The following is a 49,989-nucleotide window of genomic DNA, read 5'->3' on the forward strand; positions in this document are numbered from 1 at the left end:
GTGCCCCGGCCGGTCTCATGCGTCGCTGTGCCGCGGTCGCCGTCGACCTTCCCATCGCCGTGGTCGCCGTTCTCGGCCCACTTATCGCGCTGGACCGGATACTCGAGGCCCTCGCCGTCGCGGACGACCCGGCGGGGACCATCTGGCGTGCCGCGGCCGCCGTGTGGCTCCTCGCCTTCGTGCTGGGCTATTCACCGGTGTGCGTCTCGCGCTGGGGCGGCACTCCGGGCAAGCGCGTGATGGGGATGGAAGTGGTCCGCGCGAGTGACGGCGCACGGCTCGGCTACGGCGCCGCGGTGCTGAGGCATGTCACGAACCTGGTGGCCAACACCGTGCCCGTGTTCCTCGTCGCCCACCTGTCCTCGATCACCCTCAGCCCGGATGGTCAGGGCCTCCACGACAAGACAGTCGGCAGCAAGGTGATCCACCGCAGGTGAGGGTTCGCCCCACCCGAGCTCTTCTACTTCTGTCGGCGCACCATCTCGGTGATCCAGATCGGCGCGAACGGCGACGTGCAGCCCGGGGACGTCGGGTAGTCCTTGAGCACCTCTAGGCGCTCGCCGATGTCGATCGCGCGCGTGCGGTGTTCGGCGTGGTCGATCCCGATCTGGGCCAGGCAGTGGTTCATCGCCCACTGCAGGCGGTCTGGGGCGTCCGCCATCTCCGCCTCGATGACGTCCAGCAGTCCCGCGAGGTCGAGGCCCTCGGGCTTCTTCGTCACGCGTTCGGTGGTGAGCGCCCAGCCGGCACTCGCGACCACGGGATCCGGATCGGCGGACCAGGCGAGGCGTAGCTCTTCGGAGTGCGGGTTCTTCTTCACCACGTAGTTCACGAGCCAGTCGTGCACCTTGGGGGCGCGCGTCTCGCGCACCATGGCGTCCAACTCGTCGCGCTCGAAGGCCTTCGGGCGGCAGATCAGGATCGCCAGCAGTCTCGCCGCCGTGTCATCCGTCTCCCAGAGCCGGTACGCGAGGTCCTGCTGTGTCTTCAGCCGCTTCGCGAGCGCGCGCAGCTTGCCGAGGTTCACACCGTGATCGTCGCCGTGCTTCTCGTTCACCGCGCGTGCCTTCGGGTCCTCGAGCTCGGCCAGCTCGGCCATCACCTCGGCCACCGTCGTCCCGGTCGGCGTCGTCTCGGCCACCGCAGTCTCCTGTCCCTCACGTGCGGGATTCAGCTTAGGACGGCGGTCGGCCTCCTGTCGTAGTCACCGGTCCGGCGCCGCGTCTTCACCTCGGCTCGTGGACGACGATGCCGCCGCTCAGCTTCTCGGCCGCTGTGCGCGCGGTCTCGGCGTCGCAGAACTGGATCGACCAGTTGCCGGCGGTGACGATGTTTCTCGGCACCCTCTCCTCGCTGAGAAGCAGCCGCAGGTAGTCGTCACGTGCCGCCGTTGTGGCATGGAGCCTGAGGCCGGCGTCACGACCTTCCGCAGAGCCGCTGCACAGCTCGTCGCTCCGTGCCTTCGTCGCGCACAGCAGCCCCTCCGCGGTCTCCTTCCGCCGCGTGCAGGTGACCGACTCGTCCAGTGCGTCGGCGAGCGCACCGACCCGCTCGTAGCGCGGCGTGTCCGGGATGTCGGGCAGGGGGTACAGCGGCGGCAGCACGACGGCGTCCAGGGCACGGGCGACCTTCAGTGCGTGGGAGGGGGTGTCGTCCGGCAGAACGCGGATGTACCAGTTGCCCGCTGCCACGAGGACCTGGCCGTTCGGCGGCGTTCTGCGGCTGTCGACCGCTCTGCCGATCTCGCCCTCTTCCACGACATCCGTGTCGAACACCGAGATCTCGGTCTCCACCGTCGCGCCCTGGTCCTCGAAGACGCAGTCGAGACTGCTGCCGGAGCCGGCCTGGCCCTGCCTCCGTCGCAGCACCTCGCAGTCCACACCGGCCCGCTCGAGCGCGGTCACGACGTCGTCGGCGGTGCCGAAGCGAGGCTCCGACGGCACGCTGCGGGGCAGGGGCACCAGGGGCGATGCACTGCTGCGCGTGAACGCGTCACACGCGGTCAGTACAAGGATCATCAGGCAGGCGGCGCCGGTGACTGCGGCCTTCCTCATCGCGTCAGTCTCCAGGGGGTGTGGGAGGCGGGCCAGGGCTCGGCGACGGCGTACCTGGCTCCGGTTTGCCCGTACCGGTTCCGGTGGTCTGGCTGCCGGCACGGTAGATCGGCTCAATGGACACGTGATGGCCGGCCGGTGTCTGCGACTCCAGCTGTCCGATGGCCTGGGCGCGCTCCTCGTCGGTCAGGTCCTCCCACGCCATCGCGTCGTCCACATGCGACTCGATCTCGTCCCAGTTCCTGCCCCGGGCCTTGATGTCGCCTCCACGCGGGTCCGAATCGTCGCCGTACTGCTCGTTCTTCTCCCGCACATCCGGCGTGTCGGCCGCATACAACGTGAAGAGCTGCTTGTCGGTGTCCGCTCCGTACGGATTCTCCCGGAGCTGGGCCAGGTAGTGAGCGGACAGCCGCACGTCGAGTTCAGGGTCGGCCTCTATCTCGGCGGCGAGTTCAGCGTCGCTCAGGTCGCCCAGGGACCTGCCGTCCGTCAGCCGGAACCGGTCCGGGAATTCCTCGATGACCGACCGGGCTGTGGGCAGCTTCATGTGCGTGATACCCAGCGATTTATCCGGCTTGGGATAGAGGGTGAGTCCCCAGTTGAAGAAGCGGCCGAACTCGGTGAGCGGCCCGCGCAATCCAGGGTTGTGGTTCTGGTACCACTGCTGCTCCTGCCACAGAATGGCCAGCAGCAGTTTGCGGCTGATTCCGGTCTCCGCGGAGGCGAGTTTCACGGCGTTGAGCACGTTCGGCGGGACGTTGATGGGGTGGACACCGTCCAGGCCGCCGTCCAGGCGCAGCGCAATGCTCAGCGGGCTGTTGCCGTCGAGTGCTTCCTTGACCAGCTTCGGGTCGGTGATGTTCGTCAGGCCCTCGACGGTTCGCAGTGCTCGAGCTGCCTCCCTGTCGGCCTGGTCCGCCTTGACCAAGGCGCCCGATATGACGGTCTGCGCATGCTGTAACTGCTCGCGTTCCGGACTGTTCGGGCCGAGCACGGTGGCGTGGGCGAAGTCGACGCGCCCGCTCTCGTCGACCTTGAGCCCGTGCCGGCGGGCATAGTCGAGGCCGCTCTGCAGGTCACGCTGCGCGGCTTCGATGCCGGCTGCGAGGTCGTCGTAGGCCCGCGTCATGCCGCGCAGCGCGAGTGCCGCGGCTTCGTAGTCGTCCGCGTGCTGGACGAACTTGTCCCGGGCAGCTCGGCCGGCATCACCCACCCAGCACTGCCGCAGGGTGGCAGCGATCTCGTCGCGCGCGTAGGAGGCGAGAGCGTCGCACTGCTTGGCTGCTCGCAGTACGTCGTCGGCCGCGTCCCGCCACTGCTGGGGCTTCGCCGTGTCCAGGTCGTTCACGGACACCATCAGGCGTCCTCCAGCCAGTCGGCGGACTTCCTCAACTCCGCTGCGATGGACACGTCCTGGCTGATCTGCGTGTCCATCCCCTTCGTCAGCGCCTTGGCGGCGTCCTCGACGAGATCGCCGAGCGTGTGGAGACGTTTCTGCCAGGCGGCCACGCAGTCATTGCTCGCGGTGCCGGCATCCCAGCCGGAGTGGCTCTTGCCCACTGCCTCCGCGTCATCCAGCTTCGACTTGTCGCGCGCCTCACCCCGCACGGTGTACAGAGTGGATGCCTTGGAACGCAACGGCGCGTCGGTCAGGCCGAGATCCGCGCCCTGAAGAGACCCGGGAGCCACGGAACCGCCGCTGTTCGCCGATGCGAGGCTCAGTTTCGCTTCGCGTGTGTGGAGGGCGTCAGCCTTGAGCCGACCCCATTCCTCCTCGAACGACATGCATCCCCCTGTGTTTGCACGTGCACTTCGATCAAGTGTGCTCATTCACGGTACATCTGGCGGTGCGTCATTTCATCGGCTGTTTTGGACTGCATCGATCCTTCATCAGCAGGTAGCTTCTGATCATGGTCGACGACTGGCGGACGGACCGAATCGGCAGCGCTCTGCGGGGTGAGAACCCGACCGTGCTGAGGCGCTTGGACGCGGGGTTCGCCGTGATCGGCGATGTGCAGTTTCTTCCCGGGTACTCGGTGCTGTTGGTGGACGATCCCGCGGCCGAGCGGCTGTCCGACCTTCCCCGGGCCAAGCGGCTGGCGTTTCTTTCCGATATGGACCGGCTCGGGGAGGCCGTCGAGCGGGTGTGTCGGGGGATCGATGCCGCGTTCCGGCGGGTCAATCTGGAGATCCTGGGGAACACCGACGGCTTCCTGCACGCGCACGTCTGGCCTCGGTACGAGTGGGAGCCGAGGGAGGTGGTGGGCATGCCGGTGTGGCTGCATCCCCGGGACAGGTGGAGCGACGAGCGGTTCGCGCTCGGGCCGCGGCACGACCCGTTGCGGGCAGCGATCGGAGACGAGCTGGACCGGCTCCGTTCGGCGAGCTGACGCGGGCCCCTACGCCTGCCGGCACGTCAGGCGCATCTGGCCCGCCGCGTGGTGGGCGCCCTCCAGGGTCGGGGTGCCCCAGTCCTGGCCTCGGTCGAGGAGGCGGACCGTGAAGGTGGGGGTGTGGAGGGGGTAGGTGCCGGCGGGGAGCAGGGTGCCGGGGTGGGCGCGCTGGTGCAGGGTGAAGGTCGCATACGGAGTGCCGTTCGCCAGGAGTTGGTAGACCGAGGGGTCGCCGGCCGCGTCCTGGGGGCGGGGTGGGTGGGGGATGTGGACCGCGAGGTCGCAGGTGCGGTAGGTGGGGCCGACCCGCCAGGTCCAGGTGGCCGAGTTGTCGTGGTCCTTCGTCGGGCTGCCCGACATCGGGAGCGCCGAGAAGCTGCCGTCGCAGCCCCCGCCCCGGTAGCCGCCCGTGCGGACCGTGTACCAGCCCTCGTCGCCGTCCTCGTACCGGCCCGACTCCGTGTATCCGCCGCCCTCGCACCCCGGGCCCGCCCACACCTCGTAGTAGGGGGGCGCGGAGCTCTCGTGGACGGGAGGAGTGGAGGGCGAGGGGGGAGCGCTCGGGGGTGTGGGCTCGCCCGGGAACGCCGTCGGGCCGTTCCTCGTCGGCACCGTCCGTATCGGCGGATCGTTCTCCGCCACCGGAGGCGGCTCCTCCGCCCCGGCCAGTGACACCACCACAGCCACCGCCACGCAGGCCACGGCCACCACGGCCACGAGGGCCCCGATGCCGCCACGCCCGGGCCGGGCAAAGCCTGCGCAGTGCCGGCAGGACATCCCCGGCAGCGGGCCCCGGCCCACTCCGTCGCACTCTTCGCATGCCATAGCGGCACACCCTAAGGCCGACTCAGCGGAGTTCCTCCGGGCATGCGGTACCCCGCGGGAAGAACTTGTACGGCGCGGACAGCCGGTACACGCCCGCCTTCGGCGCCACCAGCTCCGTCCACTCGTCGCCCTCGGCGTCCGCCTCCGTCTTCAGCAGACAGCCGTACGCGTTCAGGAAGACCTTCGGCAGCTCCGTCGGCGACGCCTCGCGCGCCGCCTTCGACGCCTCCGTCTCCTCCGGCGGCTCGACCTTGCCGCCGTTCTCGTCGAGGAGGGCCAGCCAGGGCGAGTACGGGACACGGATCAGGACCCGGCCCGGGGCGTCGACCTCGATCACGACCTCGTTCGCGCCCGCCCGCCGCACCTTGGCCGGCGGGTCGGCCAGCGGGGTCGGGTCGTCGACCTCGTACAGCCGCCAGTTCGCGTCGGACCAGACCTGCTTCAGATACGGCAGCCCGTCCCCGACCAGCTCCGCCTCCCGCTCGGCACCCGAGTCCGGCGCCCCGGTCGGCAGGACGACGTAGTGCACCGCCCAGCGGTCCAGCCAGTCCTGGTAGTTCGTGGCGTTGAGGGTGTCGTCGTAGAAGAGCGGGTTGCGCTCCATGTCCGCCTGACGGTTCCAGCCCCGCGCGAGGTTGATGTACGGGGTGAGGGCGGAGGACTCGCGGTGGCTGGAGGCCGGCACGACCTCCACCCGCGCCTTCTCCGCGCCGCGCTCCTGCAGCTGGTTGATCAGCGGTGCGACCTCGCGCGCCCAGGACGCGTCCGGGGCCGTACGGATGACGTCGTCGACGCTCTTGAATCCGATCCAGATGTTCAGCCCCACGAAGGCCAGCACGATCGCGTACCAGCGACGCGAGCGCGGTGCCGCGTAGGGCAGGGCCGCCAGCAGGACGACGCCCGCGAAGAGCATCACGAGCCGCGAGACGTTCGACCCGATCTGAGAGTCGATCAGCCAGGTCAGCAGCGTGCCGGCGGAGTACACGGCCGCGCCGGTGCGAACGGTGCGCCACTCACGCGGTACGAGCAGGAAGCACAGGACTCCGAAGAGGAACGGCAGCGCCGTCGACGCCAGCGACATCGGCTGCGTACCGGAGAAGGGGAACAGCCAGGAGGACAGCGCGACGACCAGCGTCGGCGCGAGACCGAGGGCGTACGCGCCCGGCCGCCGCTTGTTCAGGAAGAGCGCCGCCGCCGCGACCCCGAGGAAGAGCCCGGCGACCGGGCTGCACGCGGTCGCAAGACCGGCGAGCGGGGCGGCGACCGCCGCCTTCGCCCAGCGTCTGTGGCGCCAGCGGTACGGCCAGCAGAACACGGCGGCGACCGCGCCGAGCGCGAACATCATGCCGAGCCCGAACGTCACCCGCCCCGACAGGGCGTTGCACAGGAACGCGAAGACCCCGGCCAGCGAGCACGCCAGCGGATTGCGGACCGCCCGCACCCGCACCAGGATCAGCGCCGTCAGCCCGGCCGAGACCGTGCCGGCGATCATCATCGTCGTACGGACACCGAGCACCGACATCACGTACGGCGAGACCACGCTGTACGAGACCGGGTGCATCCCGCCGTACCAGGCGAGGTTGTACGCGGAGTCCGGATGGCGACCGACGAACTCGGCCCACGCGTCCTGCGCGGCCAGGTCGCCGCCGCTGTTCGCGAACAGGAAGAACCACAGCACGTGGGTGAGTGCGGCCAGTCCCGTCGCGATCATGACGGGGTAGCGACGCCTGCGTCGCCGGGGCCGCGGACGCGGTGTCGTCTCCGTGGGCGGGCGCGGAGCCGGGAGGTTTATTCGCGAGGGCACGGGGCGTCGCGACTGCGCACCCTCGTCGGCGCGTGTCGGCTCGGCGGTGGTCACTCGCGGCCCTCTCCCGTGCTGCCTTCGCGCATCGTCTCGGTCTCCGGAACGCTAACAGCTGGGCGCCCCGGAGAGCCGGGGCGCCCGCTCGCGTCAGCCCAGTCGGGTCAGCTTCTTGTCGAAGCCGGGCTCCACCAGGTCCGTCTTGAGGGAGACGGGCGCGCTGACCTTGCCGGTGCCGGTGCCGATGGAGACCTGTCCGACGACGTCGCCCGCCTTGCCTGCGTGCGGAAGGGCCTTGCCGCCGGCGGTCAGCTCCAGGTCGACCTTCAGACCCGGCCAGCCGACGGCCTTGAGCTCCTTGTCCGCGACGACCGGGGTGCGGCCGCCGAGACCGTCGTCGATGTAGCCGACGACCTGCCCCTTCTTGACGACGGCGGCGGAGGTGACGTCCTTCTGCGCGGCCTGGATCAGCTTGAGGCTGTAGTCGATCGCCAGCAGGAGCTTGTCGTGCAGCAGGCGGGCGTCCTTGGCGCCCATGACGATGCCGAGGATCCGGCGCTCCTTGCCGTCGATGATGGTGTTCGCGGACCAGAGCAGGTTGCCGCCGGCGGGCGTGGAGGAGCCCGTCTTGATCCCGCTGACACCGGGCTCCAGCACGATCGCGTTGTTGTTCTCGATCTGGCCGGGGATGCCGTCGACGGTGAGGTTCGGCATGTTCACGATCTCCCGGAACACGTCGTACTGCATGACCGCCTTCGCCAGCTTCAGCTGGTCCTGCGGGGTGGAGACGGTGCTCGACTCCAGGCCCGACGGGTCGGTGTACGTCGAGTCCGTCATGCCGAGGTCCTTGGCGGCGGCGTTCATCTTCTCGACGAACGCGGCCTCCGAACCGGCGTCCCAGCGGGCGAGCCGCCGGGCCACGTTGTTCGCGGACGGAATCATGAGGAGCTGGAGCAGCTCCTTCTCCGTGTACGTCTGCCCTTCCTTGACCGCCGCCGTCGACTCGAACTCCGCCCCGGCCTCGTCCGCGGCCTTCTTGTCGATCTCGATCTCGGGGCCGGTCTCCTTCCCCTTGATGGGGTGGTCACGGAGGATCACGTACGCCGTCATCGTCTTCGCCACGCTCGCGAGCGGGGCCGGCTTCTGCGCCCCGTACGTCCCGAGCGAGCCGACGCCCTCGACCTCGGCGGCGCCCTGGCCCTCGGTGGGCCACGGCATGTTCAACTCGCCGCCCTCGAAGGTGAAGGTGGGGGCGGCGGAGAGATTCAGGGTGGGGGGCGGGAGCGGTCGAACGAACTGCACGACTGCAAAGATGATCAGGAGCAGGACGACCAGCGGGGTCCAGATCCGGACCCGCCGCATGGTGGTGCGCAGCGGGGTCGGGGGCGGAGGCGGCGTGTTCGTCAGCTCGGCGAGCAGGTCGAGCGGGGGCAGCGGCGGCATGGGCTGCTGCCTGGTCCGCTCGGCCTCGGTGAGCGACGGCGGAGGTACGGGGGCGGCGGGGGCCTTCGCCTCCGGGGCCTGTGCCGCCGGGGCCTTTGCCGCCGGGGTGTTCGCCTCCGGGGCCTTGGCCGCGGGAGCGTCGGCGCGGAGCGGCACGAACGTGCTCGGGCGCTCGGCGGCGGGCTTCGGGGCCGCGGGCTTCGGGGCCGACGGAGGCGTCGGGATCTTCAGCGCGGTGGTCGGCTGGTCCACGACGGGCGGCCGTACGGCCTTGAACACGGTGGTGGGCTGATCGACGGCAGGCTCGGCGGCGGCCTTGGGCTCGTCGGCCCGGGGCTCCTCCGCCTGGGGCTCGTCGTCCGCCTCCGCCTCGGGTTCGGGCTCGTTGTCTGCCTCGGCCGGCTTGCGCGCGGCGAACCAGGAGTCCCCGGCCTTCTCGGCCTCACGGCCGGCATCCGCGTCGGCATCTGCGGCAGCGTCAGGGGCCTCCGCGGCCGGCTCGGCACCGTCGGCGGCGACGTCCTCGTCCGCACCATCGCCGTCCGCATCCGCATCCACGGCTGCTTCGGCCTCGGCCTCGACCTCGGCCTCGGCGGTGTCGTCGCCCGCCTCGTCCGTGACGCCCGCCTCGTCGGCCGCGTCCGCCGTCGCCGGCTCCTCGTCACCGGAGGCGACCCACGCGGCCACAGCGGCCCGCAGACGGTCGCCCTCGCCATTGCCCTCGGCCCCGTCGCCCTCGGCCCGGTCGTCCTCGGACCCGGCCTCCTCAGGCGCGACATCCTCGGCCGGCGCGTCCTCGGCCGGCGCGTCCTCGGACACGACGCCCTCGGCCACAGCCTCCTCGGACACGGCCTCGTCGGACGGTGCGTCGTCCTCGGAGGTCCGTGGGGCCAGGGTCTTGAAGACGGCCGTCGGCTGGTCCACCTGGACCGGCGACGCCGTCGTGGCTCCCGTCGTCGACGAGGACGCGGACTCACGGAGCACGGAAAGCCGCGGATCCCGGCCGCCGCCACCCCCAGGCGCCTCCTGCGAAGACTCCTGCTGCTCCGCCTTGTCGGGGGACTCGCCCGCCACCGTGCCTCCTCCATGCGTCATGCGTACGTCCGAACCGTGTACCAGTGTCCTGTGTGAACCCCTTGGCCCCCGTGCTAGACGAGAACGACATACCTACTGGTTCCCGTACGAAGCACCCAGGCGCTCTCGACAGATGAATGTGAGAGGGGTCACCCTGTGACTCATCCACGCGGGGAGGCATGGATGGGCAGGAGCCGCAGAACAATTCCGGAGGAGCTTCTGCTGCTCGCTCTGGACCCGGCCACGGGTACCACAGCGCAGCCGCAGTCGCTCGACCTCGGCCTGGCCGGAGCACAGCTAGTGGAGCTGGCTCTGGCAGGACGGATAGCCCCTGACGGGGATCGTATCGCCGTGGTGATGCCACGGCCGACCGGAGATCCGACTCTGGACTCCGCACTGGAGCTGCTGCGCAGGCGTGGCAGCCCGGTACGGGCGGTCCACTGGATCGGCGGGCCCCGACTGGGGCTGCGCCAGATCTACCTCGCTCATCTGGAGCGCTGCGGCATGGTCCATGCCGTGGAGGGCCAGATGTGCGGGGTGCTGCCGACGACTCGCTACCAAGCGACGGACACGGCGATCAGCCGGGACATCAGGACCCGGCTGGACAGTGCGATCCGCACCGGCGTACCGCCGGACCCGCGGACCGCGGCGCTCGCCGCGCTGGCCCACGCGGTCGGTCTCGGCAAGCACCTGTACCCGGGGAACGAAGGACGGTCGTCGCGGTCCCGGCTGCGCGACCTGATCCGGCACGACCCCATGGGCGGACTCGTGGCGCACGCCGTGATGGACGTCCAGAACGGTGTGGCCGCCCAGCCGCGCCGCAGTGCCGCGGGCGGCGTCCCGCAGCAGCCGCGCCGCGGCAGCATGGCGCGTGCCGCCGTGCACTGAGCACCACAGAACCCGATCCGGGAGCCGCACGGACGACGTGTGCGGGGTGGCCATGACGGCCGCCCCGCACACGTTGTCGTCATTTCCCAGCGCACACGACACCTTTGGTGGCAGTCTGCCAAGCAGTAGATACTCACAGCTACGCAGCCGACAGCCGGAGGTGCAGTGTCCGTGGCGTCCAACGTCAACCCCACCGTCAGGCGACGCCGATTGGGCCAGGAGTTGCGCCGGCTCCGGGAGCAGAAGAACATGACGGCCGAGCAGGTCGCCGAGCGTCTTCTGGTGTCGCAGTCCAAGATCAGCCGTCTCGAGAACGGCCGTCGCTCCATCAGTCAGCGCGATGTCCGCGACCTCTGCGGGGTGTACGAGGTCGAGGACGAGCGGGTCGTCGAGTCGCTGATGCAGATGGCCAAGGACTCGCGCCAGCAGGGCTGGTGGCACGCCTTCGGCGACATCCCGTACAGCGTCTACATCGGCCTGGAGACGGACGCGGAGAGCCTGCGGGTGTACGAGCCGCAGATCATCCCCGGCCTGCTGCAGACCCACGTCTACGCGGAGGCCGTGATCAGCGGCGCGCTACCGGAGTCGACACCGACCGACATCGACAAACGGGTGACCGTCCGGACCCGGCGCCAGGACCGGATCAAGGACGAGGAACGTCCGCTGCGGCTGTGGGCGGTCATCGACGAGGGCGCCCTGCGCCGGGTGGTCGGCAACAAGCAGCTGATGATCCAGCAGCTGGAGCATCTCGTCGAGCAGTCGCATCTGCCGCATGTCACCGTGCAGGTGCTGCCGTTCGAGATGGGTGCGCATCCGGGCATCAGCGGGCATTACGCGATCCTGGAATTCCCGGACACATCCGACTCCAGTGTCGTCTACATCGAGGGCGTGACGAGCGACCTCTATCTGGAGAAGGCCCAGGATGTCGCCAAGTACAGCGTGATGTACGAGCACCTGCGGGCGCAGGCCCTGAATGTGGAGCAGACCCGGGAGTTCATCTCGGACATTGCGAAGTCCTACGCCGCCGGGTGAGAGCGGAAAAGCGGCGGCCCTTCCGAATTCTCCGATTCGGGTGCGAAAGCAGCCATTCGGCCGGGCCGCCGAGGAAGAGGCCGGTACGGTACACCCCGGACTCGCCCCAGCGGAAGCTCACTTGGAATATGCCATCCGGTCGGGTGAACGCCGCCCCCACGCGGCGGACCCGGCGAGTAGCGTCGATCACGCCAGCATGAAGGTTGGCGCGACACACTACTGGCAGAACCGGAGTGAAGAACATGGCGATTATTCAGGGCGCTACGGACAACTGGACGAAGTCCTCGTATTCCGGCGGGAACGGGGCCTGCGTCGAAGTCAAGTCCCCCGTCATGGCCGCGATTGCGGTCCGGGACTCCAAGGCTCCCGAGGGTCCGTCCATCGCTTTCGGCTCGGCGTCGTGGAACGCCTTCGTCGGCGAAGTGAGCAACGGGGCGCTCTGAGCCCCCGTGTACAGAGCACCACGGAACGTACGGAAAGAGCCCTCTCGACCGGTCCGCCGTCCTGGCCGAGGGGGCTCGGCTTTTTCCCTCGTATGCGTTTTCAGCGCAGTTCGTCCACGTACCGGTCCGTGCCCGGCACCGTGGGAATGAACGGTGCGACCAGTTCGACCCGCCCCCACTCGCCGCCGACCGCGTCCAGGTCCGCGAAGTGCTCCGCCCAGCAGGCGCGCGGGTCGCGCTCCAGGAACCACAGCAGGGTCAGCCGGGTGTCGACCCCCTCGACCTGCTTCACGTACGTCATCCGGTCCCCGGGCAGCGGCGTCGGCCGGAAGACGGTGACCATCGCGGCCGGTGAGCCGGCCAGACGCCGGGGCAGCTCGCTCGACCGCAGCCGTTCGAGCAACTCCACCCGCTGCTGCGGCCCCTCCGCGTCGATCACCTGGAGGACCAGCCCCTGGTAGGGGTGGTCGAGGGCGTGGAAGTCGCGCGGGCCGGCCGCCCCGTCGCGGTACACGGTCGCCTCGTGGTCCTGGAAGGACGTGAAGACATGCGTACGGTCGCGGTAGACGCGGCCGTCGCGATTGAGCCGCTTGTTGATGGCGACGGTCCACTTCATGTGCTCGTCGTAGCGGCCGTCGGTGACCCAGTAGGTGGAGAGGTAGCAGCCCGCCGCCACGGGCTGGGCGACGGCGGACTTCTCCGGGGTGCGCAGTTCCTGGAGTTCGCGGGTGGCGACCCAGCGGCGGCCCGCGTACATCCAGGGCATCGCCATGGCGCCCGCGTAGTAGTGGTCGTCCTCGTACCAGCGGTTGTAGGCGTACTCGTGGCCCGGGTGCGGTTCGACCATCGTGATCAGCGCGTGGCCGGGATGCACCCCGTACGGCCCGACCGATGCCAGCTCCGCGTACGTCTCGTCATTCATGCCCGTACCCCTTCCCTTGTCCTCCGGAGGCTCCTACTCTGACGGGTCGTCAGATCGATCGCCAGAGTCGGGAGGCACCCGGATGCTGCTCCAGGGAAAGACCGTGGTCGTGTCGGGCGTGGGCGCCGGCCTCGGCCATCGGATCGCCGAGACGGTGGTACGGGACGGGGGCAACGCGGTCCTCGGCGCGCGCACGGAGGCCAACCTCGCCAAGTCGGCGGCCGAGATCGACCCCGACGGGCGGCACACCGCCCACCGGGCCACCGACATCACCGACGAGACACAGTGTGAGGCGCTCGCCGCACTCGCGCTCGAGCGGTTCGGCGGGATCGACGGGGTGGTCCATGTCGCCGCCTGGGACAGCTACTTCGGCGGGATCGAGGACGCGGACTTCGCCACCTGGCAGGGGGTTATGGACGTCAACCTGCTCGGCACGCTGCGGATGACCCGGGCCTGCCTGCCGGCGCTCAAGGAGCGGGGAGGCTCGGTGGTCCTGATCGGTACGCAGTCGGCCGTGGCGGCGCCCTCGCAGGTGCGGCAGGCGGCGTACGCGGCGTCGAAGGGGGCGCTGACCTCGGCGATGTACTCGATGGCGCGGGAGCTGGGGCCGCACCGGATCCGGGTCAACACCGTGCTGCCGGGCTGGATGTGGGGCCCGCCGGTCCAGGCGTACGTGCAGTTCACGGCGCACACCGAAGGGGTGGCGGAGGACGAGGTGCTCGCGCGGCTCACGGAGCGGATGGCGCTGCCCGAACTGGCGACGGACGGGGACGTGGCGGAGGCGGCGGCCTTCCTCGTCTCGGACCGGGCGCGGGCGATCACCGGGCAGTCGCTGCTCGTCAACGCGGGAGAACTGATGCGGTAGCGCCAGGGTTCCCGGTTCGGATCACGGGCCGTACGGTGCGCGCGGGCGCGTCGTACGGCCCTTTTTCATCCCATTCGGATTCAGAGATGTGAATGCAGGTCAACAAGAAGAACGATTTTACGTGCTCTTGACCCTCCTCCGCGTTGTCGTGGCCCTGCAACTCACCACACCATGAACGGCGTTCACAAGGCGGACCGGACCCCTGGAGGGGGCTCAATGAACAGTCTCGACTGGGCCGTGCTCATCGGCTATTTCGGCGTGATGGTCGCGATCGGCGTCTGGTCCCACAAGCGCGTGGACAACGTCTCCGACTTCTTCACCGCAGGCGGCAAGATGCCCTGGTGGCTCTCCGGCATCTCGCACCACATGTCGGGCTACAGCGCGGTGATGTTCACCGGGTACGCCGGCATCGCGTACACCTACGGCGTCACGTCCTACGTCACCTGGTCCTTCCCCATCGCGATCGGCATCGCCATCGGAGCCCATCTCTTCGCTCCACGCCTCAACCGGATGCGCTCGCGGCTCCATGTGGCATCCCCGCTCGAGTACCTGAAGAACCGGTACAACCTCCCCACCCAGCAGGCCCTCGCCTGGTCCGGCGTCCTGCTGAAGATCGTCGACGTGGGTGCCAAGTGGGCCGCGATCGCCACCCTGCTCTCCGTCTTCACCGGGATCTCCCTCAACCAGGGCATCCTCATCACCGGTGTGATCACCGGCATCTACTGCACGGTCGGCGGCCTGTGGGCCGACGCGCTCACCGAACTCGGGCAGTTCGTCATCCAGTTCTTCGCCGGCATCGCGATGCTCGTCGCCGTCATGGCGAAGCTCGGCGGCTTCAGCGCCCTGTGGACCGTCTGGGACCGGCCCGAGCTCCAGGGCCACACCGCGCCGACCGCCGGCCCGTACACGATGACGTTCCTGCTCGCGTATCTCTTCATCAAGACCTTCGAGTACAGCGGCGGCATGTGGAACCAGGCCCAGCGCTACATGGCCACCCCCAGCGCCCACGAGGCCACCCGCTCCGGCCGGCTCTCCGCCGTGCTGTGGTTCGTCTGGCCGCTGGTCCTCTTCTTCCCCATGTGGGTCGCGCCGCTGCTCGTCGACCCCAAGAAGCCCGACGCCTCCGACGCGTACGCCCTGATGACCGAGCAGCTGCTGCCGCACGGACTGCTCGGCCTGGTCATCGTCGGCTTCTTCTCCCACACGATGGCCATGTGCTCCTCCGACGCCAACGCCATCGCGGCCGTCTTCACCCGCGACATCGCGCCCGTCATGAGCAAGGCGGCGCGCAGCTGGACGCAGCAGGCCGGACTGATCGCGGCACGCTGGTCGACGATCGCCTTCCTCGGCCTGTCGATGGCGGTCGCCACCCAGGTCAACTCGCCCGCCTTCAAGGACATCATCACGGTCGTCATCAAGTGGGTGGCCGGTCTGATGGGGCCGATCGCGATCCCGTTCATGCTGGGTCTGCTGCGCAGCTTCCGGAAGTCCGGCCCGACGGCGGCCCTCGTCTCCTGGGCGGCCGGCCTGTTCGCCTTCTGGCTGACCAACTACGGCCTGGACGGCATCGAGCTGCAGATCCAGATCGTCTCGCCGCTCGCCACCTCCCTGGTCCTGTACGTCCTCATCGGCTTCATCAGGCCGGAGGACACCCCGGAGCGCGACGCGGTGCTCGACAAACTCCACTCGGACGGCGGAGCCGCGGCCGTACCCCCGCAGGCCACCGGCGACCGTGCCGGTCAGCCCCTGGGGTAGCGGGCGAGCCAGCCGGGGTGGGACTCCGAGGGGCTGTGCAGGGCGGCGCCCTGCGTCATCTCCATCGCGAAGTCGTCCGCCAGCTCCAGGACCGTGGAACGGCCCTCCAGTTCGGCCAGCCAGGCCGGCGGGAGGGCCGTCTCGCCGTGCAGGGCGCCGAGCAGCGCGCCGGTGATCGCTCCCGTCACGGCGGACGGGCCGTCGTGGTTGACCGCGAGACGCAGCCCGTGCCGGATGTCCTCGCCGACGAGGGCGCAGTAGACGGCGGCGGCGAGCTGGCACTCCGCCCGGTCCTCGTCCGCACCCAGCGCGCCGAGCCGTGCGGCGTTCGGCATCCCCTGGCGTACGGCTCCCAGTGCCTGCTGAAGCGCGGCCGTGACGGGCTCGTGGCCGGGGCGCGGGGCGAGCTGGCCCAGCGCCCGCTGCACCGAGCCGTCCACGCTCTCGCCGCGCGCGAGCCCGTGCACGACGACGGCGAGCGCCCCGGCCGCGAGATACGCGGCGGGGTCGCCGTGCGTCTGCGCCGCGCACTCCACGGCGAGCTGGCACACCAGCTGCGGCTCCCAGCCGACGAGCAGCCCGAAGGGCGCCGAGCGGACCAGCGCGCCGGAGTCGGTCGCGTGCGGGTTCTTGGGCTTGTCGAGGGTGCCGAGGGTCGCGTCGCCGAACCCGGTCAGACAGGCGCGCGCCGGGTCGCGGCGGGCGTAGAGCCACTCCTCACGGCCCAGCCAGCCGAGGTCCGTACGCCGCTCGTCGGGGCCCCACTCGCGCTGGGTGGCCGCCCAGCGCAGATGGGCGCGGTGGACGTCGGTGGGCGGATGCCAGGCACCGGTGTCGCGGCGGACCTGGGCGCGTATGAGCCCGTCGACGGTGAACAGGGTCATCTGGGTGGCGGCGGTGACCGCGCCGCGCCTGCCGTGGGCGGGGACCGGCTCGGTGAGCCCGTCGGGGCCGTGGGCGGCTCTGATCCCCTCCAGGGAGAGCGCGGCGACGCCGGCGCCGAAGGCGTCGCCGACGGCCCCGCCGAGGAGGCAGCCCCGGACACGGGCCCGGAAGTCCTGCTGTTCGGCGCGGCCCCACACGGCCGCGGCGGTCGTGGTCACAACGTGCCCTCCCCCGGTGACGCAGGTCTGACGCAGGTCTGCCGCAGCACTGTAATCGACCGGGTACGCGCGTTCGGAGGCCGGAACGTTATGTGATCCGACTCCCTTCGGGCCGGTTTTGACCGCACTTCACCCGAGGTTTCATGGCGCGCTCAGAGCGGGTTCACGGAGCGGACGAGGGACCCGTCGGCCGGCCGGCACCGTCCTCGGCCGGAGTCAGGGCGGCAGTCCTCTCCCTCACGGGACCGAGCAGGTCGTCGAGCCGGGGCGTGTCGGCGCCGGGGCAGTCCGCGAGCTCCACGAGGAGGTTCCGGAGGTCGACGACGTCCGCCCAGAAGTGCGGCAGCCCGAGCATCCGCTCCCACGCGCGCATTGCCTGATCCCACCGGCCCAGGGCGGCCTGCGTGATCACCAGGAGGCGGAGTTCCTCGACCGTCGGCTCGTCCGGGACGGTGAAGGCGAGCTGCCGTTCGTACGCCCACCACAGCTCCCCCGCGGCCTCGATCCCCCGCATACGGCTCTCCGCCATGGCGACCAGCAACAGACCTTCCTTGTGCCCCGACTCCCGCACCTGCTCCGCGGCCTCCCGCGCCTCCCGGAGCCGCCCGAGCCGCAGCAGCGCCCATGTGCCCGCCCCCAGCCGTTCCCGGCGGTCGCCAGGCGGCAGGGCCAGCAGGAGGTCAAGTGCCTCCTGGTGGCGCCCCAGATGGAACAGGGCCACGGCCCGGCGACCGGTCAGCCACCCGGAGCCGGCGTCCGCGCACCGCTCCAGATCGGCGAGTGCCTCGCGCGATCTGCCGAGGACCTGGAGCAGATAGCCACGCGCCCACAGGGCCGCGTCGCCGGACCCACCCGCCGCGACCAGCCGGTCCATGTCCTCCAGACCGCCGCGACCGTCACCGAGAAGGCACCGGACGCGAGCCCTGCGTTCGCGCGCCCAGGCGTGTTCCGGTGCGAGCCGCAGGGCCATGTCGTAGTCGGCGAGCGCCTCCTCCAGGCGTCCGGATGCCACCCGCGCGGAGGCACGCCGGATCCAGGCGTCCACGGAGGACGCGGAGTCGGCGGAGGACGGGGAGTCCACAGGATCGGCGGAGTCCGCGGAGTCGAGTGATTCCGCGGCCAACGCGTCGCACCGGGCGCGCCCCTCCTCGCCGGCTCGCATCTCCCGCAGGACGAACTCCCGGACAGCGAGCACCCCCGGGCTGCGCGGTGTCTGCTCCAGCGCCCGTTCGACGTCGGCCAGCGCCCGCTCGGGCCGCTTCAGCGCCCGGTGGGCCTGGGCGCGCGTGGTGAGGGCATGCCAGTCGTCCGGCCTCAGCTCCAGCGCCCTGTCCGCGTCCGCACGTGCCTGCTCGTGCCTGCGCGCCCGCCCGTGCAGCTCGGCGCGCTCGGTGAGCGCCCTGGCCACGAAATAGACGTCGCTCGTCTCCACCGCGCGGTCCAGAGCGGCGGACTGCGCGTCGAGGTCCCCGAGCCGCGCGTGCAGCATCGCTTTCTGCAGCAGCGCCCAGCCGTAGTCCGGCCGTGCCGCGAGCGCCCGCTCCAGGGACTCGAGCGCGTCGTCGAGGCGCCCCAGGTCGGTCAGGACGAGGGCCCGGCTTCCCAGCGCCCAGGCGTACCCGGGTTCGAGGCGCAGCGCACGGTCGAACTCGGCGAGCGCCTCCTCATGACGTCCGCGCTTCCAGTGCAGGTAGCCGCGGTTGGCCGGCAGCCACGCCAGCTGGGGCGCGACCTCCTCGGCCGTGTCCAGGTCGGCCAGCGCCCCCGCCTCGTCGCCCAGGGCGAGGCGCACGTCGGAGCGGCGCAGCAGCGCCCACCAGTAGTCCGGGGTGATCTCGACGGCCCGGTCCAGATCGGCGAGGGCGCCCCGTGCGTCGCCCAGCAGGAACGTGGCGTGCCCGCGGGTGGCCAGCACGTCGGCCGCCTCGGGTCCGAGCTCCAGCGCCCGGTCGCAGTCCCCGACGGCCTCCGCGTAACGGTCGAGCCGCCGGTACAGATCGCCCCGGGTGACGAGGATCCTCCTGCCGTCGGGGGCCAGCCGGTGGGCCCGGTTCAGGCCCTCCAGCGCCTCGTTCAGATCGCCCTGCTCCGCGCGCACCAACGCCAGGCCGTAGTGCGCGCGGGCGCGGTCCGGATCGAGGCCCAGGGCCCTCTCGTAGTCGGCGGTCGCGGCCGCGTACTCCTCGGCCACCCGTCGGCACTTCCCCCGCACCACGAGCGCCGTCACCTGTCCCTCGACGCCGAACCCCGCCCGGGACAGCAGCAGTCCGAGGAGCGTCACCAACGGTTCCCGCTCGTGCTCCAGGGCCGCGACGGCGTCCTGCCCCCACCGGCGCAGCACCTCCGCGTCCGCGTCCTCGCCCGCGTCGGCCAACACCCGCGCCCAGCGGCGGGCCGTCGCCGCACCCTGGTCGCAGGCGTCCACGCCGTCACGGAGCATCGCGGGCAGCGCGGTCTGCGGGGCAGCGCACAGCCGGTGGTACGACTCCTCCAGACGCGCGGCCCGCCAGTTCTCGTGCTCCCAGCGCTCGTCCTCCGGCAGGCCCTCGCCGGCGGCCTCCGCCCGGGTCGCGAAGGCGGCTGCCAGCCGTTCGTGGTCCTCGGTCCAGCGGCGGGGCGAGCGGGTGCGCCGCAGGTGCAGCATCGGGCCGCGGACCACGTCGTGGTACTGGACGTGCCCGTCCCGGTCGGCGACGAACGGCAGGGTCCGCAGCCAGTCGAGGAGCGCCGGGTCCTCCTGGGAGGCGGCGGTGAAGACGTCCTCGTTCAGGCGCCGGGGCAGCGCGCAGGCCAGGGCGGTGGCACGGCGGGCGGCGTCGGGCTCCCAGCGCAGGAAGCGGTCGACCGCGGTGGCGCTGGGGGTGCCGACCTCGCCGGGGTGTTCGGCGAGGGTGGAGACCAGGACCGGGAGCCCGCCGGAGAGCCGCAGCACGTCCTGGACGACGCCCTCGTCCACGACCCCCTTCGCCGTGAGGAGTTGCCGGGCCTCCGCCTCGGTGAACGGGTCCAGCGGCATGTCCTGGACGAAGTCGGCGTAGTCCGCCCAGTAGGCCGGTTCGAGCCGGTCGCGGCCTGCGACGACGAAGACGGTGGTCGCCGGCAGCGCTCCGTACCGCTCGGTGGTGATCAGATCGCGCAGCCAGGCGTCGAGGTAGGGCGCGGTGCGCTCGTACGTGTCGAAGAACAGGGCGAGCCAGGGGGCCTCGGCCGCCACCCGTTCCAGGTCGGCCACCATCACCGGGGTGAGGGCGCGCACCGGGTCGAGGACGAGCTGGACGTCGTCCTGGTTGCGGAACCGGGCGCTGAGGACCGCCCGCAGCCGGTCGGTGCCGTGGGCGAGCCGGGACGGATCGACGGCTCCGGCGAAGGCCCCCACAACGGGGATCATCCCAGCGCCGATCAGGCCCGCCTGGGCGAGGGCCGTGCTGCTCGCCGAAGGGGCCGCCGCCCCGAGGGCCTCCTCACCCTCCGCCGAGGCGGTCGAGGCGACTTCGGCCTCGTGGCGGCGCTGCCGGTAGGCGGCGAGCTGACGGTCCAGCGTCTTCAGCGGGTGACCCTGCCGGGCGAAGCAGGCGGCGATCTCGGCCATCACCTCGGGGACGCTGTTCAACCCCTCGTCGACGTACGCGGTCACGGCACCGCGCCCCGCCGCGACGTCCTTCAACTCGCCGACGAGCGTGGTCTTGCCGACGCCCGCGTTGCCCCGCACATGGAAGACGAAGCGATGCCGGTCGTCCTCCACGGGAAGGTCGAAGTTCTCCCGGAACAGGGCGAGTTCACTGCGCCGTCCGACGAACCCGGCTCTCTTGCGCCGCTGGAGCAGCGCCTGCATCGAGGGTCGCGCGCCGTTGGTCATGTGCCGAGTGTTCCAGCACGGATCGCGCCGCGCGAGCCGTTCCCGCACGCCCCTCTCCCCCGCGCGGCGGAGGTGGACCCTCCCCTCGGCGGACGCCCGGGAGCACGGGAGTTGGCGACGCTCAAGGGGACCTGCCGCCCTCCTCGATCGGAGCCTCACCGTGCTGAAGAACTCCCTGCGGGCCGCCGCCGTGCTCGCGCTGGTCGCCGCCGTCGCCGCCCCCGTCGCCGTCGCGGCGCCCGTGCCTGCCGAACCGTCCCCGGCATCGGCATCGGCATCGGCATCGGCATCGACATCGGCATCGGCCAGCGCACCCCTCCACTCGTCTCTCAAGGGCGACGCGCGGATGGCCTATGCCGAAGCCGACGAGGAGGTCCGGGTCAGTGTGAACGCCCATGCCGCCTTCGGCCCCGCCGGCCTCCCGACCCGCTCCTGGGGCACCTTCCGTATCTCTCATGAAATCGACGGGACCGTCCACTGGGGCGAGTTCACGGTCGACTGCCTCAGCACCGGCGGCCCCACCGCCACGGTGACCGGCCGCCTGGTCCGCACCAGCCCCGGCCACATCTGGCGGACGGCGCTGGAGCCGAACACCCGCATGGGCGTGAGCTTCTACGTCCCGGAGAAGAGCGGCGAGGCGCGCATCGGGCTCTCCGGGGCCACGCCGAAGGGCGAGCCGCTGCTCACGAAGTGCATGGCCCCCGCCGCCGACGCGCCCGTCGTCGACGGCGGCTTCACCCTCCGCGACCGGCGCTAAGGGGTGTCCAGCACCGGAAGCAGCTCCGGCAGGTGGCCGTCCGAGGCCGTCGCGGCCCGGACACGCTCCTCCGGGACCTCGCCGTACAGCGTCGTACGGGGGCGGGACGGCCTCCCCGCCGCCTCCGCGATCGCGACGAGGTCACGGATCGAGCGGTACGAGCCGTAACTGGAGCCGGCCATCCGGGAGATGGTCTCCTCCATCAGCGTGCCGCCCAGGTCGTTGGCGCCCGAGCGGAGCATCTCGGCGGCGCCGTCCGCGCCCAGCTTCACCCAGCTGGTCTGGATGTTGGGGATGTACGGGTGGAGGAGGAGCCGGGCCATGGCGGTGACCGCGCGGTTGTCGCGGACGGTCGGGCCCGGCCGCGCGATGCCCGCGAGGTAGACCGGGGCGTTGGTGTGGATGAAGGGCAGCGTCACGAACTCGGTGAAGCCACCGGTCTCCTGCTGGATCCGGGAGAGCGTGCGGAAGTGGCCGAGCCAGTGCCGGGGCTGGTCCACGTGGCCGTACATCATCGTGGAAGAGGAGCGGATGCCCAGCTCGTGGGCCGTGGTGATCACCTCGATCCACGTCGCCGTCGGCAGCTTGCCCTTGGTGAGGACCCAGCGGACCTCGTCGTCGAGGATCTCGGCGGCCGTGCCGGGGATCGAGTCGAGCCCGGCCTCCTTCGCCGCCGTCAGCCACTCGCGGATCGAGAGCCCGGTCCGGGTCGCCCCGTTGACGACCTCCATCGGGGAGAAGGCGTGCACATGCATGCCCGGGACGCGCTCCTTCACGGCCCGCGCGATGTCGAAGTAGGCCGTGCCGGGCAGGTCCGGGTGGATGCCGCCCTGCATGCACACCTCGACCGCGCCGACGTCCCACGCCTGCTGGGCGCGGTCGGCGACCTGGTCGAGCGACAGGGTGTACGCGTCGGCGTCGGTGCGGCGCTGGGCGAAGGCGCAGAAGCGGCAGCCGGTGTAGCAGACGTTGGTGAAGTTGATGTTCCGCGTGACGATGTACGTGACGTCGTCGCCGGACACCGCCCGGCGGACGTCGTCCGCGATACGGGTGAGCGCGTCGAGCGCCGGGCCGTCCGCGTGCAGCAGCGCGAGGGCCTGGTCGTCGCTGAGCCGGGTGGGGTCGTCGGCGGCGACCGCGAGGGCTTCGCGCACATCCGTGTCGATGCGCTGCGGGACCATTCCGGGCGCCGCGGCCTCGCGCAGGGCACCCCAGTCGCCGTACACCTCGTCGAAGTCGTCGCGGCGGTCGTGCGTGCGGCCGGTGGTGTCGATGGTGCGGTGCAGGTCGGTGCGGCCCGTCGCGGTGAACGCCTCGTCCGGCTCCTGCCACGGCAGTCCGCGCACGGGGGCGTCCGGGTTCGCGAGCCCCGTGTCGGGATCGGCGAGCGCGCGGACGTGCGGAAGGAGCCGCGGGTCGAGCCAGGGCTCGCCCCGGCCCACGAACTCCGGGTAGACGCAGAGGCGTTCGCGCAGTTCGAAGCCGGCGGCGCGGGACTTCTCGGCGAGCGCGTCGATCTGCGGCCAGGGGCGTTCGGGGTTCACATGGTCGATGGTGAGCGGGGAGACCCCGCCCCAGTCGTCGATGCCGGCGCCGATGAGCCGTCCGTACTCCTCGTCGACGAGGTTCGGCGGTGCCTGGAGGCAGGCGGAAGGGCCCATGATGTGCCGGGCGACGGCGATCGTGGCGACCAGGTCGTCGAGCTCGGCGTCCGGCATCCCGCGCATCGCCGTGTCCGGCTTGGCGCGGAAGTTCTGGATGATCAGCTCCTGGATGGAGTGGTAGGCGCGGGAGACGCGGCGGAGCGCGAAGAGGGACTCGGCCCGCTCCTCGTACGTCTCGCCGATGCCGATGAGCAGCCCGCTGGTGAACGGCACCGAGGAGCGGCCGGCGTCCTCCAGGACCCGCAGCCGCACGGCCGGTTCCTTGTCGGGCGAGCCGTGGTGCGGCCCGCCCGGCTCGCTCCACAGCCGGGTCGCCGTCGTCTCCAGCATCATGCCCATGGACGGGGCGACGGGCTTGAGCCGCTGGAAGTCGGTCCAGGAGAGCACGCCCGGGTTGAGGTGCGGGAGCAGTCCCGTCTCCTCCAGGATGCGGATCGCCATGGCCCGTACGTACGCGAGGGTGTCGTCGTACCCGTGCGCGTCGAGCCACTCGCGCGCCTCGGGCCAGCGGTCCTCGGGCTTGTCGCCGAGCGTGATCAGCGCTTCCTTGCAGCCCAGTTCGGCGCCGCGGCGGGCGATGTCGAGGACCTCGTCGGGGGACATGAACATCCCGTGCCCGGCCCGGCGCAGCTTGCCCGGAACGGTGACGAACGTGCAGTAGTGGCACTTGTCCCGGCACAGTCGGGTGAGCGGTATGAACACGCTCTTCGAGTACGTGATGACACCGGGCCGCCCGGCGCTCTCGAGACCCGCGTCCCTCACACGCGCGGCGGACGCGGCCAGATCCTCCAGATCGGCTCCCCGCGCCTGGAGCAGCACAGCGGCCTCGCCGACGTCGAGCGCCACTCCGTCCCTGGCCCGCTTGAGAGCACGGCGCATGGCGTTCTCGGTGGGCCGTTCCGTGTGGCCGGGCTGCTGATCCGTCATGAACCGAGCATACGAGCGGCCCGCAGGAATGAGTACGCGTGCTCATCCCCGCCCACCTGCGGCTCCCTACAATGACGTCTCGCAATGTGAACACATCTTCGGGGGAACACCGGTGGCGCTCAACGCCAAATGGGACGAACTGTTCGGAATCGGCGATTCCGACGCCCGCATGTCACTGGCGTCCACCGCGCCCGACGGAGGCGGCGGTGGCGGCAAGACGGACCTGAAGGCCGACGAGGGTCCCTGGACCAAGTCCGGCAACGTCGCGGGCGAGCTGCGCACCTCGACATCGTCCTCGCTGACCGATCTGACGACGGCCAACGAGGGAGTGGCGGGCGCCACCACCGGATTCGCCTCCGGCACCACGCTCACCACCATCCTGGAGACGTGGAAGACCCGGGTCACCGCCGTACGTGACGAGTGCGGCCGGCTCGAACCGGCCCTCAAGAGCGCGGGACGCGACTTCGGCGAACGTGAGGCCGACACCCAGCGGAAGATCGCCGCCGAGTCCCCCGTCCCCGCCCAGAAGAAGGAGGGCTGATCCGCCATGCCCACCTGGCAGCAACTGCGTGACATCAAGCTCTCCGAGTTCACGGACGCGGCCGACGGCTGGGGCAAGGTCAGCTCCCGCTCCAACGTCGACAAGGACCGCGTCGACAACGAGATGCTCGGCAGGATCAGGGGCACCCAGGAGGGCGACACGGCCAAGGCCGCCGTCGCCGACCTCGACCAGCTGTCCCGTAACTACCAGTACCTGCACACCGAGTGCGGACTGATCCGCACCGCGCTCAACGGTCTCGCCTCGGAACTCGCCGCCCCGCAGAGGAAGCTGAAGCAGGCCCTGGAGGACGCCGAGAACCTCAAGTTCACCGTCCACCCCGACGGCTCGGTGGAGTACCCGGCCGGCGGCGAGAACCTCATCGACAAGAAGCCCGTCCCGGGCGGCACGGCCCAGGGCTCGCAGTTCGGTTTCCTCTCCCCCACGGGTCCGCCGCTCCAGCGGTATCCGAACTCGCCGCTGCTCAATCCCCCCGGCCAGTTCCCTGCCCTCGGCGGCGGCAACCCGAACCAGGCCAAGGCGCAGGCCGTCGCCAACTCGATCGCCGCCGCCGTCCGGGAGGCCGCCGAGATCGACGGCCGCTACAACGACGCCCTGGCCCAGCTCAAGGCCGAACCCGGCCTCAAGGTCGACAACAAGACCCTCGCCGACGCCGCCTCCGACACCAAGGCGATGCAGAACGCGGCGGGCAAGTACCTGGACGACGACAAGATCCCGCACGGCAAGTCTCCGAAGGAGAACGTCGAGTGGTGGAACGGCCTCACGCAGGAGCAGCGCGACGAGTACGCCACCCTCTACCCCGCCTCCGTCGGCGCCCTCGACGGCCTCCCCTCCGCCTTCCGCGACGACCTGAACCGCGTGGTCTTCGCGGAGACCAAGGCGAGGTACGAGGTCGAACTGGCCGGCATGCCGCCGGAGCCGAAGCCCAAGCTGGTCTCCCACGGGGCGCGCGGCGGCATGGTCTACAGCCAGGAGTGGCTGGACTGGCACAACAAGTACGAGGGCCGCCGGGACGATCTCAAGGACAAGCTGGCCGGCATGAACGCGATCGAGACCCGTCTGGAGCAGCGTCCCGGCATGCCGGAGGGGTACCTGCTGAAGTTCGACGGCGAGAAGGACGACGGGCGGGTGATCCTTGCGGTCGGCAACCCCGACACGGCGGACCACACGTCGGTGTACGTGCCGGGAACGACGACGAAGCTCGAGGAGATCGAGGACAACCTCAAGCGCACCGACGCCCTGTACGGCAACGCCAAGAGACTGGACCCGAACGCCTCGTTCTCGACCATCACGTGGTTCGACTACAACGCGCCGAACCACCTCGGGGAGGCCATGCTCAACAAGTACGGCGACAGCGGCGCTCCGACCCTGCGTCACTTCATGGGCGGTCTCGAGACCGCCCAGGGCGGCCCGGAGAAGTCCCACACCACGCTCATGGGCCACAGCTACGGCTCCACCGTGGCGGGCATGGCCACCAAGCTGGAAAGCGGCCCGATCGCGGACGACATCATCGCGGTGGGCAGCCCCGGCATGCAGGTGGAGCACGCGAGCGACCTGAAGGTGGGCAAGGAGCACGTCTGGGCGATGGGTGGCGGCTTCGACGACATCCTCGTGCGTCAGGGCGGCCGGCTCGTCGGGCACGGTGAGGGTGGCAACATCCCCACGGACGAGGACTTCGGCGGCAACATCATGAAGAGCGGTGCGAAGGACCACGGAGACTTCTGGACCGACAAGTCCAGCGTCGAGAACCAGGCGGCGGTCATCGCCGGCAAGTACGACAAGGTGACCCTTGACTAAGCGACTCACATGGACCGTGCCCGCCCTGCTGGCGTGCGCACTTCTGACGGGATGCTCGACTGTGGAGAAGAAGACCGCCGAGACACGCGACAGCGCGCAGATGCGGGAGGGGACGCAGCGCACGTCCAGCCAGGTCCTGGACATGATCGGCCTGAAGGGGAAGGTGACCGAGGGGGGTCCCCAGCCGCTGCCGTGCGACAGCTACGGGGACGGGGTGGAGCAGATGGACCACCCGTGGAGCATCTACGACCTTCCGTACGAGGAGCTGGAGCAGGCCTACAACCGCATGCGCACCACCCTGCCCGCGAAGGGCTGGAAGGTCACGCAGGACGGTCCGGACGAGAGCGCCGCGAAGACGCCCACGCTGCGGGCCGACTCGCCCGACGGCGACTACGCGGTGCAACTCCAGCTCATGGACGAACGCAAGAACCCCACGGCCAAGACGAAGGCGTTGATCGCCGTCTCCGTGGTCTCCCGCTGCTTCCAGCCCTCCTGACGCCCTCCTCTGAGTACCCGAGCCCCGTCCCTCTGAGCCCCCGTACGGATCCGGGCCGCCCTGACCCGGCCGTAGCGTCGGCAGGGTGAACGATCAACAGCGCAAGGGGCTGCGCATCGGCCTGTACGCGGTTCAGAGGTACTGCGCGTACGTGTCCAGAACCCCCAGCACCTCCGCCTCGTCCCCGGGCGGCAGTTGCAGCACGACCTCCTCGCAGCCCAGCTCCTCGTAGTGCGCCAGCTTCCCCGGGTTCGGCAGGACCGCGTACGGGACGACCTGAAGGGTCTTCGGGTCCCGGCCGGCCTTCTCCCACGCCTCGCGGAGCACCGGGAGCGACTGCGTCAGACCGCGTCCGCCGATCGGCATCCAGCCGTCCGCGTACTCGGCGACCTGCGCGAAGAGCTTCGGTCCCGCCGCCCCGCCGAGCAGCGTGCGTGGGGCGCCGCCCGCCGGCTTGGGCCAGGCGTAGGAGGCGCGTACCGAGACCCCGAACGCGCCCTCGTACGCGGTCGGTTCGTCCGCCCACAGCGCCCGCATCAGCGCCATCCGCTCCCGGCCGAGCTCACGCCGCGTCGCCCACTCCACGCCGTGGTCGGCGGCCTCCTCCTTGTTCCAGCCGAAGCCGACGCCGAGGGTGAAGCGGCCGCCCGACAGATGGTCGAGGGTGGCGATCTGCTTGGCCAGATCGATCGGGTCGTGCTGGGTGACCAGCGTGATGCCGGTGCCGAGCTCGAGCCGCTCGGTGACGGCGGCCGCCTGGCCGAGGGCGACGAAGGGGTCGAGGGTACGGCCGTACTCCGGGGGCAGTTCGGTGCCCGCCGCCGGGTACGGAGTCGTCCGCTCGACCGGGATGTGGGTGTGCTCGGGCAGATAGAGCCCGGCGAGGCCCCGCTGCTCCAGCTCGCGGGCGAGGCGGACGGGGGAGATGGTCTCGTCGGTCAGGAAGATCGTGGTCGAGATCCGCATAGCGGAACGGTAGGGGCTGCGGCGGGGATTTCCGAGAGGTGCGACGCCACGGGCCTCTTGCGTTGTCCGGAAGTTCAGGGCTTCATACGAGGGTGCCGGACATGAGCGAACCGACCAGACGAACGCTCCTCGTGACCTCAGCCGCGTCCGCCCTTACGTTGGGAAGCGTGAGCTTCGCCCAGGCGGACACTCCCGGCGGCGACCGTACGGAGACGGTCAGCGGCACGCTGCCGCCCGGCTCCCCCGACTTCGTGTATCTGCCGGTCGAGATCCCGCGCGGGGTGCGCGAGATCCATGTCTCCTACGCGTACGAGCGGCCGGCCGTCCCCGCCGGGACCCAGGGCAACGCCCTGGACATCGGCATCTTCGACCAGCGCGGCACCGAGCTCGGCGGCAAGGGCTTCCGGGGCTGGTCGGGCGGGGCGCGCAAGGAGTTCTTCCTGCGCGCCGACGAGGCGACCCCCGGCTATGTCGCCGGCCCGCTGAAGGCCGGCACCTGGTTCGTGGTGCTCGCCCCGTACACGGTGGCGCCGCAGGGGCTCAACTACGCGGTGACGATCACCCTCCGTTTCGGCGCCTCGCCGCCCACACCCAGGCCGGTGTACCCGCCGGAGCGGGCCAAGGGCCGCGGCCGGGCCTGGTACCGCGGCGACAGCCATCTGCACACCGTGTACTCGGACGGGCGTCGTACGCCCGCCGAGGTCGCCGCGCTCGCGCGCGCCGCCGGGCTCGACTTCCTGACCACCACCGAGCACAACACCCATGCCGCGCACGGCGCGTGGGCGGACCTGGCCGGTGACGACCTGCTGATCCTCCTCGGCGAGGAGATCACCACCCGCAACGGTCACGTCCTGGCGCTCGGGACCGACCCGGGCACGTTCGTGGACTGGCGCTACCGGGCGCGGGAGAACCGCTTCGGTCACTTCGCGCGGGAGATCCGCCGGGCGGGCGGCCTCGTCGTGCCGGCGCATCCGCACGCCACCTGCATCGGCTGCAACTGGAAGTTCGGCTTCGGCGACGCGGACGCGGTCGAGGTGTGGAACGGCCCGTTCACCCCGGACGACGAGGTGTCCCTCGCGTCCTGGGACGCGGCGCTCGCCCAGGGCCGCTGGACCCCGGCGATGGGCAACAGCGACGCCCATCGCGACCCGGACCGCGTCGGCACCCCGCAGACCGTGGTCCTGGCCGACGACCTGAGCCGGCGGGCGATCCTGGAGGGCCTGCGCGCGGGCCGTTCGTACGTCGCCGAGTCCTCGTCCGTCTCCCTGGACTTCACGGTGACGGACGGCCGGGGCCGCTCGGCGGGCATCGGCGAACGGCTGCGGGTGCCGGCCGACGAGCCCGTCACCGTCCGTCTGACGGTGACCGGCGCCCCGGCAGGCGGCACGGTCCGCCTCGTCACCGACCAGGGCGTCCTGCACACGGCGGCGGCGACGGGCCCGGTGGAGTGGGTGACGACGGCCGCGTACGCCACCTACGTACGGGCGGAGGTCCGCCATCCGGCGACGCTGCCGCCCCTGCCTGGAGCCCTGGTCGCCTTCACCAACCCGGTGTTCCTGGAGGCCGGCGGGATCAGCCCTGGTACTCGGTGAGGTCGATGGCGTGCACGCGCAGCGGGACGCCGAAGACCGGGTGGGTGGTCTCGCGCTCCGGGGTCATGCCGAGCTTGCGCATGACGTTCTCGGAGTCCGTGTTGGAGATGTGGGCGATGCTGATCACCCGGTCGAGACCGCGGTCCTGGAGGGCGAACTCCAGGGCCGCGTGGGCGGCCTCGGAGGCGTAGCCCTGCCCCCAGAAGGGCCGTCCGAGCCGCCAGCCGATCTCCACCTCGTGCGCCAGCTCGGGGAGCTCCGGCACGGAGAGCCCCGCGAAGCCGATCAGTTCACCGGAGCCGAGGAGCTCGACGGCGAAGAGCCCGAAGCCCTCCTCGTCCCACTCCTCCTCCCACCGCTCGATGTCCTCGGCGGTCTGCTCCAGGTCCCGGACGGATCCGTCGCCGATCCAGCGCATCACCTCGGGGTCGGCGTTGATCTCGGCCATGGGGACGAGGTCGTCGTCGGTCCAGCGGCGAAGCAGAAGGCGGGGGGTGTGGATCTCGGTCATGCCCTCATCGTCTCGCACCCCGCCCACCACCCGCGCCCCGGCGCCATGCGCATGCCAGGCTGACCCCATGCCGGGGCGGTACGTGCGCCGGCCCCGTCCTGGACCTGCCCACTCCCCCGAGTCCGCCGCCGAGCCGCGCTCCGGGCGCGGGACGCCATCACCCACGTCGCTTGACCTCAACATTGGTTGAGGCAGGAGGCTCGTCCCATGAACATGGACACCGCTGACACCGCCGCCATCACCCGTCTCTTCGACCGCTACCTCCGTTCCCTCGACGACCGCGGCACATTCGACGAGACCTGGGCGGCTTCCTTCTTCACCGAGGACGCCACCACCTCCACCCCCGCCGGAGACGTCCGGGGGCGGGAGGACGTCGCCGCGAACGTGAGGATGGCGATGGGGCTCTTCGACCGGACCCTGCACATCGGCTCCAACTACCTGATCGACGTGGACGGCGACCGCGCCACCCTGCTCGGCAACCAGCTCTCCACCCACGTCCTCGCGGGCGACGGCGGGCTGTTCGTCTCCGGCGGACGCACGGAGAACGAGCTCGTCCGCACCGCCGAGGGCTGGCGCCTGTCCCGGGCCGATCTGCGCATCGTCTGGACGCAGGGAAATCCGCCTGTGCTTCCGTGACCCGCCTGCTTGGATGGCGGACATGCTGAACCGCCTCGAGACGTACTACGACGCCGTCCCCCGATCCGCCGCCCGCGCCGAGGAGTTCGGGCCGCTCACCCTCTTCGTACGGGAGGGGGAGGGCTGGCCGTACTACGCGCGGCCGACGCTCGGGCACTCCGGGGAGGTCACGGTCGCCGAGGTGGACCGGGTGCGGGCGCGGCAGCGGGAGCTGGGGGTGCCCGAGGCCTTCGAGTGGGTGGCGGAGACCACGCCGGGGCTGAGAGCCGCCGTGGAGAAGAGCGGGCTCGTGGTCCACGAGCACCCGCTGATGGTCCTCGACGGCGCGGCCGAGGAGGTCGCGGCGCCCGAGGACGTCACCGTACGGATCGTGGACGCCGACGATCCCGTTCTGCCGTCGGCCGCCGCCGCCCCGTACGCCGCCTTCGGCATCGCGCCCTCACCCACGGCCGCCGCAGAGCTCGCGGCCCGGATCGAGGCGGGCCTCACCCGGCTCGCCGCCGCGGTGGACGCGTCCGGCACCGCCCTGTCCGCCGGTCAGTACCAGCCGGTCGGGGCCGTCGCGGAGGTCGTCGGCGTCGGCACCCTGCCGGACGCCCGCCGCCGCGGCCTGGGCCTCGCGGTCACCGCGGCCCTGGTCGCCGACGCCCGCGCCCGCGGTGTGGAGACCGTCTTCCTCTCGGCCACGGACGAGGCGGTGGCCCGCCTCTACGGCCGGCTCGGCTTCCGCACGATCGCCACCGCGCTGATCGCCGAGCCGGCCTCCTGACGGACTCGCCCGAGGTCCCGCGAAGGTCCCGCGAAAGATCTCGCGAAAAAACTTCTCCGGACGTGTCACATCCACGTCGCGCGCTCCGTCAGTGCAGTGAAGGCAACGACAACGGCACCACGGACCGCTGAGGAGCGACCACCATGCAGCACGAACTCAAGCCCCGGATGACCAACCCCGCCTACCTCCTCCCCGAGGCCGGACCGGCCATCCAGAACCTGGTCAAGGCCACTCGTCAGGGCGGCGTCCCGGAGTCGATCCTGGAGCTCGTGCACCTGCGGGCCAGCCAGATCAACAGCTGCGGCTTCTGTGTGGACTACGGCGTCAAGAGCGCCAGGAAGGCCGGGGTGAGCGACGAGAAGCTGTTCGCCGTCGCCGCCTGGCGCGAGGCGCCGTACTTCTCCGACGAGGAGCGGGCGGCGCTCGCGCTGGCCGAGCACGCGACCCGGATCGCCGACACCTCGGACGCCGTGCCGGACGCGGTCTGGGACGCGGCCGCCGACCACTTCGACGAGAAGCAGCTCGCCGCGATCGTGCTGATGGTCGGCCTCACCAACCTGTTCAACCGACTCAACGTCACGGTCAAGCAGCCGGCCGGGGTGGCCATCTGACGGGCGCCTTCCGCTCCACCTGCCGTGTCCTCGGCGCCGCTACGTGGTAGCGGCCACCGCGGCCTCGGCCGCGAGCACCGCCGCCGGCAGACCCACGTACGCGGTGATGCCGTTGCCGTCCGTCGGACGCAGCTCCACGTGCGCGCCGAGGCGAGCGGCGAGCCGGCCTACCACGTAGTGGCCGAGGTACCGGGTGGGAGCGACCAGGAAGCTCTCGTCGCCGGACAGCCGGGCGTTGGCGCGGGCCAGGTCGTCCATGCCCATGCCGACGCCCCGGTCGACCACCGCCAGGCAGTATTCGTCCAGGTCCCGCCAGCCGTACACCTCGACCGGCAGCTGGACGGAGGAGTAGACGAGCGCGTTCTCGATCAGCTCGGCGAGCAGGTGCGACAGGTCGGCGACGGCGTCGCCGCGGATGCGGCAGGGTTCGATGTCGGCGGTGGCGACCCGCCGGTACTGCTCGACCTCCGCGACCGCCGACTGCACCACCTCCCGGGCGGTCACCGGGCCCGGCCAGGCCCGCTGCGGTTGCTGTTCCCCCGCGAGGACGAGCAGCGACTCGGCGTTGCGCCGCATCCGGGTGGCGAGGTGGTCGAGTTCGAAGAGTTCGCCGAGGGCCTCCGGGTCGATCTCCTGGCTCTCCAGGGTGGTGATGAGACCGAGCTGCCGGCGCAGCAGACTCTGGTTGCGGCGGCCGAGGTTGGCCAGTGACTCGGAGGTGTTGCGGCGCAGGGCGGCCTGTTCGGCGGCGAGGCCGACGGCCGTGCGCTCCACGTTGCGCAGCGCGGCGGCGAGCTGGGTGATCTCCTGGGCGCTGCCGGGCACGTCCGGGCGGTACGGAGGGTCGGTGGCCGCCGCCGTACCCCCGTCCGCGTCCTGGATGCGTTGCACCGCCTCCTGGAGCCGTACGCCGGCCACCTCGTCGGCCTCCTCGGCGAGCGCGCCGAGCGGACGGGTGATGGAGCGCGCGGAGAGTACGGCGAGGGCCGCCGCGACCACCACGATGAGGAAGCCGAGGGCCACGAACCCGGCGAGCTGCCCGGTGGCCGCCGAGCTGAGCTGCCCGGCCCGGGCCCGCGCGTCCGCGCCGACGCCGCGCTGCACGCCGTAGAGGTCGTCCACGAGGACGGTCATCGACGTCCACCACAGGTTGGGGTCGACGGTGACGCGGGAGCCGTCGGCCGCCGCGGCGGCCCGTTTCTCCAGGTCGGCGGCGCGGCGGGCGTCGGTGGTGGCGAGGGCCTTGTCGAGGGCGGCGCGCTGGGCCGGGGTCGCGGACGTGGCGTACTGGCGCAGGGCGGCGACGCGGGCGGCGCGTACCTCGGCGAAGGCCAGGTACTCGTCGGCCTGGAAACGCCCGGCGGCGAAGACGCCGTTGAGGGAGCCGCGCTCCAGCGCCACGGACTCGGTGGCGTCGCCCAGTGCCCGCAGCGCGTCCATGGCGTCACCGAGGGCGCGGTCGCCCCCGGCGGCGTCGGCAGTGTGACTGTCGGTGAGGGTGGCGATGGCGTCGGTGTAGAAGGCGAAGGTCTCGGTGCGCGAGCCGCCCGCGTCGACGGTCGAGCGCACCGCCGTCAGCCGGCCCAGTGGGTCGGTGCCTGGCAGGTCGCCGAGCGCGGCGCGGGCGGTGTCGGAGCGGGCGCGCTGGGCGTCGAGGTCGTCGCGGTACTGCCGCGCGCCGCCGAGGAGCCCGTTGCTGAGCCCGCGCTCCCGCTGGAGTTCGTGGACGAGGGCCTGGACGGTGAGGACGCGGTCGACCCGGTCGCGGGTCTCGCGGGCGGCGGCCCAGTCGCCCGCGCGGTCGGCGACGGCGAGGCCGGTGAGGACGAGGAGGAGGCAGGTCGGTACGGCGAGGACGACGGTGACCCGACCGCGGATGGTGCGCCAGCCGGGGGTCAGCCGTGTGAGGTGCCGGACGACATGTGCTGTGGGAGTCACGCCGTACGACGCTAGGCAGGAGCGCGTCGCCCCCCATTTCCCTTCCGTAAGAGGGTAGTTGCGCTCCACTCACCCCGACCGGTTCGAACGGGATGCGGCGCGGGTCACCTGCCCGTAACGCGCGCCCGCCACGGCCTCGGACCGGGCGCTCGTAACCCGCCGCGCGGCCCTCGCGTTGGAGCGGGCATGAAGAAGATCCTCACCGCAGCCCTGACCGGACTCGCCGTCGCGGGGAGCATCGGCGCCGCCGGGTCCGCCGTCGCCGACACCGCCGACCTGGGCAACGCCAGCCTGCCCTCTGTCGTGCCGCTGAGCGGCCTCCTGAACCCCCAGGAGAAGCCGGCCGCCGCGGCCGACATGCCCGCCGCCAACGCGGTGGTCGAAGGGCTCCTGCCCGGCGGCCGCTGAGGCCGGTCGCCGAGACGGTCGCGCGGGTCGCTGAAACGGATCGCGCGGGTCGCTGAACGGGTCGCTGAAACGCCGAGGTGGCGGGACCGGAAGGGTCCCGCCACCTCGGCGTCGGTGACTCAGGGGTGCGTAGGCCTGCGCTCAGTCCGCGACCACCAGGGACGGCGTCTCCTTGGTGAGCACCTCGCCCCGGAAGAACGCGGGGCTCTTGCGCTGCATCACCAGCATGATGACCACGCCGACCAGCAGCAGTCCGACACCGATCACGAAGACCGAGCCGACGCCGAGGACCGAGGAGCCGCTGCCGTAGGCCGGGTCCCACATGTCGTACAGCGTCTTGCCGAAGACCGCGGTCAGCAGGATGCCGCCGAGGACGGGGCACAGGCCCTTGTAGAGGAAGTCACGGCCGGAGCGGAAGAGCTCCTTGCGGAAGTACCAGGCGCAGGCGAACGCGGTCAGCGAGTAGTAGAAGCAGATCATCAGGCCGAGCGCGTAGATCGTGTCGACCAGGACGTTCTCGCTGACCAGCGTCATCGCCGTGTAGAAGACGCCGGTGGCGACACCCGCGACGACCGTGGCCTTGCCGGGGGTCTTGAAGCGCGGGTTGACCTTGGCGTAGGAGGCGGGGAGCGCCTCGTAGGCCGACATCGCGAGCACAGTGCGGGCCACGGGGATGAACGTCGTCTGGAGGCTGGCCGCCGCCGAGGCGAGGACGGCGATGAAGAGCAGGATGCCGAAGGCCGGGCCCATGACCGGGCCGGCGAGGGCGGCGAAGACGTTGTCGGAGGTCTCCGGGTTCGCGAGGCCGAGCCCGCTGTCGCCGGAGCCGACGGCCATCTGCGCGGCGACGCCGGTGGCGAGGTAGGAGCCGACCAGGACGACCATCGCGATGAGCGCGGCGCGGCCGGGGGTCTTGGTGCTGCCCGTGGTCTCCTCGTTGGTCGCCATGCAGGCGTCCCAGCCCCAGTACATGAAGATCGAGAGGGACAGACCGGCCGTGAAGGCGGCGAAGGACTGGACGGCGAACGGGTTCATCCAGGACCAGGAGAAGGAGAGCCCGGTGTCGAAGGCGCCGCTGCCGGCCTTCTGGAAGGCCATGGCCACGAACAGCGCGAGGACGACGAGCTGCAGGCCGACGAGGGCGTACTGCACGCCCTTGGTGGCGGTCATGCCGCGGTAGCTGATCGCGGTGGCGACGGCGATGAGCGTGAGGCAGGTGAGGATGTGGACGGCCTTGTTGTCGTCCAGGGCGGCGATGGACTCGCTGCCGCTGATCTCACCGGCGAGCAGCCAGAAGTAGGAGGTCGCGACGCCGGCCAGGTTGGAGAGCACGATGATCGTCGCGATGACGAGACCCCAGCCGCACATCCAGCCGATCTTGGGGCCGAAGGCCTTCACGGTCCAGGTGAAGGAGGTGCCGCAGTCGGGCATCGCCTTGTTGAGCTCTCGGTACGCGAACGCGACGAGCAGCATCGGGAGGAAGCCCGCGAGGAAGATCGCGGGCATCTGGAGTCCGACCTCGCCGGCCGTGGAGCCGAGCGTGGAGGTCAGACAGTAGACGGGGGCGACGGTCGAGATGCCGATGACGGCACTGCCCATCAGTCCGACGGAGTTCCCGCCGAGTCCCTTGCGGCGTACGCCATGGTTGTCGCCCGAGGCGGTGACGCCCCTTACCGTGTCTCCGGCCTGGGGCCGTGCTTCCACCTGAGTCATGAACAGGACGTTAAGTGCTGCGGTTTCCACATCCGGAAGATCAGAGTCCGGGATGCCGGCCGATCTTCACCTTGCATTGAGAGGACGACACGGCCCTCTTGGCATTGATTGAAAGATCGACCACCGGTTCGGACCGACCGATTGGTAGGCGCCTCGAAGGCCGTCCGATATGCGGGAACCGCAGCAGTGCCCCAAATGTCCGTTTCCAAATTTTCCCGAAGTATTTTCCGAGCCTTGCGGGAAAGGGGTCAGCCGGGCCAGACCACCGCCTGCGTCTCGCTGTACGCGTGCAGGGCGTAGGACCCCACGTCCCGCCCCACACCGCTCTTCTTGAACCCGCCGAACGGCGCCTCCATGTTCCGTCCGATCGTGTTCACCCCGACGCCGCCCGCCCGAAGCCGGGCCGCGATACGGAATGCGCGGGCCACGTCCCCGGACCACACGTAGTCGAGGAGCCCGTACTCGCTGTCGTTCGCCAGCGCGACGCCCTCCTCCTCGTCGTCGAAGGGCACGACCACGACGACCGGGCCGAAGATCTCCTCCCGGACCACCCGCATGTCGTTCGTGCAGTCCGCGAGCAGGGTCGGGGCCACATAGAAGCCCTTGGCGAGGTCCGGCCGCTCACCGCCCACGACGACCCGGGCCCCCTCCTTCCGCCCCAGGGCGATGTACGACTCCACCCGGTCGCGGTGGGCCGCCGAGATCACCGGCCCGACCACCGTGCCCTGCGCCGCCGGATCCCCCACCTTCATGAAGGCCAGATAGCCGGTGAGCTTCTCGATCAGCTGCTCGTAGATCCCCCGCTGGGCGAGCACGCGGGTCGGAGCCGTGCAGATCTGCCCGCTGTAGAAGGAGAAGGTGGTACCGATCCCCATCACCGCCGAGTCCAGGTCGGCGTCGTCGAAGACCAGCGCCGCGCCCTTGCCGCCCAGCTCCATCAGCTGCCGCTTCAGCTCCCGCCCGCAGACCTCGCCGATGCGCTGCCCGACGGCCGTCGAGCCGGTGAAGGAGACCATGTCGACCTCCGGGGAGTCGACGGCCGCCTCGCCGACAGCGGTGCTCGTGCCGGTGACGACGTTGACGACACCCGCCGGGACCCCGGCCTCCGCCAGGGCCCGGGTCATCGCGTAGACGGAGAGCGGGTCCTGCGGGGCCGGCTTCACCACCACCGTGTTGCCCATCGCCAGCGCCGGGGCGATCTTGCCGGCCGGGTTGGCCCAGGGGTTGTTGTACGAGGTGATGCAGGTGACCACGCCGACCGGGCGCCGTACCGCCACCGCGCCGAAGACCCCGGCCCTCCCCATCGGCCCGGCCTCGTTGATCTGCGGGGGCAGCGCCTGCTCGACCGGCTCCAGGGCGCCGCGCGCGTACCGGCGGAAGCGGGACGAGCCGACGGCGACCTGCATCCCGCGTGCCGTGCCGGTCGTCGCACCGGTCTCGGCCTGCGCGAGGACGGTGTTCGCGTCGGCGTCCCGGGCCATCAGGTCCGCGGCCCGGTCGAGGATCGCGGCGCGCTCCTCCGGTTTCGTACGGGACCAGGTCGCGAAGGCATCCCGGGCGGCGGTCGCCGCCTCGTACACCTGGCTCCTGCTCGCCTCGGGAGCGAGACCGACGACCTCCTCGGTGGCCGGGTTGACCACCTCGTAGTACCCGCCGTCGGGTTCGACCCACTCGCCGCCGATGTAGAGCCGCTGGCTCACCTGGTGCTCACCGTCCTCGTGTCGCGGCCGGAGCGCAGCACCCTGCCGGGGATCGCGCCGGTCACCTCGTCGTCGCGGATGGTCTCCACGCCGTTGACGCGGACCGACACGATGCCGATCGCCCGCGAGTCGAGCCGGGGGCTGTCGCCGGGCAGGTCGTGCACCAGGGTCGCCGGGCCCGCGTCGATCCGCGCGGGGTCGAAGAGGACCAGATCGGCGTGGAAGCCCTCCGCGATCCGCCCCCGCTCACGCAGCCCGAACAGCCGGGCCGGATCGTCGGTGAGCATCCTCACCGCCTGTTCCAGGGGGAGCAGCTTCCGGCCGCGCAGACAGTCGCCGAGGAAGCGGGTGGTGTACGGGGCGCCGCACATCCGGTCCAGGTGCGCGCCGGCGTCGGAGCCGCCCAGCATCACGTCCTCGTGCTCCCAGGTCTCGCGGCGCAGCGCCCAGGACGCTGGGTCGTTGTCGGTGGGCATGGGCCACAGCACGGTCCGCAGCTCGTCGTTGGCGCAGATCTCGACGAGGCACTGGAAGGGGTCCTGGCCGCGCTCGGCGGCGATGTCGCGGACGACCCGTCCGGTGAGGCCGCGGTTCTCGTCGGAGTACGTGTCCCCGATGACGTACCGGCCGAAGTTCGCCAGGCGGCGGAAGACGCCGGCCTCCTTGGAATCGGCGCGGCGCAGCATCTCGGCCCGGACGGAAGGGTCGCGGAGCTTCGCGATCCGCTCGCGGACGGGGAGTCCCAGGATCTCGCCCCAGCCGGGGATGAGGTTGAGGGCGCAGAAGGTGCCGAGCGACATGTTCATGGGGGTGAGGATCGGCATGGTGAGGGCGACGATCCGGCCGCCGGACTTGCGGGCGCGTTCGGAGGCGAAGAGCTGGCGCGGGACGCGTTCGGGGACGGTGGCGTCGATGGTGAGGACGTTCCAGTTCAGGGGCCTGCCGGCGGCCGCCGTCATGTCGACGAAGAGGTCGATCTCGTCGTCGGAGAACTGGTCGAGGCAGCCGGCCAGGATCGCTTCGAGCTGGGTGCCCTCGTGCTCGCCGACGGCCTTCGAGAGGGCGATCAGCTCGGCGGGGGTGGCGTGCCGGGAGGCGACGGGGGCGCCGTCGCCGTCGGAGTGGGTGGAGGACTGGGTGGTGGACAGACCCCAGGCACCGGCGTCCATGGCCTCCTTGAGCAGCCCGACCATCCGCTCCAGCTGCTCGGGCGTGGGCTGCCCGCCGACGGCGTCGGCGCCCATCACGTACCGGCGGAGGGCGCAGTGCCCCACCATGAAGCCGGCGTTGACGGCGATGCGTCCTTCGAGGGCGTCGAGGTACTCGGCGAAGGACGACCAGCTCCAGTCGACGCCCTCCTCCAGGGCCTTGAGGGCCATGCCCTCCACCTTGGACATCATGCGGCGGGTGTAGTCGGCGTCCTCGGGCCGGTCCGGGTGGAGGGGCGCGAGGGTGAAGCCGCAGTTCCCGCCGGCGACGGTGGTGACGCCGTGGTTCATGGAGGGGGTGGCGAAGGGGTCCCAGAAGAGCTGGGCGTCGTAGTGGGTGTGGGGGTCGACGAAGCCGGGCGTGAGGACGAGGCCGGTGGCGTCCTCGGTGGTGCGGGCGGTGGCGTCCGCGTCGGCGAAGACGATCCGCCCGTCACGTATGCCGATGTCGGCGACGCGTGCGGGGGCGCCGGTCCCGTCGACGACGGTGGCGCCCTTGATGATGTGGTCGAGCATGACGGTCCTTTCGCACGTGGACTGCCCCGGCCGGGGGCCGCGCAGCCGGCCGCGGCTGCGATGACCTCCGGCCGGGGCCGGTACGGGTGCGGCGATCCGGGAAGACACCGCCCCGCGCTCTGGTGGGGGCCGTTGTGGGCATTCGTTCCGCCGGGGCGGGACGGGTGGGCACAACGGACGGCGCCCTGACGGGCGCGTCCGCCCGGTGCACCCCCACCCTGAGGTACCTGAAGCTCAACGGCCCTGGTGCACAGGGGTTCATGAGCGGAACGCGCCCGCCAGGGCGCCGTCCCGTCTGCCCACCCGTCCCGCCCCAGCGGGACGATTGCCCACACGGGGGGGGCGGGGAGGCGGGACGGCCGCATACGCGGCTTGGCCCGCCGGGCCCCGGGGGCAGCACCCCGTCAGGCGCTCGCGCCCCCGCGGAAGCGGGTCGTGCGGTGGATCGGGTCCGTGTCGATCTTGGGGATCACGTGCTCGCCGATCAGCTTGATCGTGTTCATCGTGTCCTCGTACGACACCCCGATCGGCAGCCCGAACGACAGCTGGTCCGCCCCTGCCTGCTCCCAGCGCTTGCACTGGCGCAGGACCTCCTCCGGGTCACCGCAGATCATCAGCTCCTCGGCGATGAGGAGTTCGATGATCTCCGCGCTGTACTCCGGAAGCAGCTCCGGCCACTCCGGGATGCCCTCCGGCCGCGGGAAGGTGTCGTGGTAGCGGAAGAGCAGCGACTGCAGGTAGTTGAGCCCGCCGCTCACCGCGATCTCGACGGCCTTGTCGTGCGTCTCCGCGCAGATCGCCGTCGACGTGACCATCACGTTGTCGTTGACGAAGTCGCCGACCGCCTTGGCCTCCTTGATCGCCGTCTTGTACGACTCGACGACCCACTCCATGTCGGAGACCTTCTGCACGCTGAAGCCGAGGACGCCAAGACCCTTCTTGCCCGCCATGGCGTACGAGGACGGCGAGCCGGCCGCGTACCACATGGCCGGGTGGGACTTCCCGTACGGCTTGGGCAGGACCTTGCGCGGCGGCAGGGACCAGTGCTTGCCCTGGAAGCCGACGTACTCGTCCTGGAGCCACATCTTGGGGAACTCGGCGATCGTCTCTTCCCAGATCTCCTTGGTGTGGTTCATGTCGGTGATGCCCGGCATGAACCCGAGGATCTCGTGGGAGCCCGCCCCGCGCCCGGAGCCGAACTCGAAGCGGCCCTGGGAGAGATGGTCGAGCATGGCCACCTTCTCGGCGACCTTGACCGGGTGGTTCACCGGCGCGAGGGGGTTGAAGATGCCCGAGCCGAGGTGGATCCGCTCGGTGGCGTGGGCGAGGTAGCCCAGGTAGACGTCGTTCGCCGAGAGGTGCGAGTACTCCTCCAGGAAGTGGTGTTCGGACGCCCAGGCGTACTTGAACCCGGACCTGTCCGCCTGGATGACGTACTCGGTCTCCTCCATCAGCGCCTTGTGCTCGGCCTCGGGATCGGTCTCGGCCCGCTTGCCGACGTATCCCTGCACGAAGATCCCGAATTCCAAGGGGTTCACCGTCCTCGTTGTTTCTGACGTACCGTCAGATTCTCGATGTGCCCGACTTTCGCACCGCGGGGCGGGTGCGTCAATAGCTGATGGATCGTCAGAATCGCTCAGAACAGGCTGACGCCCGCGAGCCAGCCGCCGTCGATCACGAACGGCTGCCCGGTGATGTAGGCGGAGTCCTCCGCGGTCAGGAAGAGCGCGAGCGCCGCGACCTCCTCCGGCCGCCCGATCCGCCCGAGCGGCACCAGCTTCTGGTACAGCTCGGCCGTCGCCGCCGGGTCCACGCCCTCCGGGTTGCTCATCGGGGTGTCGATCGCGCCCGGGCAGACCGCGTTGACCCGGATCTTCCTGGCCGCCAGCTCCAGGGCGGCGACTCGGGTGAGCCCGAGCACGGCATGCTTGGTGGCGGCGTACGCGCCGACGCCCGCCATGCCCGTCACCCCTGTGTACGAGGCGGTGTTGACGATCGTGCCGCCTCCCGCCGCCTCGATCTCCGGCGCGACGGTACGGATCCCCAGGAAGCAGCCCACCTGGTTGACCTGCACGATCGCCTGGAACTCGTCGAGCGGGGTCGACACCAGCTCGTTGAAGCGGAGGATCCCCGCGTTGTTGACGAGTCCGTCGATCCGCCCGAAGCGCTCCTTGGCAAGGGCGACGGCGGCCGTCCAGTCCTCCTCCCTCGTCACGTCGAGGTGGACGTACGCGGCTCGCTCCTCGCCCAGCTCCTTGGCCAGCGCCTCGCCGGGATCGTCGAGCACGTCGGCGATGACGACCCGCGCCCCCTCGGCGGCGAAGAGCCGCGCCTCCTGCTCGCCCTGCCCGCGCGCCGCGCCCGTGATGACGACGACGCGCCCGTCCAGCTTGCCCATGTGCGTACTCCTCGGGGTCCTAGAGGTGCGGAGCCACTTCGGCGGCGAACACCGCCATCTGATCGGTGAGTTCGGTACGGCTCCGGGAGCGGAACCGCACCTGGATCTGGTCCACGCCCATCTCCCCGTACGCGCGCAGCGAGGACGCCAGGGCCTCCGGCTTCCCGGTCAGCGTCCGCCGGCCGAGCTCCCAGCCGGCCTCGCCGACGTACAGGGGCTCGACGATCGCCCCGACGGTGATCGGCTCCTCGATCCCGGCCTCGGCGCGCAGGTTCTTCAGCCGGGCGATCTGCGCCGGGAGCTTCTCCCGCGGGTCGCCCTGCGGGAGCCAGCCGTCGCCCTTGAGCGCGGCCCTGCGCACGGCGGCGGGCGAGGATCCGCCGACCCAGACCGGCACCCGCTCCTGGGCGGGCCGGGGTCGCTGCCCGAGCTCCTTGAAGGAGAACCGCTCGCCACTGAACTCCGGAAACTCCTCCGGTCCGAGCGCCGCCTTGAGCGCGTCGATCGTCTCGTCGAGGACCCCGCCGCGGCCCGCGAAGTCGGCCCCGACGGCCTCGAACTCCTCCTGCACATGCCCCGCCCCGACCCCGAGGACCAGCCGTCCGCCGGAGAGATGGTCGAGGGTCGCGTACGCCTTGGCCGTCACCAGCGGGTGCCGCAGCCCGACGACGGCGACGTGGGAGAGCAGCCGGACGCGCTCGGTCGCGGCGGCGAGGAAGGAGAGGGTGGCGACCGGGTCGTACCAGACGGTGCCCATCGGCCCGGCGAGCCGGCGCGGGATGGCGACGTGGTCGCAACTCGCGATGTAGTCGAAGCCGGCCCGGTCGGCGGTGCGGGCGATCTCCAGCAGGTCGGCGGGGCCGGCCGCGGCCTCCCAGGGTTCGGCGTAGATCGTGCTCTGGGACTGGACCGGGAGCTGCATCCCGTAGACCACCATGGCGACCCCCTCAGGATCTGACGATTCGTCATATAACTGAGCGGCCCCCATGCTTGCGCCTGACGACCCATCAGACAAGGGGTGCGCGGATCCCGGTGCCGAAACGACCCCGGCCGCGTCCCCGAGTCGCACCGGCCGCGGCGCACCGGTCCTGTCGCACCGGCCGCGTCGCACGGGGGCCCGCGACCCCCGTGGAGTCGCGGGCCCCGTGCGTCGCGCTACGGCACCCAGAGTCCGTCCGCCGTCAGCCCGAGCAGCTCGATCGCGTTGCCGCGCACGATCCGGTCGACGACCTCCGGTTCCAGGTGCCCCATCTGGGCCTCGCCGACCTCCCGGGACTTGGGCCAGGTGGAGTCGGAGTGCGGGTAGTCGGTCTCGTAGAGCACGTTCCCGACGCCGATCGCGTCGAGGTTCTTCAGCCCGAAGGCGTCGTCGAAGAAGCAGCCGTAGACGTGCTCGGCGAAGAGTTCCGACGGCGGACGCAGCACCTTCTCGGCGACCCCGCCCCAGCCGCGGTTCTCCTCCCAGACCACGTCGGCGCGCTCCAGGATGTACGGGATCCAGCCGATCTGCCCCTCCGCGTACATGATCCTCAGGTTGGGGAAGCGCTCGAACTTCCCGCTCATCAGCCAGTCCACCATCGAGAAGCAGCAGTTGGCGAAGGTGATGGTGGAGCCGACGGCCGGCGGGGCGTCGGCGGAGGTGGACGGCATCCGGCTGGAGGAGCCGATGTGCATGGCGACGACCGTGCCCGTCTCGTCGCAGGCCCGCAGGAACGGGTCCCAGTAGTCCGTGTGGACGGACGGCAGGCCGAGGTGGGGCGGGATCTCGGAGAAGGCGACGGCGCGGACCCCGCGGGCGGCGTTGCGCCGCACCTCCTCGGCGGCGAGCTCGGCGTCCCAGAGGGGGATCAGCGTGAGCGGTATGAGGCGGCCGTGCGCCTCCGGCCCACACCACTCCTCCACCATCCAGTCGTTGTACGCGCGGACGCCGAGCAGGCCGAGCTCGCGGTCGCTCGCCTCGGTGAACGTCTGTCCGCAGAAGCGGGGGAAGGTGGGGAAGCAGAGCGCCGACTGCACATGGTTCACATCCATGTCGGCGAGCCGGTCGGGGACGCTGTACGAGCCCGGACGCATCTGCTCGTAGGTGATGACCTCGAGCTTGATCTCGTCCCTGTCGTAGCCGACGGCGGTGTCGAGCCGGGTGAGCGGCCGGTGCAGGTCCTCGTACACCCACCAGTCGCCGATCGGCCCGTCGTCACCCTTCTCCCCCATGACCGGGGCGAACTTGCCGCCCAGGAAGGTCATTTCCTTCAGGGGCGCCCGGACGATCCGCGGTCCGGTGTCGCGGTACCTGGACGGGAGCCGGTCCCGCCAGACGTGAGGCGGCTCCACGGTGTGGTCGTCCACCGAGATGATCTTCGGGAAGGTCTCCATGCGTTTCACGGTAGCGCCGATCTGACGACCCGTCAGCTAGTCGGGAGCCCCGGAGCGGCCGGATCATGTCGGATCCTGTGGCAGGACTTGTGCAGACAGTCACCCGATGCTGACGCGCCCCCTCCGGACAAGGCAGACTGTCTTGGGCGAAACCAGCGGTGCGGGCAGGGGGAGCTATGGACCGTGAGAACGGGCCGCGAGTACCGGAGCAGCGGGCTCCGGAGACGGGTCTCCACAGCGAAGGAGACCTGCGCTTCGGCGTGCTCGGACCCGTGCGTGCCTGGCGCGGCGGCGAAGCGCTGCCGTCCGGCTCCCCTCAGCAGCGGGCGCTGCTCGCCGCGCTCCTGATGCGCGACGGCCGCACGGCCACGGCCGCGGAGCTGATCGACGCCATCTGGGGCGACGAACCGCCCTCGCAGGCGCTGGCCGCGGTACGGACGTACGCCTCACGGCTGCGCAAGATCCTCGCCCCCGGGGTCCTGGTCAGCGACGCCGGCGGCTACGCGATCCGCGTTCCGGCCGGTGTGGTGGACCTGAACGTCGCCCAGGAACTGGCGGCCGAGGCCGAGAAGCTGCGGGCCGCAGGGGACCGGGGCGAGGCGCGCTCCCGGCTGGGGAAGGCGCTCGCCCTCTGGGACGGCGAGCCCCTCGCGTCCGTCCCGGGACCATACGCCGAGACCCAGCGGGCCCGGCTGGAGGAATGGCGCCTCCAGCTCCTCGAAGCCCGCCTGGACATGGACCTGGAGGTCGGCGCCCACGCGGAGGCCGTCTCCGAGCTGACCGCGCTGACGGCGGCGCACCCCCTGCGGGAGCGCCTGCGGGAACTGCTGATGCTGGCCCTCTACCGCAGCGGCCGGCAGGCGGAGGCGCTGGCCGTGTACGCGGACACGCGCCGGCTCCTCGCCGACGAACTGGGCGTCGACCCGTGCCCGGAGCTCTCCCGGCTCCAGCAGCGGATCCTCCAGGCGGACACCGAACTGGCCCGCCCGGTGGAGGAGTCGGCTCCGGCTCCTGTCGTGGCCCGGCCGGCGCAGCTCCCCGCCACGGTCCCGGACTTCACCGGCCGCAGCTCCTTCGTACGGGAGCTGGGCGACCGGCTGGCCACCGCGGAGGGGTCCGTGATGGCCGTCTCGGCGCTCGCCGGCATCGGCGGCGTCGGAAAGACGACGCTCGCCGTGCACGTGGCGCACGAGGCACGCCCGCACTTCCCCGACGGCCAGCTGTATGTGGACCTCCAGGGCGCGGGCGCCCGCGCGGCGGCCCCGGAAACGGTGCTCGGCGCGTTCTTGAGGGCGCTCGGCACGCCGGACTCGGCCATCCCCGACTCGCTGGAGGAGCGGGCGGCGCTGTACCGCTCGACGCTCGACGGCCGCCGGATCCTGGTGCTCCTCGACAACGCCCGGGACGCGGCCCAGATCCGCCCCCTGCTGCCGGGCACGGCGGGCTGCGCGGCGCTCGTGACGAGCCGCATCCGGATGGTGGACCTGGCCGGGGCGCATCTGGTGGACCTGGACGTCATGTCGCCGGAGGAGGCGCTGCAGCTCTTCACGCGCATCGTCGGCACCGAGCGTGTGTCCGCCGAACGCGAGGCGGCCCTCGACGTGGTGGCCGCGTGCGGCTTCCTCCCGCTGGCGATCCGTATCGCCGCCTCCCGCCTGGCGGCACGCCGCACCTGGACGGTGGCGGTCCTGGCGGCGAAGCTCGCCGACGAGCGCCGCCGCCTGGACGAACTCCAGGCGGGCGACCTGGCGGTCAAGGCCACCTTCGAACTCGGCTACGGCCAGCTCGAACCGGCCCAGGCCCGCGCCTTCCGCCTGCTGGGCCTGGCCGACGGCCCGGACATCTCCCTCGCGGCGGCGTCCGCGGTCCTCGACCTCCCGCTCCATGACACCGAGGACCTCCTGGAGGCCCTGGTCGACACGTCCCTCCTGGAATCCGCGGCCCCGGGCCGGTACCGCTACCACGACCTGGTCCGCCTCTACGCGCGTGCGTGCGCGGAGCGGGACGAACAGCCGCCGGTGGAACGGGAGCGGGCGCTGTCGCGGCTGCTCGACTTCTACCTGTCGACGGCGGCGAGGGTGTACGCGATCGAGCGCCCGGGCGACCGTCTGGTCGACCACCTGGAGCCGACGGAACACGAGGGCCTGACCTTCACGGACCGCCACGCGGCACAGGACTGGCTGTACCGCGAGGCGAACTGCCTGCTGGCGTGCGTCCGGCAGTCGGCGGGGTCGGAGGGGACGCTGCGGCGGGCGGTGGATCTACTGTGGGCCTCCATCGATCTGGGCGAATCCGGCGCCAACTCCAAGCAGTACGAGTCCGTGGCCACCGCGCTCCGGGACGCCGTCCGCGCCATCGGCGACGAGCACGCGGAGGCCCGGAGTCTGATGGCTCTGAGCAACGTCCAGGCCCATACAGGACGCTTCGACGAGGCCGACCTCGACGCGGAACACGCCGCGCGGCTGGCCGCCCGGACCGGGGACGGACTCACCGTCGCCTGGGCGGCCAACGCCCGAGGAATCATCGCCATCTACCAGAATCGGCACGTCGACGGCGAGCAGCACCTGACCGAGGCCATCAACGGGTTCCAGGCGGACGGCAATCGCCCGAGCGAAGCGAGCGCCCTCTGCAACCTCTCGCGCGTTCACCTCGCGATGGGGCGCGTCACCAGCGCCATCTCCCTGGCGGAGCGCGGAATCGCGATCTACGACTCGATGGGCCACTCGCTGCGCGGTGCGAACGGGCGCTACGCGTTGGGGCTCGCCCTGACCGAGGACCGGCAGCACGCGGCCGGCGCCGAGGCTCTGCGGGAGGCGCTGTCGGTCTTCCGGGACAGTCGGCAGAGGCTCTGGGAGGGCATGACTCTCTTCCGGATCGCGGAGCTCGAACTGTCGGCCCGTCGACCGGCACAGGCCGCGGCCCTGGCGGAGCAGGCCCTCGCCGTGCTGAACGGCATCGGCGGAGAGTGGCGCCGTGCGAACGTCCTCACCGTGCTCGGTCACGCCCTCAGCGGTCTCGGTCAGATCGGCCGCGCTCAGGTCTGCTGGCGCGACGCACTCGCCATCCACGAGAGCCTGGACTCCCCTGAGGCGGATGCCCTCCGGTCCCTGCTCGCGCCGTCCGCAGCCGCTTAGGAACGCTGCCGTCTGCGCGTTCATCGAACGTTTATCACTGCGCGCCATGCTCCTCTCATCGATCCGTCGCGTCGGGGGGCAGACGGGTCGCTGATGAGGCCGTCGCTCCCGAGCAATAGGGTGAACGGCCCTGAGAGACCCGGCCGGCCGCCCACGGGGGAGCAGCCGGCCGGGTCCAACGGACTCAACTGCACCGCAACAGCATGGGAGGGACTCATCATGACCGAACCGCTCAAGAACGAGCCCGTATTGAAGCCTCAGGACCAGCACGCCACGGGCACGGAGGAGGCTCCGGTCACCACCCAGGACCAGCACGCGACGGGTGGCGGCATCACCACGCTCGACCAGCACGCGACGGGCGGGGACATCAACACGCTGGACCAGCACGCCACATCGGAGCCGTTCAAGCCGACCCAGGGCTGAGGCTTCCCACGGGGGGACGGCCTCGGCGACACCAACGGGGGAGCCGCCGAAGCCGTACATGTCCGGGGCCTGAGCGCCGGCGCTCGGGGGACATCCGCAGGGCTCGGGGGAACCCGGCGGACAGAGCAGGCACGCAGGCCGCAACCGGACGCGTGATGGAGGGGCCGGGTTTCCACCCGGCCCCTCCATCATGCGTGGAGGCGACTCCCGGCCAAACCCTGACCGGATCCTCACACAACCATCGAACTGGAGTTCCCACCCTGGCAGGGTCGCTGGGGAACGGAGTTCCACCACTCTTGCAAGGAGCTGGAAATGACCCGCACCAAGCGCTTCCTGGCCGGCGGCTTCATCGCTGCCGCCCTCGCCGCCGGCACGGCCACCCCGGCCCTGGCCGATTCGCACGCCACGATCGTCACCCCGCAGGACTCCCACGCCACCGTGATCAGTCCGCAGGACTCCCACGCGACCTCGTTCGGCACGGACGATTCCCACGCGACCTGATCCCCGCACGCCAAGGCGCCCGTCCCTCACCAGGGTCCGGGCGCCTTCTGCTTGGGGTGTGAGTGGTCGAGGTCGTCTCCGTTACTTCGGGTCGCGCTTGAACGACGACGTCGACCAGCGGTAGCCGAGCGCGGTCAGGGCCAGGGACCAGGCGAGGGCGAGCCAGCCGTTGTGGCCGATCTCCGTGCCGAGGAGCAGGCCGCGCAGGGTTTCGATGGCCGGGGTGAAGGGCTGGTACTCGGCGATCGGCTGGAACCAGCCCGGCATCGCGTCGATCGGGGTGAAGGCGCTGGAAATGAGCGGGAGGAGGATCAGCGGCATGGCGCTGTTGCTGGCCGCCTCGGCGTTCGGGCTGGCCATGCCCATCCCGACCGCGATCCAGGTGAGCGCCAGGGCGTACAGCGCGACCAGTCCGAACGCGGCGAGCCACTCCAGGACGCCGGCATCGGTGGAGCGGAAGCCGATCGCCACGGCGACGGCGCCGACGAGGACCACGCTGGCGATCGACTGCAGGACGCTGCCGATGACATGGCCGATGAGCACGGAGCTGCGGTGGATCGCCATCGAGCGGAAGCGGGCGATGATGCCCCCGGACATGTCCGTGGCGACGGACACCGCGGCCCCGATGACGGTGGAGCCGATGGTCATGAGCAGGATGCCCGGGACGATGTAGGCGATGTAGGCGTCGCGGCCCGCGCCGCCGCTCATCGCGTCACCGAAGATGTAGACGAAGAGCAGCAGCAGCATGACCGGGGTCATCAGCAGGTTCAGCGTGAGGGACGGGTAGCGCCGCGCGTGCAGCAGGTTGCGGCGCAGCATCGTGGAGGAGTCACGCAGGGCGAGGGAGAGGGAGCTCATCGGACGGCCTCCTTGGGCGCGTTGTTCTGGGTGGGCACGGTGGAGCCGGTCAGGGCGAAGAACACGTCGTCGAGGTCGGGGGTGTGCACGGTCAGCTCGTCGGCCTCGATGCCGGCGGAGTCCAGCCGGTCGAGGATCGAGCGCAGCTCGCGCTGGCTGCCGTCGCTGGGGATCTGCAGCGCCAGCGCCTCGTCGTCCAGGGCGACCTCTCCCAGGGCGGAGGCGGCGGTCCGGTACGCGACCGGGTCGGAGAAGCGGAGTCGTACGTGCCCGCCCGGGATGAGCCGCTTCAGTTCTTCGGCGGTGCCCTCGGCGGCGATCCTGCCGTCGCTCAGTACCGCGATGCGGTCGGCGAGTTGGTCGGCCTCCTCCAGGTACTGGGTGGTGAGGAAGACGGTGACGCCGTCGGAGACGAGCTCGCGGATGATCTGCCACATGTTGTGGCGGCTGCGCGGGTCGAGACCGGTGGTGGGCTCGTCGAGGAAGATGATCCGCGGGTTGCCGACCAGGGTCATGGCGATGTCGAGGCGGCGCTTCATGCCGCCGGAGTAGGTGGAGGCGGGCTTCTTCGCGGCCTCGGTGAGGTCGAAGCGCTCGAGGAGTTCCGCGGCGACCCGCCGCCCCTCGCGCTTGGGCAGGTGGTGCAGGTCCGCCATGAGGAGCATGTTCTCCTCGCCGGTGATCAGGCCGTCGACGGCGGAGAACTGACCGGTGACGCCGATCGCGGCGCGGACCGCCTGCGGGTCGGCGGTGAGGTCGTGGCCGCCGACGCGGATCTCGCCGGAGGCGGGTCCCGGGGAGATGAGGGTGGAGAGAATCTTGACTGCGGTGGTCTTGCCGGCGCCGTTCGGGCCGAGCAGGGAGAAGATCGTTCCTTCCGGGACGGCCAGGTCGATGCCGTCGAGCACGATCTTGTCGCCGTAGGACTTGCGCAGCCCGTTCGCCGCGATGGCCAAGCTGGTCATGAGGGGGCTCCTTGGGGCGTGGCGGGTCAGAGGCTGCGGGCGGTGATGTTGCCGTGGGCGGTGGTGGCGTGGATGTCGAGTGCGGTGGTGCCGTTGTTCTTGAGGGTGTTGTCGA

42 protein-coding genes (1 of these 42 cut by a window edge) are annotated in these 49,989 nt (G+C 71.1%); 19 read left to right on the forward strand and 23 right to left on the reverse strand.

Annotated elements, in window-relative coordinates; all coding sequences use genetic code 11:
- Positions 1-437 carry the 3' portion of an RDD family protein gene (locus ABZ939_RS14995; protein WP_361853769.1) on the forward strand. It extends 70 nt beyond the left edge of the window, so the window shows 437 of its 507 coding nt (coding positions 71-507); the start codon falls outside the window, past its left edge; its stop codon occupies positions 435-437.
- 23 nt (positions 438-460) lie between these two features.
- On the opposite strand, the gene ABZ939_RS15000 is transcribed toward ABZ939_RS14995, so the two are convergent.
- The 4 genes from ABZ939_RS15000 to ABZ939_RS15015 form a co-directional block, all read right to left on the reverse strand.
- Positions 461-1,141, reverse strand: a complete 681-nt coding sequence (locus ABZ939_RS15000) for a DNA alkylation repair protein (protein WP_361853772.1) — start codon at positions 1,139-1,141, stop codon at positions 461-463.
- Positions 1,142-1,226: 85 nt separating this feature from the next.
- Positions 1,227-2,054: a hypothetical protein gene (locus ABZ939_RS15005; protein WP_361853775.1), complete on the reverse strand. Its 828-nt coding sequence runs from the start codon at positions 2,052-2,054 to the stop codon at positions 1,227-1,229.
- 4 nt (positions 2,055-2,058) lie between these two features.
- Positions 2,059-3,411 carry a hypothetical protein gene (locus ABZ939_RS15010; RefSeq protein ID WP_361853778.1) on the reverse strand — a complete coding sequence of 451 codons (1,353 nt, stop codon included), beginning with the start codon at positions 3,409-3,411 and terminating at the stop codon, positions 2,059-2,061.
- Positions 3,411-3,839 (reverse strand): hypothetical protein, encoded by a 429-nt coding sequence (locus ABZ939_RS15015; protein ID WP_361853781.1) that lies wholly within the window; start codon positions 3,837-3,839, stop codon positions 3,411-3,413. Before ABZ939_RS15015 ends, ABZ939_RS15010 begins: the two co-directional genes overlap by 1 nt.
- A 125-nt stretch (positions 3,840-3,964) precedes the next feature.
- Between ABZ939_RS15015 and ABZ939_RS15020 the strand changes: the two genes are divergently transcribed.
- Entirely contained in the window at positions 3,965-4,444 is a 480-nt protein-coding gene (locus tag ABZ939_RS15020; protein WP_361853784.1) for a diadenosine tetraphosphate hydrolase, read from the forward strand.
- Between the two features lie 9 nt (positions 4,445-4,453).
- On the opposite strand, the gene ABZ939_RS15025 is transcribed toward ABZ939_RS15020, so the two are convergent.
- The 3 genes from ABZ939_RS15025 to ABZ939_RS15035 form a co-directional block, all read right to left on the reverse strand.
- Positions 4,454-5,089 carry an adhesin gene (locus tag ABZ939_RS15025; protein WP_361853787.1) on the reverse strand — a complete coding sequence of 212 codons (636 nt, stop codon included), beginning with the start codon at positions 5,087-5,089 and terminating at the stop codon, positions 4,454-4,456.
- 205 nt (positions 5,090-5,294) lie between these two features.
- The gene (locus ABZ939_RS15030) at positions 5,295-6,983 is read right to left on the reverse strand and encodes an MFS transporter (RefSeq protein ID WP_361853789.1); all 1,689 of its coding nucleotides are present in this window, start codon (positions 6,981-6,983) and stop codon (positions 5,295-5,297) included.
- 240 nt (positions 6,984-7,223) lie between these two features.
- Complete coding sequence (locus tag ABZ939_RS15035; RefSeq protein WP_361853792.1) at positions 7,224-9,611, reverse strand: D-alanyl-D-alanine carboxypeptidase; 2,388 nt, start codon at positions 9,609-9,611, stop codon at positions 7,224-7,226.
- A 162-nt stretch (positions 9,612-9,773) separates the two neighbouring features.
- Here ABZ939_RS15035 and ABZ939_RS15040 point away from each other — a divergent pair, with 162 nt between their 5' ends.
- The 3 genes from ABZ939_RS15040 (at position 9,774) to ABZ939_RS15050 (ending at position 11,953) form a co-directional block, all read left to right on the forward strand.
- On the forward strand, positions 9,774-10,478 hold the full coding sequence (locus ABZ939_RS15040) for a GPP34 family phosphoprotein (RefSeq protein WP_361853795.1): 705 nt from the start codon (positions 9,774-9,776) through the stop codon (positions 10,476-10,478).
- A 171-nt stretch (positions 10,479-10,649) separates the two neighbouring features.
- Positions 10,650-11,510 (forward strand): helix-turn-helix transcriptional regulator, encoded by an 861-nt coding sequence (locus ABZ939_RS15045; protein ID WP_361853798.1) that lies wholly within the window; start codon positions 10,650-10,652, stop codon positions 11,508-11,510.
- Between the two features lie 242 nt (positions 11,511-11,752).
- Positions 11,753-11,953 carry a DUF397 domain-containing protein gene (locus ABZ939_RS15050; protein WP_361853801.1) on the forward strand — a complete coding sequence of 67 codons (201 nt, stop codon included), beginning with the start codon at positions 11,753-11,755 and terminating at the stop codon, positions 11,951-11,953.
- Positions 11,954-12,053: 100 nt separating this feature from the next.
- Here ABZ939_RS15050 and ABZ939_RS15055 read toward each other — a convergent pair whose 3' ends face one another.
- Positions 12,054-12,875: a hypothetical protein gene (locus ABZ939_RS15055; protein WP_361853803.1), complete on the reverse strand. Its 822-nt coding sequence runs from the start codon at positions 12,873-12,875 to the stop codon at positions 12,054-12,056.
- A gap of 82 nt (positions 12,876-12,957) precedes the next feature.
- Here ABZ939_RS15055 and ABZ939_RS15060 point away from each other — a divergent pair, with 82 nt between their 5' ends.
- Together ABZ939_RS15060 and ABZ939_RS15065 are read left to right on the forward strand one after the other, a co-directional pair.
- Complete coding sequence (locus tag ABZ939_RS15060) at positions 12,958-13,740, forward strand: SDR family oxidoreductase (protein WP_361853806.1); 783 nt, start codon at positions 12,958-12,960, stop codon at positions 13,738-13,740.
- 216 nt (positions 13,741-13,956) lie between these two features.
- Positions 13,957-15,495 (forward strand): sodium:solute symporter family protein, encoded by a 1,539-nt coding sequence (locus ABZ939_RS15065; RefSeq protein WP_361853809.1) that lies wholly within the window; start codon positions 13,957-13,959, stop codon positions 15,493-15,495.
- On the opposite strand, the gene ABZ939_RS15070 is transcribed toward ABZ939_RS15065, so the two are convergent.
- Together ABZ939_RS15070 and ABZ939_RS15075 are read right to left on the reverse strand one after the other, a co-directional pair.
- Positions 15,480-16,598, reverse strand: a complete 1,119-nt coding sequence (locus tag ABZ939_RS15070) for an ADP-ribosylglycohydrolase family protein (protein ID WP_361853811.1) — start codon at positions 16,596-16,598, stop codon at positions 15,480-15,482. The two genes, ABZ939_RS15065 and ABZ939_RS15070, sit on opposite strands and share 16 nt — an antisense overlap.
- A gap of 163 nt (positions 16,599-16,761) precedes the next feature.
- The gene (locus tag ABZ939_RS15075) at positions 16,762-20,454 is read right to left on the reverse strand and encodes a tetratricopeptide repeat protein (RefSeq protein WP_361853814.1); all 3,693 of its coding nucleotides are present in this window, start codon (positions 20,452-20,454) and stop codon (positions 16,762-16,764) included.
- A 160-nt stretch (positions 20,455-20,614) separates the two neighbouring features.
- Here ABZ939_RS15075 and ABZ939_RS15080 point away from each other — a divergent pair, with 160 nt between their 5' ends.
- Positions 20,615-21,211, forward strand: a complete 597-nt coding sequence (locus ABZ939_RS15080; RefSeq protein WP_361853817.1) for a hypothetical protein — start codon at positions 20,615-20,617, stop codon at positions 21,209-21,211.
- Here the strand turns inward: ABZ939_RS15080 and ABZ939_RS15085 are convergent.
- The gene (locus ABZ939_RS15085) at positions 21,208-23,802 is read right to left on the reverse strand and encodes a bifunctional FO biosynthesis protein CofGH (RefSeq protein ID WP_361853820.1); all 2,595 of its coding nucleotides are present in this window, start codon (positions 23,800-23,802) and stop codon (positions 21,208-21,210) included. The two genes, ABZ939_RS15080 and ABZ939_RS15085, sit on opposite strands and share 4 nt — an antisense overlap.
- 112 nt (positions 23,803-23,914) lie before the next feature.
- Between ABZ939_RS15085 and ABZ939_RS15090 the strand changes: the two genes are divergently transcribed.
- Genes ABZ939_RS15090 through ABZ939_RS15100 form a run of 3 tightly spaced genes read left to right on the forward strand, consistent with a single transcriptional unit; the run spans position 23,915 to position 26,654 of the window.
- The gene (locus ABZ939_RS15090; RefSeq protein ID WP_361853823.1) at positions 23,915-24,343 is read left to right on the forward strand and encodes a hypothetical protein; all 429 of its coding nucleotides are present in this window, start codon (positions 23,915-23,917) and stop codon (positions 24,341-24,343) included.
- Between the two features lie 6 nt (positions 24,344-24,349).
- Complete coding sequence (locus ABZ939_RS15095) at positions 24,350-26,158, forward strand: alpha/beta hydrolase (protein WP_361853826.1); 1,809 nt, start codon at positions 24,350-24,352, stop codon at positions 26,156-26,158.
- The gene (locus ABZ939_RS15100) at positions 26,151-26,654 is read left to right on the forward strand and encodes a hypothetical protein (protein ID WP_361853829.1); all 504 of its coding nucleotides are present in this window, start codon (positions 26,151-26,153) and stop codon (positions 26,652-26,654) included. The genes ABZ939_RS15095 and ABZ939_RS15100 overlap by 8 nt, the downstream gene beginning before the upstream one ends.
- A 132-nt stretch (positions 26,655-26,786) precedes the next feature.
- Here the strand turns inward: ABZ939_RS15100 and ABZ939_RS15105 are convergent, their stop codons facing one another.
- Positions 26,787-27,620, reverse strand: a complete 834-nt coding sequence (locus ABZ939_RS15105; RefSeq protein ID WP_361853832.1) for an LLM class F420-dependent oxidoreductase — start codon at positions 27,618-27,620, stop codon at positions 26,787-26,789.
- Between the two features lie 101 nt (positions 27,621-27,721).
- On the opposite strand from ABZ939_RS15105, the gene ABZ939_RS15110 reads away from it, so the two are divergent.
- Positions 27,722-29,212 carry a CehA/McbA family metallohydrolase gene (locus ABZ939_RS15110; protein ID WP_361853834.1) on the forward strand — a complete coding sequence of 497 codons (1,491 nt, stop codon included), beginning with the start codon at positions 27,722-27,724 and terminating at the stop codon, positions 29,210-29,212.
- Here ABZ939_RS15110 and ABZ939_RS15115 read toward each other — a convergent pair.
- Positions 29,193-29,723, reverse strand: coding sequence for a GNAT family N-acetyltransferase (locus tag ABZ939_RS15115; protein ID WP_361853837.1), 531 nt, complete (start codon positions 29,721-29,723; stop codon positions 29,193-29,195). The two genes, ABZ939_RS15110 and ABZ939_RS15115, sit on opposite strands and share 20 nt — an antisense overlap.
- Positions 29,724-29,930: 207 nt before the next feature.
- Between ABZ939_RS15115 and ABZ939_RS15120 the strand changes: the two genes are divergently transcribed.
- The 3 genes from ABZ939_RS15120 to ABZ939_RS15130 all read left to right on the forward strand — a co-directional run bounded on the left by ABZ939_RS15120 (position 29,931) and on the right by ABZ939_RS15130 (position 31,739).
- Positions 29,931-30,359: a nuclear transport factor 2 family protein gene (locus ABZ939_RS15120; protein WP_361853839.1), complete on the forward strand. Its 429-nt coding sequence runs from the start codon at positions 29,931-29,933 to the stop codon at positions 30,357-30,359.
- Positions 30,360-30,372: 13 nt separating this feature from the next.
- The gene (locus ABZ939_RS15125) at positions 30,373-31,128 is read left to right on the forward strand and encodes a GNAT family N-acetyltransferase (RefSeq protein ID WP_361853842.1); all 756 of its coding nucleotides are present in this window, start codon (positions 30,373-30,375) and stop codon (positions 31,126-31,128) included.
- A 143-nt stretch (positions 31,129-31,271) separates the two neighbouring features.
- Positions 31,272-31,739 (forward strand): carboxymuconolactone decarboxylase family protein, encoded by a 468-nt coding sequence (locus ABZ939_RS15130; RefSeq protein WP_361853845.1) that lies wholly within the window; start codon positions 31,272-31,274, stop codon positions 31,737-31,739.
- Between the two features lie 39 nt (positions 31,740-31,778).
- Here ABZ939_RS15130 and ABZ939_RS15135 read toward each other — a convergent pair whose 3' ends face one another.
- The gene (locus ABZ939_RS15135; RefSeq protein WP_361853848.1) at positions 31,779-33,677 is read right to left on the reverse strand and encodes a nitrate- and nitrite sensing domain-containing protein; all 1,899 of its coding nucleotides are present in this window, start codon (positions 33,675-33,677) and stop codon (positions 31,779-31,781) included.
- A gap of 186 nt (positions 33,678-33,863) precedes the next feature.
- On the opposite strand from ABZ939_RS15135, the gene ABZ939_RS15140 reads away from it, so the two are divergent.
- A complete protein-coding gene (locus ABZ939_RS15140) occupies positions 33,864-34,085 on the forward strand; it encodes a hypothetical protein (protein ID WP_361853851.1) in 222 nt (73 codons plus the stop codon).
- Positions 34,086-34,226: 141 nt separating this feature from the next.
- On the opposite strand, the gene ABZ939_RS15145 is transcribed toward ABZ939_RS15140, so the two are convergent.
- The 7 genes from ABZ939_RS15145 to ABZ939_RS15175 all read right to left on the reverse strand — a co-directional run bounded on the left by ABZ939_RS15145 (position 34,227) and on the right by ABZ939_RS15175 (position 43,993).
- Positions 34,227-35,798: an APC family permease gene (locus ABZ939_RS15145; protein WP_361853854.1), complete on the reverse strand. Its 1,572-nt coding sequence runs from the start codon at positions 35,796-35,798 to the stop codon at positions 34,227-34,229.
- A 248-nt stretch (positions 35,799-36,046) separates the two neighbouring features.
- Entirely contained in the window at positions 36,047-37,498 is a 1,452-nt protein-coding gene (locus tag ABZ939_RS15150) for an aldehyde dehydrogenase family protein (protein ID WP_361853857.1), read from the reverse strand.
- A complete protein-coding gene (locus ABZ939_RS15155; RefSeq protein WP_361853860.1) occupies positions 37,495-39,222 on the reverse strand; it encodes a D-aminoacylase in 1,728 nt (575 codons plus the stop codon). Before ABZ939_RS15155 ends, ABZ939_RS15150 begins: the two co-directional genes overlap by 4 nt.
- 404 nt (positions 39,223-39,626) lie before the next feature.
- Complete coding sequence (locus tag ABZ939_RS15160; RefSeq protein WP_361853862.1) at positions 39,627-40,751, reverse strand: LLM class flavin-dependent oxidoreductase; 1,125 nt, start codon at positions 40,749-40,751, stop codon at positions 39,627-39,629.
- Positions 40,752-40,858: 107 nt separating this feature from the next.
- Positions 40,859-41,620 (reverse strand): glucose 1-dehydrogenase, encoded by a 762-nt coding sequence (locus tag ABZ939_RS15165; RefSeq protein ID WP_361853865.1) that lies wholly within the window; start codon positions 41,618-41,620, stop codon positions 40,859-40,861.
- A 19-nt stretch (positions 41,621-41,639) separates the two neighbouring features.
- On the reverse strand, positions 41,640-42,557 hold the full coding sequence (locus tag ABZ939_RS15170) for an LLM class F420-dependent oxidoreductase (RefSeq protein WP_361853868.1): 918 nt from the start codon (positions 42,555-42,557) through the stop codon (positions 41,640-41,642).
- Between the two features lie 218 nt (positions 42,558-42,775).
- On the reverse strand, positions 42,776-43,993 hold the full coding sequence (locus tag ABZ939_RS15175; RefSeq protein WP_361853871.1) for an amidohydrolase family protein: 1,218 nt from the start codon (positions 43,991-43,993) through the stop codon (positions 42,776-42,778).
- 176 nt (positions 43,994-44,169) lie between these two features.
- Here ABZ939_RS15175 and ABZ939_RS15180 point away from each other — a divergent pair, with 176 nt between their 5' ends.
- From ABZ939_RS15180 to ABZ939_RS15190, 3 genes are all read left to right on the forward strand, one after another.
- A complete protein-coding gene (locus ABZ939_RS15180) occupies positions 44,170-47,127 on the forward strand; it encodes a BTAD domain-containing putative transcriptional regulator (protein WP_361853874.1) in 2,958 nt (985 codons plus the stop codon).
- A gap of 219 nt (positions 47,128-47,346) precedes the next feature.
- Positions 47,347-47,550 carry a hypothetical protein gene (locus ABZ939_RS15185; RefSeq protein ID WP_361853877.1) on the forward strand — a complete coding sequence of 68 codons (204 nt, stop codon included), beginning with the start codon at positions 47,347-47,349 and terminating at the stop codon, positions 47,548-47,550.
- A 312-nt stretch (positions 47,551-47,862) separates the two neighbouring features.
- Entirely contained in the window at positions 47,863-48,051 is a 189-nt protein-coding gene (locus ABZ939_RS15190; RefSeq protein ID WP_361853880.1) for a hypothetical protein, read from the forward strand.
- An 81-nt stretch (positions 48,052-48,132) separates the two neighbouring features.
- Here the strand turns inward: ABZ939_RS15190 and ABZ939_RS15195 are convergent, their stop codons facing one another.
- Both ABZ939_RS15195 and ABZ939_RS15200 read right to left on the reverse strand, forming a co-directional pair.
- Complete coding sequence (locus ABZ939_RS15195) at positions 48,133-48,909, reverse strand: ABC transporter permease (RefSeq protein WP_361853883.1); 777 nt, start codon at positions 48,907-48,909, stop codon at positions 48,133-48,135.
- Positions 48,906-49,874, reverse strand: a complete 969-nt coding sequence (locus ABZ939_RS15200; protein ID WP_361853886.1) for an ATP-binding cassette domain-containing protein — start codon at positions 49,872-49,874, stop codon at positions 48,906-48,908. The genes ABZ939_RS15195 and ABZ939_RS15200 overlap by 4 nt, the downstream gene beginning before the upstream one ends.
- Positions 49,875-49,989: the final 115 nt, after the last annotated feature.

This window comes from Streptomyces sp. NPDC046712 (assembly GCF_040645695.1).
Classification (GTDB): domain Bacteria; phylum Actinomycetota; class Actinomycetes; order Streptomycetales; family Streptomycetaceae; genus Streptomyces.

What these genes read in the sequence shown, in the direction of transcription:
- ABZ939_RS15180 (WP_361853874.1), top strand. Translation starts at nt 44,170, where the DNA reads ATGGACCGTGAGAACGGGCCGCGAGTACCGGAGCAGCGGGCTCCGGAG.
- ABZ939_RS15055 (WP_361853803.1), bottom strand. Translation starts at nt 12,875, where the DNA reads ATGAATGACGAGACGTACGCGGAGCTGGCATCGGTCGGGCCGTACGGG.
- ABZ939_RS15030 (WP_361853789.1), bottom strand. Translation starts at nt 6,983, where the DNA reads ATGATCGCGACGGGACTGGCCGCACTCACCCACGTGCTGTGGTTCTTC.
- ABZ939_RS15050 (WP_361853801.1), top strand. Translation starts at nt 11,753, where the DNA reads ATGGCGATTATTCAGGGCGCTACGGACAACTGGACGAAGTCCTCGTAT.
- ABZ939_RS15145 (WP_361853854.1), bottom strand. Translation starts at nt 35,798, where the DNA reads ATGACTCAGGTGGAAGCACGGCCCCAGGCCGGAGACACGGTAAGGGGC.
- ABZ939_RS15130 (WP_361853845.1), top strand. Translation starts at nt 31,272, where the DNA reads ATGCAGCACGAACTCAAGCCCCGGATGACCAACCCCGCCTACCTCCTC.
- ABZ939_RS15065 (WP_361853809.1), top strand. Translation starts at nt 13,957, where the DNA reads ATGAACAGTCTCGACTGGGCCGTGCTCATCGGCTATTTCGGCGTGATG.
- ABZ939_RS15190 (WP_361853880.1), top strand. Translation starts at nt 47,863, where the DNA reads ATGACCCGCACCAAGCGCTTCCTGGCCGGCGGCTTCATCGCTGCCGCC.
- ABZ939_RS15200 (WP_361853886.1), bottom strand. Translation starts at nt 49,874, where the DNA reads ATGACCAGCTTGGCCATCGCGGCGAACGGGCTGCGCAAGTCCTACGGC.
- ABZ939_RS15120 (WP_361853839.1), top strand. Translation starts at nt 29,931, where the DNA reads ATGAACATGGACACCGCTGACACCGCCGCCATCACCCGTCTCTTCGAC.
- ABZ939_RS15010 (WP_361853778.1), bottom strand. Translation starts at nt 3,411, where the DNA reads ATGGTGTCCGTGAACGACCTGGACACGGCGAAGCCCCAGCAGTGGCGG.
- ABZ939_RS15075 (WP_361853814.1), bottom strand. Translation starts at nt 20,454, where the DNA reads ATGACCAACGGCGCGCGACCCTCGATGCAGGCGCTGCTCCAGCGGCGC.
- ABZ939_RS15035 (WP_361853792.1), bottom strand. Translation starts at nt 9,611, where the DNA reads ATGACGCATGGAGGAGGCACGGTGGCGGGCGAGTCCCCCGACAAGGCG.
- ABZ939_RS15095 (WP_361853826.1), top strand. Translation starts at nt 24,350, where the DNA reads ATGCCCACCTGGCAGCAACTGCGTGACATCAAGCTCTCCGAGTTCACG.
- ABZ939_RS15085 (WP_361853820.1), bottom strand. Translation starts at nt 23,802, where the DNA reads ATGACGGATCAGCAGCCCGGCCACACGGAACGGCCCACCGAGAACGCC.
- ABZ939_RS15185 (WP_361853877.1), top strand. Translation starts at nt 47,347, where the DNA reads ATGACCGAACCGCTCAAGAACGAGCCCGTATTGAAGCCTCAGGACCAG.
- ABZ939_RS15155 (WP_361853860.1), bottom strand. Translation starts at nt 39,222, where the DNA reads ATGCTCGACCACATCATCAAGGGCGCCACCGTCGTCGACGGGACCGGC.
- ABZ939_RS15015 (WP_361853781.1), bottom strand. Translation starts at nt 3,839, where the DNA reads ATGTCGTTCGAGGAGGAATGGGGTCGGCTCAAGGCTGACGCCCTCCAC.
- ABZ939_RS15040 (WP_361853795.1), top strand. Translation starts at nt 9,774, where the DNA reads ATGGGCAGGAGCCGCAGAACAATTCCGGAGGAGCTTCTGCTGCTCGCT.
- ABZ939_RS15165 (WP_361853865.1), bottom strand. Translation starts at nt 41,620, where the DNA reads ATGGGCAAGCTGGACGGGCGCGTCGTCGTCATCACGGGCGCGGCGCGC.
- ABZ939_RS15140 (WP_361853851.1), top strand. Translation starts at nt 33,864, where the DNA reads ATGAAGAAGATCCTCACCGCAGCCCTGACCGGACTCGCCGTCGCGGGG.
- ABZ939_RS15060 (WP_361853806.1), top strand. Translation starts at nt 12,958, where the DNA reads ATGCTGCTCCAGGGAAAGACCGTGGTCGTGTCGGGCGTGGGCGCCGGC.
- ABZ939_RS15005 (WP_361853775.1), bottom strand. Translation starts at nt 2,054, where the DNA reads ATGAGGAAGGCCGCAGTCACCGGCGCCGCCTGCCTGATGATCCTTGTA.
- ABZ939_RS15020 (WP_361853784.1), top strand. Translation starts at nt 3,965, where the DNA reads ATGGTCGACGACTGGCGGACGGACCGAATCGGCAGCGCTCTGCGGGGT.
- ABZ939_RS15115 (WP_361853837.1), bottom strand. Translation starts at nt 29,723, where the DNA reads ATGACCGAGATCCACACCCCCCGCCTTCTGCTTCGCCGCTGGACCGAC.
- ABZ939_RS15195 (WP_361853883.1), bottom strand. Translation starts at nt 48,909, where the DNA reads ATGAGCTCCCTCTCCCTCGCCCTGCGTGACTCCTCCACGATGCTGCGC.
- ABZ939_RS15175 (WP_361853871.1), bottom strand. Translation starts at nt 43,993, where the DNA reads ATGGAGACCTTCCCGAAGATCATCTCGGTGGACGACCACACCGTGGAG.
- ABZ939_RS15125 (WP_361853842.1), top strand. Translation starts at nt 30,373, where the DNA reads ATGGCGGACATGCTGAACCGCCTCGAGACGTACTACGACGCCGTCCCC.
- ABZ939_RS15110 (WP_361853834.1), top strand. Translation starts at nt 27,722, where the DNA reads ATGAGCGAACCGACCAGACGAACGCTCCTCGTGACCTCAGCCGCGTCC.
- ABZ939_RS15170 (WP_361853868.1), bottom strand. Translation starts at nt 42,557, where the DNA reads ATGGTGGTCTACGGGATGCAGCTCCCGGTCCAGTCCCAGAGCACGATC.
- ABZ939_RS15105 (WP_361853832.1), bottom strand. Translation starts at nt 27,620, where the DNA reads ATGCGGATCTCGACCACGATCTTCCTGACCGACGAGACCATCTCCCCC.